This window comes from Rhodanobacter sp. C06 (genome assembly GCF_002001105.1).
Classification (GTDB): Bacteria; Pseudomonadota; Gammaproteobacteria; order Xanthomonadales; family Rhodanobacteraceae; genus Rhodanobacter_A.
The window spans coordinates 1-56,382 of sequence record NZ_MUNP01000068.1; the positions used below are offsets into that span (position 1 = coordinate 1).

At 68.9% G+C, this 56,382-nt stretch carries 51 protein-coding genes and 1 pseudogene (1 of these 52 only partly in view); 33 read left to right on the forward strand and 19 right to left on the reverse strand.

The window, feature by feature from the left end; genetic code table 11:
* The 5 genes from B0E52_RS14530 to rph form a co-directional block, all read right to left on the reverse strand.
* Nucleotides 1-1,907 (reverse strand): DUF1631 family protein (locus tag B0E52_RS14530; protein ID WP_077484969.1); only part of this gene is annotated, 1,907 nt, incomplete at its 3' end.
* A 76-nt stretch (nt 1,908-1,983) separates the two neighbouring features.
* The gene (gene hemW / locus B0E52_RS14535; protein WP_077484971.1) at nt 1,984-3,165 is read right to left on the reverse strand and encodes a radical SAM family heme chaperone HemW; all 1,182 of its coding nucleotides are present in this window, start codon (nt 3,163-3,165) and stop codon (nt 1,984-1,986) included.
* Nucleotides 3,166-3,168: 3 nt separating this feature from the next.
* Nucleotides 3,169-3,765, reverse strand: a complete 597-nt coding sequence (rdgB, locus tag B0E52_RS14540; protein WP_077484973.1) for an RdgB/HAM1 family non-canonical purine NTP pyrophosphatase — start codon at nt 3,763-3,765, stop codon at nt 3,169-3,171.
* Nucleotides 3,762-4,151, reverse strand: a complete 390-nt coding sequence (locus tag B0E52_RS14545) for a VOC family protein (protein WP_077484975.1) — start codon at nt 4,149-4,151, stop codon at nt 3,762-3,764. The genes rdgB and B0E52_RS14545 overlap by 4 nt, the downstream gene beginning before the upstream one ends.
* A gap of 22 nt (nt 4,152-4,173) precedes the next feature.
* Nucleotides 4,174-4,902 carry a ribonuclease PH gene (rph, locus tag B0E52_RS14550; protein ID WP_077485057.1) on the reverse strand — a complete coding sequence of 243 codons (729 nt, stop codon included), beginning with the start codon at nt 4,900-4,902 and terminating at the stop codon, nt 4,174-4,176.
* A gap of 70 nt (nt 4,903-4,972) precedes the next feature.
* Between rph and B0E52_RS14555 the strand changes: the two genes are divergently transcribed.
* From B0E52_RS14555 to B0E52_RS14585, 7 genes are all read left to right on the forward strand, one after another.
* Nucleotides 4,973-5,830, forward strand: coding sequence for a YicC/YloC family endoribonuclease (locus tag B0E52_RS14555; protein WP_077484977.1), 858 nt, complete (start codon nt 4,973-4,975; stop codon nt 5,828-5,830).
* Nucleotides 5,827-6,450, forward strand: coding sequence for a guanylate kinase (gene gmk / locus B0E52_RS14560; RefSeq protein WP_077484978.1), 624 nt, complete (start codon nt 5,827-5,829; stop codon nt 6,448-6,450). Before B0E52_RS14555 ends, gmk begins: the two co-directional genes overlap by 4 nt.
* Before the next feature lie 58 nt (nt 6,451-6,508).
* The gene (locus B0E52_RS14565; protein ID WP_077484980.1) at nt 6,509-7,336 is read left to right on the forward strand and encodes an ABC transporter ATP-binding protein; all 828 of its coding nucleotides are present in this window, start codon (nt 6,509-6,511) and stop codon (nt 7,334-7,336) included.
* Nucleotides 7,333-8,106, forward strand: coding sequence for a lipid asymmetry maintenance ABC transporter permease subunit MlaE (mlaE, locus tag B0E52_RS14570; protein WP_077484982.1), 774 nt, complete (start codon nt 7,333-7,335; stop codon nt 8,104-8,106). The genes B0E52_RS14565 and mlaE overlap by 4 nt, the downstream gene beginning before the upstream one ends.
* A 180-nt stretch (nt 8,107-8,286) precedes the next feature.
* A complete protein-coding gene (mlaD, locus tag B0E52_RS14575) occupies nt 8,287-9,153 on the forward strand; it encodes an outer membrane lipid asymmetry maintenance protein MlaD (protein WP_077484984.1) in 867 nt (288 codons plus the stop codon).
* Between the two features lie 29 nt (nt 9,154-9,182).
* Nucleotides 9,183-9,860, forward strand: coding sequence for an ABC transporter substrate-binding protein (locus tag B0E52_RS14580; protein ID WP_077484986.1), 678 nt, complete (start codon nt 9,183-9,185; stop codon nt 9,858-9,860).
* Nucleotides 9,850-10,158 (forward strand): STAS domain-containing protein, encoded by a 309-nt coding sequence (locus B0E52_RS14585; RefSeq protein WP_077484988.1) that lies wholly within the window; start codon nt 9,850-9,852, stop codon nt 10,156-10,158. Before B0E52_RS14580 ends, B0E52_RS14585 begins: the two co-directional genes overlap by 11 nt.
* 70 nt (nt 10,159-10,228) lie before the next feature.
* Here the strand turns inward: B0E52_RS14585 and B0E52_RS14590 are convergent, their stop codons facing one another.
* Complete coding sequence (locus B0E52_RS14590) at nt 10,229-11,074, reverse strand: VacJ family lipoprotein (RefSeq protein WP_077484990.1); 846 nt, start codon at nt 11,072-11,074, stop codon at nt 10,229-10,231.
* Nucleotides 11,075-11,282: 208 nt separating this feature from the next.
* Here B0E52_RS14590 and rpoZ point away from each other — a divergent pair, with 208 nt between their 5' ends.
* The 7 genes from rpoZ (at nt 11,283) to B0E52_RS14625 (ending at nt 19,494) form a co-directional block, all read left to right on the forward strand.
* Nucleotides 11,283-11,573: a DNA-directed RNA polymerase subunit omega gene (gene rpoZ, locus B0E52_RS14595; protein ID WP_077484992.1), complete on the forward strand. Its 291-nt coding sequence runs from the start codon at nt 11,283-11,285 to the stop codon at nt 11,571-11,573.
* Nucleotides 11,574-11,700: 127 nt separating this feature from the next.
* Entirely contained in the window at nt 11,701-13,869 is a 2,169-nt protein-coding gene (locus B0E52_RS14600) for a bifunctional (p)ppGpp synthetase/guanosine-3',5'-bis(diphosphate) 3'-pyrophosphohydrolase (protein ID WP_077484994.1), read from the forward strand.
* A gap of 106 nt (nt 13,870-13,975) precedes the next feature.
* A complete protein-coding gene (locus tag B0E52_RS14605; RefSeq protein WP_077484996.1) occupies nt 13,976-14,359 on the forward strand; it encodes a RidA family protein in 384 nt (127 codons plus the stop codon).
* 16 nt (nt 14,360-14,375) lie between these two features.
* Nucleotides 14,376-16,478 carry an ATP-dependent DNA helicase RecG gene (recG, locus tag B0E52_RS14610; RefSeq protein WP_077484998.1) on the forward strand — a complete coding sequence of 701 codons (2,103 nt, stop codon included), beginning with the start codon at nt 14,376-14,378 and terminating at the stop codon, nt 16,476-16,478.
* Between the two features lie 157 nt (nt 16,479-16,635).
* A complete protein-coding gene (locus tag B0E52_RS14615) occupies nt 16,636-17,568 on the forward strand; it encodes a nucleoside hydrolase (protein WP_077485000.1) in 933 nt (310 codons plus the stop codon).
* Nucleotides 17,569-17,641: 73 nt separating this feature from the next.
* Nucleotides 17,642-17,887 (forward strand): type B 50S ribosomal protein L31, encoded by a 246-nt coding sequence (locus tag B0E52_RS14620; RefSeq protein ID WP_077485002.1) that lies wholly within the window; start codon nt 17,642-17,644, stop codon nt 17,885-17,887.
* 311 nt (nt 17,888-18,198) lie between these two features.
* The gene (locus B0E52_RS14625; protein ID WP_077485004.1) at nt 18,199-19,494 is read left to right on the forward strand and encodes a citrate synthase; all 1,296 of its coding nucleotides are present in this window, start codon (nt 18,199-18,201) and stop codon (nt 19,492-19,494) included.
* A gap of 187 nt (nt 19,495-19,681) precedes the next feature.
* Here the strand turns inward: B0E52_RS14625 and B0E52_RS14630 are convergent, their stop codons facing one another.
* Together B0E52_RS14630 and B0E52_RS14635 are read right to left on the reverse strand one after the other, a co-directional pair.
* Nucleotides 19,682-20,368 carry a hypothetical protein gene (locus tag B0E52_RS14630; RefSeq protein ID WP_077485006.1) on the reverse strand — a complete coding sequence of 229 codons (687 nt, stop codon included), beginning with the start codon at nt 20,366-20,368 and terminating at the stop codon, nt 19,682-19,684.
* A 209-nt stretch (nt 20,369-20,577) separates the two neighbouring features.
* A complete protein-coding gene (locus tag B0E52_RS14635) occupies nt 20,578-23,106 on the reverse strand; it encodes a penicillin-binding protein 1A (protein WP_077485008.1) in 2,529 nt (842 codons plus the stop codon).
* A gap of 297 nt (nt 23,107-23,403) precedes the next feature.
* On the opposite strand from B0E52_RS14635, the gene B0E52_RS14640 reads away from it, so the two are divergent.
* From B0E52_RS14640 to B0E52_RS14690, 11 genes are all read left to right on the forward strand, one after another.
* Nucleotides 23,404-24,462, forward strand: coding sequence for a pilus assembly protein PilM (locus B0E52_RS14640; RefSeq protein ID WP_077485010.1), 1,059 nt, complete (start codon nt 23,404-23,406; stop codon nt 24,460-24,462).
* On the forward strand, nt 24,462-25,193 hold the full coding sequence (locus B0E52_RS14645; protein WP_077485012.1) for a PilN domain-containing protein: 732 nt from the start codon (nt 24,462-24,464) through the stop codon (nt 25,191-25,193). Before B0E52_RS14640 ends, B0E52_RS14645 begins: the two co-directional genes overlap by 1 nt.
* Nucleotides 25,190-25,852, forward strand: a complete 663-nt coding sequence (gene pilO / locus B0E52_RS14650) for a type 4a pilus biogenesis protein PilO (RefSeq protein ID WP_077485014.1) — start codon at nt 25,190-25,192, stop codon at nt 25,850-25,852. Before B0E52_RS14645 ends, pilO begins: the two co-directional genes overlap by 4 nt.
* Complete coding sequence (locus B0E52_RS14655; RefSeq protein WP_077485016.1) at nt 25,852-26,388, forward strand: pilus assembly protein PilP; 537 nt, start codon at nt 25,852-25,854, stop codon at nt 26,386-26,388. The genes pilO and B0E52_RS14655 overlap by 1 nt, the downstream gene beginning before the upstream one ends.
* 56 nt (nt 26,389-26,444) lie before the next feature.
* Nucleotides 26,445-28,721 (forward strand): type IV pilus secretin PilQ, encoded by a 2,277-nt coding sequence (gene pilQ, locus B0E52_RS14660; protein ID WP_077485018.1) that lies wholly within the window; start codon nt 26,445-26,447, stop codon nt 28,719-28,721.
* A gap of 140 nt (nt 28,722-28,861) precedes the next feature.
* Nucleotides 28,862-29,857 (forward strand): MoxR family ATPase, encoded by a 996-nt coding sequence (locus B0E52_RS14665; RefSeq protein ID WP_077485059.1) that lies wholly within the window; start codon nt 28,862-28,864, stop codon nt 29,855-29,857.
* A gap of 20 nt (nt 29,858-29,877) precedes the next feature.
* Nucleotides 29,878-30,801 carry a DUF58 domain-containing protein gene (locus B0E52_RS14670; protein WP_254426821.1) on the forward strand — a complete coding sequence of 308 codons (924 nt, stop codon included), beginning with the start codon at nt 29,878-29,880 and terminating at the stop codon, nt 30,799-30,801.
* The gene (locus B0E52_RS14675; RefSeq protein ID WP_077485020.1) at nt 30,798-31,316 is read left to right on the forward strand and encodes a DUF4381 family protein; all 519 of its coding nucleotides are present in this window, start codon (nt 30,798-30,800) and stop codon (nt 31,314-31,316) included. Before B0E52_RS14670 ends, B0E52_RS14675 begins: the two co-directional genes overlap by 4 nt.
* The gene (locus tag B0E52_RS14680) at nt 31,309-32,289 is read left to right on the forward strand and encodes a VWA domain-containing protein (RefSeq protein WP_077485022.1); all 981 of its coding nucleotides are present in this window, start codon (nt 31,309-31,311) and stop codon (nt 32,287-32,289) included. Before B0E52_RS14675 ends, B0E52_RS14680 begins: the two co-directional genes overlap by 8 nt.
* Nucleotides 32,286-34,253 carry a tetratricopeptide repeat protein gene (locus B0E52_RS14685; protein ID WP_077485062.1) on the forward strand — a complete coding sequence of 656 codons (1,968 nt, stop codon included), beginning with the start codon at nt 32,286-32,288 and terminating at the stop codon, nt 34,251-34,253. Before B0E52_RS14680 ends, B0E52_RS14685 begins: the two co-directional genes overlap by 4 nt.
* A 23-nt stretch (nt 34,254-34,276) precedes the next feature.
* Nucleotides 34,277-36,085 (forward strand): BatD family protein, encoded by a 1,809-nt coding sequence (locus B0E52_RS14690; protein WP_077485024.1) that lies wholly within the window; start codon nt 34,277-34,279, stop codon nt 36,083-36,085.
* A gap of 101 nt (nt 36,086-36,186) precedes the next feature.
* On the opposite strand, the gene B0E52_RS14695 is transcribed toward B0E52_RS14690, so the two are convergent.
* On the reverse strand, nt 36,187-36,711 hold the full coding sequence (locus B0E52_RS14695; RefSeq protein ID WP_077485026.1) for an O-acetyl-ADP-ribose deacetylase: 525 nt from the start codon (nt 36,709-36,711) through the stop codon (nt 36,187-36,189).
* 139 nt (nt 36,712-36,850) lie between these two features.
* Nucleotides 36,851-36,943: pseudogene (locus B0E52_RS18725) on the reverse strand (O-acetyl-ADP-ribose deacetylase); the annotation flags it as partial.
* Nucleotides 36,944-36,999: 56 nt separating this feature from the next.
* On the opposite strand from B0E52_RS18725, the gene B0E52_RS14705 reads away from it, so the two are divergent.
* From B0E52_RS14705 to B0E52_RS14715, 3 genes are all read left to right on the forward strand, one after another.
* The gene (locus tag B0E52_RS14705) at nt 37,000-37,464 is read left to right on the forward strand and encodes a MarR family transcriptional regulator (RefSeq protein ID WP_077485028.1); all 465 of its coding nucleotides are present in this window, start codon (nt 37,000-37,002) and stop codon (nt 37,462-37,464) included.
* A gap of 209 nt (nt 37,465-37,673) precedes the next feature.
* Complete coding sequence (locus tag B0E52_RS14710; protein ID WP_077485030.1) at nt 37,674-38,792, forward strand: efflux RND transporter periplasmic adaptor subunit; 1,119 nt, start codon at nt 37,674-37,676, stop codon at nt 38,790-38,792.
* 187 nt (nt 38,793-38,979) lie between these two features.
* Nucleotides 38,980-42,084: an efflux RND transporter permease subunit gene (locus B0E52_RS14715; protein ID WP_077485032.1), complete on the forward strand. Its 3,105-nt coding sequence runs from the start codon at nt 38,980-38,982 to the stop codon at nt 42,082-42,084.
* 54 nt (nt 42,085-42,138) lie between these two features.
* Here the strand turns inward: B0E52_RS14715 and B0E52_RS14720 are convergent, their stop codons facing one another.
* The 4 genes from B0E52_RS14720 to B0E52_RS14735 form a co-directional block, all read right to left on the reverse strand.
* Entirely contained in the window at nt 42,139-43,575 is a 1,437-nt protein-coding gene (locus tag B0E52_RS14720; protein ID WP_077485034.1) for a M20/M25/M40 family metallo-hydrolase, read from the reverse strand.
* A gap of 131 nt (nt 43,576-43,706) precedes the next feature.
* Nucleotides 43,707-44,117, reverse strand: coding sequence for a large-conductance mechanosensitive channel protein MscL (gene mscL / locus B0E52_RS14725; protein WP_077485036.1), 411 nt, complete (start codon nt 44,115-44,117; stop codon nt 43,707-43,709).
* A 97-nt stretch (nt 44,118-44,214) separates the two neighbouring features.
* Nucleotides 44,215-44,901 carry a fumarylacetoacetate hydrolase family protein gene (locus B0E52_RS14730; protein WP_077485038.1) on the reverse strand — a complete coding sequence of 229 codons (687 nt, stop codon included), beginning with the start codon at nt 44,899-44,901 and terminating at the stop codon, nt 44,215-44,217.
* An 18-nt stretch (nt 44,902-44,919) separates the two neighbouring features.
* Entirely contained in the window at nt 44,920-45,468 is a 549-nt protein-coding gene (locus B0E52_RS14735) for a hypothetical protein (protein ID WP_077485040.1), read from the reverse strand.
* Nucleotides 45,469-46,019: 551 nt separating this feature from the next.
* Between B0E52_RS14735 and B0E52_RS14740 the strand changes: the two genes are divergently transcribed.
* The 4 genes from B0E52_RS14740 (at nt 46,020) to B0E52_RS14755 (ending at nt 50,580) form a co-directional block, all read left to right on the forward strand.
* Nucleotides 46,020-47,267 (forward strand): efflux RND transporter periplasmic adaptor subunit, encoded by a 1,248-nt coding sequence (locus tag B0E52_RS14740; RefSeq protein ID WP_077485042.1) that lies wholly within the window; start codon nt 46,020-46,022, stop codon nt 47,265-47,267.
* Between the two features lie 119 nt (nt 47,268-47,386).
* Nucleotides 47,387-48,073, forward strand: coding sequence for an ABC transporter ATP-binding protein (locus B0E52_RS14745; protein WP_077485044.1), 687 nt, complete (start codon nt 47,387-47,389; stop codon nt 48,071-48,073).
* A gap of 10 nt (nt 48,074-48,083) precedes the next feature.
* Nucleotides 48,084-49,250: an ABC transporter permease gene (locus tag B0E52_RS14750; RefSeq protein WP_077485046.1), complete on the forward strand. Its 1,167-nt coding sequence runs from the start codon at nt 48,084-48,086 to the stop codon at nt 49,248-49,250.
* A 10-nt stretch (nt 49,251-49,260) separates the two neighbouring features.
* The gene (locus B0E52_RS14755; RefSeq protein WP_077485048.1) at nt 49,261-50,580 is read left to right on the forward strand and encodes an ABC transporter permease; all 1,320 of its coding nucleotides are present in this window, start codon (nt 49,261-49,263) and stop codon (nt 50,578-50,580) included.
* 69 nt (nt 50,581-50,649) lie between these two features.
* Here B0E52_RS14755 and B0E52_RS14760 read toward each other — a convergent pair whose 3' ends face one another.
* The 4 genes from B0E52_RS14760 to B0E52_RS14775 all read right to left on the reverse strand — a co-directional run bounded on the left by B0E52_RS14760 (nt 50,650) and on the right by B0E52_RS14775 (nt 54,687).
* Complete coding sequence (locus B0E52_RS14760; protein ID WP_077485064.1) at nt 50,650-52,041, reverse strand: TIGR00366 family protein; 1,392 nt, start codon at nt 52,039-52,041, stop codon at nt 50,650-50,652.
* A gap of 234 nt (nt 52,042-52,275) precedes the next feature.
* Entirely contained in the window at nt 52,276-53,196 is a 921-nt protein-coding gene (gene yedA, locus B0E52_RS14765) for a drug/metabolite exporter YedA (RefSeq protein ID WP_077485050.1), read from the reverse strand.
* A 272-nt stretch (nt 53,197-53,468) separates the two neighbouring features.
* Nucleotides 53,469-54,329 carry a methylated-DNA--[protein]-cysteine S-methyltransferase gene (locus tag B0E52_RS14770; protein WP_077485052.1) on the reverse strand — a complete coding sequence of 287 codons (861 nt, stop codon included), beginning with the start codon at nt 54,327-54,329 and terminating at the stop codon, nt 53,469-53,471.
* Between the two features lie 82 nt (nt 54,330-54,411).
* The gene (locus B0E52_RS14775) at nt 54,412-54,687 is read right to left on the reverse strand and encodes a hypothetical protein (protein WP_077485054.1); all 276 of its coding nucleotides are present in this window, start codon (nt 54,685-54,687) and stop codon (nt 54,412-54,414) included.
* Nucleotides 54,688-54,765: 78 nt separating this feature from the next.
* Here B0E52_RS14775 and B0E52_RS14780 point away from each other — a divergent pair, with 78 nt between their 5' ends.
* Nucleotides 54,766-55,122, forward strand: a complete 357-nt coding sequence (locus B0E52_RS14780; protein ID WP_077485056.1) for a Rieske (2Fe-2S) protein — start codon at nt 54,766-54,768, stop codon at nt 55,120-55,122.
* Nucleotides 55,123-55,155: 33 nt separating this feature from the next.
* Here the strand turns inward: B0E52_RS14780 and B0E52_RS14785 are convergent, their stop codons facing one another.
* A protein-coding gene (locus B0E52_RS14785; protein ID WP_077485066.1) for an SLC13 family permease crosses the window boundary here: on the reverse strand, nt 55,156-56,382 show its 3' portion. The gene runs 591 nt beyond the window's last position; 1,227 of the gene's 1,818 nt are visible here — the last part of the coding sequence; the start codon falls outside the window, past its right edge — the gene reads right to left on this strand; the stop codon is at nt 55,156-55,158.

Consider the following 56,382-nt stretch of genomic DNA (forward strand, 5'->3'; position numbering starts at 1 on the left):
TCCGGGGCGTGGGCGACGGCAACGGCCGCTGCGGGCGGGCGGGGCGCGGTGGCAGCAACGGGCGCAGGTGCGACCCTTGCAAGCGTCTCCGCGGGCGGCACCGGCAGCGGCGCCACGGCGGCGGGCATGGGCGGAACCGCTTCCTCGCCGACCAGGCGCAACGCCACCTGGCCGGCTTCCTCGGCGTGCATGCCGATCTGCTGCAGGCCGGCCTGCACCTCGCGACGCAGCAAGTCGGCGTCGTCCACCGGCAGGCGGCCCAGCAGCTGGTCGGTGACGCGCAGGCGCTGGGCGACCGCAGGGCTGTCCTCGCCGTGCTGCAGCAGGGTGAGCGCCAGCACGTCGGCCCAGGCGCGGTCGAGCAGGGCGCGCAACAGGCCGCGCGGCGGGCTGGCGTTGAAACGTTCGGCCAGCAATTCACCGGCACGATGGCGCGCCAGGTCCAGTTTTTCGCGGCCCTGCATCGCCTCGACATGGCGGCGTTCGGAGGCCTGGGCGCGGCGGCTCAGCTGGCCGAGATGGTGCTCGATGTCGGCCAGCAGGCTGGTGTAGAGGCCGGCACTGGGCGGTTCGTGCTGCGCGCGGTCGACCAGCTGGTTGAGCCGCGCGGTGAGTTGCTGGTCGGCTTCCCCGTCGGGGCCGTCCAGCCAGTCGTTGGCGGCCTCGGCCACGGCGCCAAGCAGGCGCCGCGCGGGATGTTCGCGCTGGTCGAAGAAGTCGTGGTCGGTGACGGCCAGGCGCAGCATCGGCAGCTGCAGGTTGTCCAGCACCGAGCGCGCGTGTGGGCCGTGGTGCAGTTGCCGCCCGATCTGCTCGAACAGCATAGCCACCAGTTCCACCGTGTCGTCCTGCTCGGCGCTGAGCCGGGTCGGCACGGCGCCTTCCGGTTTGCCGGCGTTGAGCTGCAGCAGCAGCTCGTCGCGCAGGCGCTGCGCGCTGCGCAGTTCGCGGCTGGCCTGGTCGGTGACCTGGGCCAGATGCTGCTGCAGTGCGCCGAGCGCGGTCTGCAGCTCGTCGGCGGTAGCCGCACGACCGGTGGCCGCGGTGCCACTGACGCCAACGCGGCGCTGGGCGAGCAGGTCGCGCAGGTTTTCCAGCACCGTGATCGGCGCCTGCGGCGCGCCGGCGATCGCGGCAGTTTCGGGCGTCGTCGTGGCGGTGGCCGGAGCCTCGTTCGCCGGCGCGCCGCGCGTGGCGGGAGTGGCGCGTGGCGGCGCATACGGACGCAGCTGCGGCAACAGGCCGTCGCCGCGCAACTGCGTGTTGACGTCCTCGTAGAGCGGGCCCGCCGCCACGATCACCGTCTGCTCGAAGCTCTGCAACAACAGCAGCCGGTGTTCCGGCGGTATATCCAGGCTGGCGATCGCGGCGCGCAGGGCGTCGGCGAGGCCGGCCGGCGCGATCGGCAGCGCCGCACCCTCCAGTGGCGCGGCACCGACCAGCACCGCGAAGCGGTAGGCGAGTTCGGTGAGCACCGGGCCGTGATGCGCTTCGCCGCGCGCGGCGACCTTGTCCAGCGTGGCGGTCAGTTCCTGTTCGCCGCGTTCGAGCAGGCTCAACGGCTGATGCGCGAGCGCCTCGTCCGCGCCCTCGTCGACCTCGCCCAGCTGCGCGAAACCCTTGCGCAGGTGGTCGGCATAAGCCTGCATGAAGGCCGGGCGCTGCAGCTGCAGCTGTGCGCGGCTGTCGAAGCAGTACTGCTGTTCGAGATGGCTGCGCGAGCGCTCGGCCTGCAGGTACAGCTCGTGGTCGAAGCGGTCCAGGCAGCTTTGCAGCGCCGGTTCCAGCCACTGCCCGCACAGCGGGCCGATCACGTTGAGCAGGCGCTGCGTGCGCGCAGGCCAGCGACCGCGTGCGCGGCCGCCCGTGGCGTTGGTCGAGTACCGGTGCAGATGCTCGGCATCCATGACGCGTTTCCGTCGATTCCCCTGAACGGAAGTGTAGGCTGGTTGCCGCAGGGCCGCCATGGCCAAGGCGGGTGGTTCAGCCCAGAAAGCTTGCTATCACGTCGTTGAGGAAACGCTGGCCCAGTGCGGTGGTGCGCAGCCGCTTCGGATCGTCGGCCAGCCAGCCGCGGCGGTGCGCTTCGGCCAGCGGGGCGGCGATGCGGTCCGGCGGCAGGCCGGTGCGCTCGGCGAAGTCGGCCAGCGGCACGCCGTCGACCAGGCGCAGTGCGTTGAGCATGTACTCGAACGGCAGTTCGTCGGCGGCCACCACGTTGTCGCCGCCGATGCGGGCGGGTCCTGCGGCGGCTTCCATGTACGCGCGCGGGTGGCGGGTCTTCCAGCGCCGGCGCACGGTGCCGGCGGTCGCGTCGCTGAGCTTGCCATGGGCGCCCGCGCCGATGCCGAGGTAGTCGCCGAAGCGCCAGTAATTGAGGTTGTGCGCGCAGCGCCGGCCCGGCTGCGCATAGGCGGAGATCTCATACTGACCGTAACCGGCCTGCGCGAGACGCGCCTCGCAGGCTTCCTGCATCGCCCAGGCGTGGTCGTCATCGGGCAGCGGCGGCGGGTTGGCGGCGAACGCGGTGTTCGGCTCCAGCGTGAGCTGGTAGTGGGAGAGGTGCGTGGGGGAGAGCGCGATGGCGCGTTCCACGTCGGCCAGCGCACCGTCCAGCGTCTGCTCCGGCAACGCGTACATCAGGTCGAGGTTGAGGTTGGCGTAGCCGGCGTCCTGCGCCGATTTCACCGCGGCCGCGGCCTCGGCGGCCGAATGGATGCGACCGAGCCGGCGCAGCTTGTCGTCGTCGAAACTCTGGATGCCGAACGAGAGCCGGTTCACCCCGGCGGCGAGATAGCCGTCGAAGCGGCCGTGCTCGACGGTGCCGGGGTTGGTCTCCAGCGTGATCTCGCAATCGCTGGCGAACGGCAGCCGTGCGCGGGCACCATCGAGGAAACGCGCGATCAGCTCCGGTGCGAACAGGCTGGGCGTGCCGCCGCCGAAGAAAATGCTGATCAAAGGCCGGCTGCCGATCTCGTGGTCACGGGCGGCCGTGCCGAAGTCGGCGAGGTCGGCGTCGAGGTCGGCCAGCAGCAGTTCCACGTACTCGGCGTACGGCGGCGGCGCACCGCGCAGGCCGTGCGAGTTGAAGTCGCAGTACGGGCACTTCTTCACGCACCACGGCATGTGGACGTAAAGCGAAAGCGGGGGCGCGATCAGCGACATGGCTCAGGCGTGCGGGCTGGCCAGCCTCTGGCGCAACCCGGCCAGCGCGCGGCCGCGGTGGCTGATGCGGTTCTTGAGGCCCGCCGGCAACTCGGCGGCGCTCGCGGTCTCGCCATCGGGCAGGAACAGCGGGTCGTAGCCGAAGCCCTGCGTGCCGCGCGGCGCGTGCAGCACGCGGCCGTGCCAGCGGCCTTCGGCGATCAGCGGTGCCGGGTCCTCGGCATGGCGCAGCAGCACCAGCACGCAGATGAAGAAGGCGCCGCGCCGCTCGTCCGGCACGCCGTCGAGTTCGCGCAGCAGCCTGGTGTTGTTCGCGGCGTTGTCGCCGTGCGTGCCGGCGTAGCGCGCCGAATACAGGCCGGGCGCGCCGTCGAGATGCTCCACGCACAGGCCGGAGTCGTCGGCCAGCGCGGGCAGGCCGCTGGCGCGCGCGGCGTGGCGGGCCTTGAGCAGGGCGTTCTCGATGAAGCTCAGCCCGGTTTCCTCGACGTCGTCTACGCCGAGACTGGCCTGCGGCACGACCTCGAAACCGCCGTCGGCGAGCAGTGCGCCGAATTCCTTGAGCTTGCCGGGGTTGCCGCTGGCGAGTACGAGTTTCATGGCTTCAGTTCCAGCAGGTCCCAGCGATTGCCGTAGATATCCTCGAAGACCGCAACGGTTCCGTAATCTTCGTGGCGCGGTGTTTCTGCAAAGCGCACGCCGCGCGCTTTCATCGCGGCGAAGTCATGGTCGAAGTCGTCGGTGTGGAGGAAGAACCCTACGCGCCCGCCGGTCTGGTTGCCGATGCGCGTGCTTTGGGCGTCATTCGCCGCCTTGGCCAGCAGGATGCCGGTTGCAGCGCCGGGCGGGGCCACGAGCACCCAGCGCTTGCCGTCTTCGAGCGGCGAATCCTCGCGCAACTCGAAACCGAGCACCTGCGTGTAATACGCGATCGCCTCGTCGTAATCCGCCACGACGAGCGCGAAACTGGCGATGTATTGGGCCATGGGTGCGGGACCGCGCGGATGCTCAGGGCACCAGCGCCGCGCGCTGTGCGGCCACCAGTTCGGCGATGCCCTTCTCGGCCAGCGCCAGCAGCGCGTCCATCTCGTCGCGGCGGAACGCATGGCCTTCGGCGGTGCCCTGCACCTCGATGAAGCCGCCGCCGTCGTTCATCACCACGTTCATGTCGGTGTCGCAGTCCGAGTCCTCGGCGTAGTCGAGGTCCAGCACAGGCAGGCCCTTGTAGATGCCCACTGACACCGCGGCCACCGCACCGATGATCGGGTTGCGCTTGAGGTTTTCGCGCTGCATCAGCGCGTTCACCGCGTCGACCAGGGCCACGTAGGCGCCGGTGATCGCGGCGGTGCGGGTGCCGCCGTCGGCCTGGAGCACATCGCAGTCCAGCGTGATGACGCGCTCGCCCAGCGCCTGGCGGTTCACGCAGGCGCGCAGGCTGCGGCCGATCAGCCGCTGGATCTCCATGGTGCGGCCGCCCTGGCCGCCGCGCGCGGCCTCGCGCTGCATGCGGGTGTGGGTGGCGCGCGGCAGCATGCCGTACTCGGCGGTGACCCAGCCCTCGCCCTTGCCGCGCAGCCAGGCCGGCGCGCGGTCCTCGACGCTGGCGGTGCACAGCACGCGGGTATCGCCGAAGCTCACCAGCACCGAACCTTCGGCATGGCGGGTGTAGTGGCGTTCGATGGTGACGGCGCGCAGCTGGTCGCTGGCGCGGCCGCTGGGGCGTGCGGACTGGTTCATGAGGGCCATTGGGCAAGGCTGGGTGGGAAAGTTTACCATTGCGGCCTTTCCCGCCGTCCGCAGGCCACCGATGATCCGCAGCATGACCGCCTATGCCTCCGCCGAAACCGGCGGCTCCGCCGGCGCGCTGAGTTGCGAACTGCGCACGGTCAACCACCGTTATCTGGAACTGTCCCCGCGCCTGCCGGACGAGCTGCGCAGCCTGGAATCCCAGTTGCGCGAGCGCATTGCGGCGAAGCTGTCGCGCGGCAAGGTGGACGTCACCGTGCGCAGCAGCGATTCGCGCGGCGAATCGCTGCAAGTCGACAACACGTTGCTGTCCCGGCTGTCCGAACTGAACCTGGACATGCAGGCGCGGTTCCCCGGCATGCAAGTGCAGTTCACCGAGCTGCTGCGCTTTCCGGGCGTGCTGCAGCAGGACGCGGCCGACCCCGAGGCGCGGCAAGTCGCGCTGTTCGAGGTGCTGGATCGTGCGCTGGACGCACTCACCGCCACCCGTGAACGCGAGGGCGCCAAGCTGGGGCAGATCCTGCGCGAGCGGCTGGACGCGATCGAGCGCATCGTGGCCCAGGTGCGCGAATGGATGCCGGAGATCCGCGTCGCGCTGCGCGCCCGGCTGGAGACGCGGCTGGCCGACCTCAAGCAGCCCGCCGATTCCGGCCGGCTGGAGCAGGAGCTGGTGCTGCAGATCACCCGCAGCGACGTGGACGAGGAGCTGGACCGGCTCAGCACGCACATCGCCGAGACGCGCCGCGTGCTGAATCTCAAGGAGCCGGTCGGTCGCCGCCTCGACTTCCTGATGCAGGAGTTCAACCGCGAGGCGAACACGCTGGGTTCCAAGTCGGTGGATGCGCGCAGCACGAATGCCGCGGTGGAGCTCAAGGTGCTGATCGAGCAGATGCGCGAGCAGGTCCAGAACATCGAATGAACGCGCCGCGCACAGGCACCTTGTTCGTAGTCGCCGCGCCCTCGGGCGCCGGCAAGTCCACCCTGGTCAACGCGCTGCTGGAGCGCGAGCCGGCGATCTCGCTGTCGGTGTCGCACACCACGCGGCCGCCGCGGCCAGGTGAGCAGTACGGGCGGCATTACTACTTCGTGGAGCGGGCGGAGTTCGAGCGCGAAGTCGCCGAGGGTATCTTCCTCGAACATGCCGAGGTGCACGGCAACCTGTACGGCACCTCGCGCGACAGGGTGCAAGCGCTGCTGGCGCAGGGTCGCGATGTGCTGCTGGAGATCGACTGGCAGGGCGCGGCGCAGATCCGCAAGGGCAAGCCCGACTGCGTCGGCGTGTTCATCCTGCCGCCCTCGCGCGCGGAACTGGAACGCCGCCTGCGCGGCCGCGGTTCGGATGCACCGGAAGTGATCGAGCGCCGCCTCGCCAATTCGCGCGGCGAGATCGCCCACGCCCACGAGTTCGACTACATCATCGTCAACGACCGCTTCGAGGATGCGCTGGACGAACTGCAGGCCATCGTGCGCGCGGTGCGCCTGCGCAGTTCGCTGCAATGCCGGCGGCACGAGACGCTGATCGCCGAGCTGCTGGCCTGAATGCCGCCGCGCGCCCCGGCTTGGCGCTGTATCGCCGCTCCGCTAACGTAGGCCGCTTATGAACGCCGCCGCCCCCTCCGACGACACGCTGATCCGCATCCGCGGCCTCACCACCGTGCTCAACGGCAAGAAGGTCTTCGACGCGCTGGACATGGACATCCCGCGCGGCAAGGTCACCGCGATCATGGGGCCCAGCGGCACCGGCAAGACCACTCTGCTCAAGCACATCACCGGACAGATGCGCGGCGACGCGGGACAGGTCCTGGTGGACGGGAAGAACGTGCCGGAATTGAGCCGCGAGGCGTTGTACGCGCTGCGCGAGAAGATCGGTTACCTGTTCCAGAACTCGGCGCTGCTCACCGACTTCGACGTGTTCGAGAACGTGGCTTTCCCGCTGCGCCAGCACACGAAACTGCCCGAGGTGCTGATTCGCAACATCGTGCTGACCAAGCTGCAGGCGGTGGGCCTGCGCGGCGCGGCGCCGCTGATGCCCAGCGAGCTTTCCGGCGGCATGGCACGGCGTGTGGCGCTGGCGCGGGCGATCGTGTTCGACCCGATGCTGATCCTCTATGACGAACCCTTCGTGGGCCTGGACCCGATCGCGCTGAACCAGGTGCTGAAGCTGATCCGCACGCTCAACGAGACGCTGGGCATCACCAGCGTGCTGGTGGCACACGAGCTGGAGGCGATCAAGCAGGTGGCCGACCACATCTACCTGATCGCGAACGGCAAGGTGGTGGCGCAGGGCGATCCGCAGACCATCGCCGACGACGGCTCGCCGTGGACGCGGCAGTTCTTCGGCGGCGAGGCGGATGGCCCGGTGCCGTTCCAGTATCCGGCCGGCGACTACGCGGAGGCACTGGGTTTCCCGGGGGGCGAGGCATGAACGCGCGCATCGAACGCGACAACATCGTGACCCAGTCGCTGGGCCAGATCGGCAATTGCGGCCTGTTCCTGCTGCAGATTCTCGCGGCAATCCCGCGCAGCCTGCGCCACGCGCGCGAGACGGTGCGCCAGTTGTGGTTCGTAGGCGCGATGAGCCTCACCATCATCATGGTCTGCGGCCTGTTCGTGGGCATGGTGCTGTCGCTGCAGCTCTATCACGTGCTGTCGATCTTTGGCGGCACCGCGGCCACCGGCACGGTGGTGGCGATCGCGATCTACCGAGAGCTGGGGCCGGTGGTCACCGCGCTGCTGTTCGCCGGCCGCGCCGGCACCGCGATCACCGCCGAGATCGGCCTGATGCGTGCCACCGACCAGATCGCCGCGATGGAGCTGATGGCGGTCGATCCCCTGGCCTACGTAGTGGCGCCGCGCTTCCTCGCCGGGCTGATCGCGATGCCATTGCTGTGCTGCGTGTTCTGCGCACTGGGCATCTTCGGCGGCCACCTGGTCGGTGTGACTTGGCTGGGCATCGACAACGGCACGTTCTGGTCGAACATGACCGCCACCGTCGACGTGTGGCAGGACATCATCAACGGCGTGATCTGGAAGAGCCTGGCGTTCGGCGCCGTGGTGGCGCTGATCGCGGTGTACCAGGGCTATACCGCGCCGCCCACCAGCGAAGGCGTGGCCTACGCCACCACCCGTACCGTGGTCGCCTCGTCCATCGCGATCCTGGCGCTGGACTTCGTGCTGACCGCCTTTCTGATGTGACCCCATGACGACGCGTGGAAGCATCGTGGTGCTCGCGGCACATGGATGTGCCGCCCGCGATCAAGCACGCGAGTGCTTGATTGGCGGAGCCAAGCCCGGACATGCGCCGGGCTCGGCGACTCGAAAAACCGCCAGGAAGGCGGGTTTTCGAGATTCCAAAAAACCTTCGAGGATGTCGCCGTGAGCCAGAGAAAATCCTATGCCGTCGGCACCGGCCTGTTCATCGTGCTCGGCTTCGCCGCGCTGGCCTATCTCGCCACCCAGACCAGCTCGGTGGCGAACCGCCACCAGGGCGCCAGCTATACGGTGGACGCGCAGTTCGAGAACATCGGCCAGCTGAAGGAGCGTGCCCCGGTGAAGATCGCCGGCGTGCGCGTGGGCCAGGTCGAGTCGATCGCGCTGGAGCCGGGCAAGTCGGTGGCGGACGTGAAGCTGGCCATCGACAAGCAGTACGCCACGATCCCCGCCGATTCGGTGGCGACGATCTTCACCAGCGGCCTGCTCGGCGACCAGTACGTGGGCATCGAGTATGGCCACGCGAAGCAGTATGTCGCCGCCGGCGGCAAGCTGGGCCTGACCCGTTCCAGCCAGCCGCTGGAGGAGATGCTCGGCAAGTTCTTCGGCGCCGGCGGTTCGGCCGATGCGATCGGCGGCAGCTACGAAGTCACCGCGCATTTCAGCAATGTGGGTTCGCTGTCGGCGGGTTCGCCGGTGAAGATGGCGGGCGTGGCGATCGGCCGCGTGCTGTCGGTGCAGGCCGAGCCGACCAAGCTGGATGCCGTGGTGACGCTGGCGATCGACAATCGCTACAACCAGATCCCTGACGATTCCGCCGCCGCGGTGTTCACCAGCGGTTTGATCGGCAGCCAGTACGTTGCGATCCAGCCCGGCGGTTCGCCGGACATGCTGAAGAACGGCGACGAGATGATCCTCACCCAGTCGGCGATGCAGCTGGAAGACCTGATCGGCAAGTTCCTGGTCAACGGTTCCGGCGACGGCGCGAAGAAGGATGCCGGCTCGTCCACCACCCCCGCCGGCAAGCATTGAGCCGGTTCCCCGCACACAGGAGTTTCCGCATGATGCGTCATCTGGCTTTCGCCATCGCCGTTGCCTTCGGTGGCGCGCTCGTCGCGCCGGCCTTCGCGCAGCAGGCCGCCCCGCAGGCCGCCGCCCAGCAGACCCCGGAACAGGTGGTGCAAGAGATCGCCCACCAGCTCGACACCGCCGTGGCCGGCCACAAGGCCGAGCTGCAGCAGAACCGTGAAAAGCTGGTCGGCATCATCAACCAGGTGTTCCTGCCGCACTTCGACGTGGACTACGCGGCGATCCTGGTGCTTGGCCAGCACGCCCGCGAAGCCACGCCCGATCAGCGCACGCGGTTCGCCAAGGCGTTCTACAACTCGATCACCCATCGCTACGCCGAGGGCCTGCTCAGCTACACCAATGGCGCGGTGAAGGTGTTGCCGTTTGCCGGCGACCTCAACGCCAAGCGCAGCGTGGTGCGCACCCAGGTTGCCACCGGCGACGGCAAGACGGTGTCGGTGGATTTCGTCTTCCGCAAGACCGCCAGCGGCGAGTGGAAGGCCTACGACGTGGTGATCGAAGGCATCTCCTACATCACCAACTACCGCAACCAGGTCGATGCGGAGATCCGCAAGGTCGGCCTCGACCAGCTGATCAAGAACCTGCAGACCCAGGGCGACCAGGCGCTGAAGGCGATGGAGCAGCAGGGCGGCAAGGCCAATGGCGGCTGATTCCGCGCTGCGGCTGGACCTTGGCGCGCCGGGCGTGCTGGCGCTGTCCGGTGCGCTGAGCTTCGCTACCGCCGCCGCCGCGCTGCAGGCGCTGGACGAGGCCTTGCAGCCGGGCGATCGCGCAAGGCTCGATCTGGCCGGAGTGAGCAGCTGCGACAGCGCGGGGCTGGCCTGCCTGCTGGCCGTGCTGGCCGAAGCGCGTCGCCGCGGCCACGCGCTGAGCCTGCAGCAGATACCGGACGGGTTGCGCACGCTGGCCCGGGTCAGTGGCGTGGAAGGCTTGCTGGCGCCGACCTGAGGCGGCATCGGGACATGCACAAGAAAACGGGGCCATTGGCCCCGTTTTCTTGTGCATGGGTGCGCGTGGCTCAGCTCTTGGTCGGCGCGGGCTTCGAGGTGGCGTGCTGCTGCTCCCACTGCTTCTGCTGCTGCAGCAGCTCGTCGGGATCGAAGCCCGGCTGGTCGACCCCCTGCATCTTCTCGATCACGTCGGCCGGCGGATTGCCGTCGTACAGCATGTACAGCCGGCGCTGACGGTAGGCGTCGCGCAGGAAGGCGTAGGGGTCGTAAGCCGACTGCAGGAAGCCCTCCGCGTCGATCAGCTGCGAGCGCATCGACACCACGTACAGCACCTGCGGCAGGTAGTACTGCCCGTAGTTGAAGGCGTGGTTCTTCGCGATCAGGCTCAGCGGGTCGAAGAAATAACCGTCCACCGGGTAGTGCCAGACGTCGCGCATGGTGCTGGGGCCGAGCAGGGGCAGCATCAGGAAGTCGCCCTCGGGCACGCCCCAGCGCGCCAGCGTGATGCCGAAGTCGGTGGTCTGCAGCGGCAGGCCCAGCTTGGTGGCCGGATCGAAGATGCCGCCCACGCCCACGGTGAGGTTGATCAGGAAGCGCCCGGTGCTGCCCAGCGCCTCGGAAGGCCGCGCCTGCAGCAGGTCGTTGGCCACCGTGATCGGCATCTGGATGTTGGTGAAGAAGTTGTTGACCGAGCGCCGCACCGGCGGATTGGTGACCTTGCGATAGCCCACCGCGGCCGGGCGCAGCACCGCCTTGTCCAGCGTGTCGTTGAACGCGTAGACCTTGCGGTTGACCTTCTTCAGCGGGTCGTCGGTGCGCGGTGGCGCGATCGCGCAGCCGGCCAGCAGCGCCACGGCGAGCAGGGCGAGGCCGCGGCGCAGCAGGGAGGAGGGAAGCGGGGAATGCGTCGGCATGGGGTTGCGGCCAGGATGGGGGTGTGGCTGGAAACGCTGGAGCTTCAATAGTGTACTGTCTGGTTTTATATTCTGCACGCGTTTCGCGCTGCTTTCGTGGGCCGGCGGCGAAAACCGCTTATGGTACGCATGACTCGCATTGCCAGGCCAGCGCTGGCTGCTCTACACTGGCGACCTGTATAAGTCTCTATTTTTTTGAGGATTTGGCATGGCACGCATTACCGTGGAGGACTGCCTCGAGGTGGTCGACAACCGTTTCGAGCTGGTGTTGATGGCGACCAAGCGCGCCCGTCAGCTCGCCAAGGGTGCCGAACCAGCGGTCAATCCCGACAATGACAAGCCCTCGGTGCTGGCGCTGCGCGAGATCGCCGGTCGCCGCATCGACCAGGCCACCATCGACGAGATCGACAAGGCCGAGCGCGAGCGCGCCGAACGCGAGGCGCTGGAATGGGCCGCCGCCGAAGTGGACGACGATCTGTCCAAGGTCGGCGACGATTGATGGAGGGCGGCTGTAGACCGCGCACGCATCGCATCGGGGCGGCCGATGTGCATGCACGCGCGGCCGGTCGCGTTCCTCCAGATTGCATGACCGCGCTGTCGGCGCGACCTCGTCGGCGCGTCCAGCCATGACCGCCGCCAGCACGCCAACCGCCATCGACCCCGCCGCGCTGCCGCCCTACGTGCTGGCGCTGAAGGACCAACTCGGCTATCTGCCGGCGCCGCAACTCGAGCGCGTGCTGCGCGCGTTCCAGGTCGGCGCGCAGGCGCACGCGGGCCAGACCCGCAAGAGCGGCGAGCCCTACATCACCCATCCGGTCGCCGTGGCCGGCATCCTCGCCGAGCTGGGCATGGATGCCGAGACCATCATCGCGGCGATCCTGCACGACACCTTGGAAGACACCGCGCTCAGCCGCAGCGCGCTGGCCGGCGAGTTCGGCGAGACCGTGGCCGAACTGGTCGACGGCGTCACCAAGCTGGACAAGATGCGCTTCGGCAGCCGCCAGGAGGCCGACGCGGAGAGCTTCCGCAAGATGCTGCTGGCGATGGCGCGCGACCTGCGCGTGATCCTGATCAAGCTGGCCGACCGCCTGCACAACATGCGCACGCTGGGCGCGAAGGACCCGCCCTCGCGCCGCCGCATCGCGCGCGAGACGCTGGAGATCTACGCGCCGATCGCCCAGCGCCTGGGCATGAACAAGATCAAGGCCGAGTTGCAGGATCTCGGCTTCCGCGCATTGCACCCGGACCGCTACCGCGTGATCAGCGAGCGCATCCGCGCGGCGCTGGGCAACCGCCGCGAGGCGATGGGCCGGATCGAGACCGCGCTGTCGCAGCGGCTGGCCGCCGAGCACCTGCCGGCGCGCGTGGTGGGGCGCATCAAGTCGCCGTGGAGCATCTATTCGAAGATGCACGGCGAGCACAAGAGCTTCGCCCAGCTGATGGACGTGTACGGCTTCCGCGTGGTGGTCGAGAGCGCGATGAACTGCTACATGGCGCTGGGCGTGGTGCACGGGCTGTACAAGCCGGTCGACCGCCGCTTCAAGGACTTCATCGCGATCCCCAAGGCGAACGGCTACCAGTCGCTGCACACCGTGCTGCTGGGGCCGTTCGGCGCGCCGATCGAGGTGCAGATCCGCACCGCCGAGATGGATTCGGTGGCCGAGCGCGGCGTGGCCGCGCATTGGGCGTACAAGACCGATTCGGGCCCGGCCAACAGCGCGCAGGCGCGCGCCCGCGAGTGGCTGTCCTCGCTGGCCGACAGCCAGGTCAACACCGCCTCGTCGGACGAGTTCATCGAGAACGTCAAGATCGACCTGTTCCCCGACGAGGTCTACCTGTTCACCCCGCGCGGCGACATCCTCTCGCTGCCGCGCAACGCTACCGCGCTGGACTTCGCCTACGCCGTGCACACCGACGTGGGCGACCACGCCGTGGCCGCCCGCGTGGACAAGAAGCTGCTGCCGCTGCGCACGCGGCTGGAATCCGGCCAACTGGTGGAGATCATCACCGCGCCGTCGGCGGTGCCGAACCCGGCCTGGCTGGAGTCGGTGGTCACCGGCAAGGCGCGCACCGCGATCCGCCAGTACCTGAAGCACCTGCAGCACGAGGACGCGGTGGACTTCGGCCATCGCATGCTCGACCGCGCGCTGGAGGCGCGCGGTGGCAGCCTCGACGCGATTCCGTCCGAAGTGCTGGACCGTTTCCTGCACGAGATCCGGCTGAAGCGGCTGGAGGAACTGCTGGCCGAGATCGCGCTGGGCAACCGCATGCCCGACGTGGTGGCGCGCCACCTGCTTGCGCTGCGCGACGGCCAGTCGGACGACACGGCGCCCGGCGCCAATCCGGTGCACGAGAAGATCCGCATCACCGGCGCCGAGCGCGGCGTGCTCAGCTTCGCGAACTGCTGCCATCCGCTGCCGGGCGATCCGATCATGGGCTACCTGTCGCCGGGCAAGGGCATCGTGGTGCACCGCGAGGAATGCCCGAACGTGGCCGAGCTGCGCAAGTCGCCGGAGCGCTGCGTGGCGATCGAGTGGGACCACGACGTGCAGGGCGACTACCGCGCCGAGCTGCGCATCGAGGTGATCAACCGCCCCGGCGTGCTCGCCACCATCGCCGCGGCGATCGCGGCGGCCGATTCCAACATCGACAACGTGGAATACGCCGAGCGCGATCTCGCCGCCGCCACCTTGCTGTTCGCGATCGAGGTGAAGAACCGCAAGCACCTCGCCGACGTGATCCGCCGCGTGCGCCGCACCGGCGTGGTGAGCGGCGTGTATCGGTATCCCTTGTAGCCGGGAACAGGGAATGGGGAGCAGGGAATCGGCTGGCGAGCCCGCACTCGCGCGCGCTACGCTTGGGCCTTTCCGATTCCCCAATCCCTGACCCCGAGGAAAACCCATGTCCCGCCAGATCATCGCCACCACGGAAGCTCCTGCCGCGATCGGCCCCTATTCGCAGGCCGTGCGTGCCGGCGACACCGTGTACTTCTCCGGCCAGATCCCGCTCGATCCGGCCACCGGCAACGTGGTCGAGGGCGACATCACGGCGCAGACGCGCCGCGTGTTCGACAATCTGGTGGCGGTGGCGCAGGCCGCCGGCGGCTCGCTGGCGCAGTTCGTGCGCGTGGGCATCTACGTCACCGACCTGGCGAACTTCGCCGCGGTGAACGCGGTGATGGCCGAGTACTTCCAGGCGCCGTACCCCGCGCGTGCCACCATCGAGGTCTCCGCATTGCCCAAGGGGGTGCAGGTGGAAGTGGACGCGATCATGGTGCTGGGCTGATCCGTTCCGCGTGGCGATGAACGTCGCCGCTGCTGCAACGGACGCGGGCGCGCAACCCGTGTCGTCGCTGCCGGGCGTGGGTCCGGCGCTCGCAGCCCTGCTGCACAAGCTCGGGCTGGAACGCGTGCAGGATCTGTGGTTCCACCTGCCGCTGCGCTACGAGGATCGCACCCGCGTCACCGCCATCGCCGATCTGCGCCCCGGGCAGAGCGCGCAGGTGGTGGGCACGGTCGAGGCGGTGGAGCGTGGCTTCCGCTATCGCCCCCAGCTCAAGGTGGCGCTGGGCGACGAGTCATGCCAGACCCTGCAGCTGCGCTTCTTCCATTTCAACCGTGCGCAGGCGGAGCAGCTGGCGCCGGGCGCGCGCCTGCTGTGCTTCGGCGAGGCGCGCTTTGCCGCGCAAGGCCTGGAGATGGTGCACCCGCAGTATCGTCGGCTGGCCGCCGGCGAGGCCGTGGCGGTGGAGGACAGGTTGAGCCCGGTCTATCCCGCGACCGAAGGCCTGGGCCAGAAACGACTGGCCGGCGTGATCGCCAAGGCGTTGGCGCTGCTGCCGCCGGAACCGGCGCTGGAGCTGATCCCGCCTGACCTGTGCGCGGCACACGGTCTTGCCTCGCTGCGCGAAGCACTGCTCACCGTGCACCGGCCGCCGCCCGACGCGCGACTCGACCTGCTGTTGCAGGGCCGGCATCCCGCGCAGCAGCGCCTCGCCTTCGAGGAGCTGCTGACCCAGCACCTCAGCCTGAAGCGGATGCGCGCCGCGATGCAGCGACGTCGCGCACCGTCACTCGCCGTCGCCGGTGCATTGCGCCGGCAATTGCTCGCCGCGCTGCCGTTCGCGCTCACCGCCGCGCAACAGCGCGTGGATGCGGAAGTGCGCCGCGATCTCGCGCAAGCGCAGCCGATGCTGCGGCTGGTGCAGGGCGACGTGGGCTCGGGCAAGACCGTGGTCGCCGCGCTGGCCGCGCTGGCCGCGGTGGAGTCGGGCCGCCAGGTGGCGCTGATGGCGCCCACCGAGCTGCTGGCCGAACAGCACCTGCGCAACTTCCGCCACTGGCTGACGCCACTGGGCGTGGAGGTGGAATGGCTGGCCGGCAAGCAGCAAGGCAAGGCGCGGCAGGCGGCGATGCGCCGCGTGGCCGAGGGTGCGCCGGTGACGGTGGGTACGCATGCCTTGATGCAGGAGGACGTGGCGTTCGCGCGGCTGGGTCTGGTGATCGTCGACGAGCAGCACCGCTTCGGCGTGCAGCAGCGCCTCGCTCTGCACGACAAGGGCGCCGACCACGCGCGCGGCGAGGTACCGCACCAGTTGGTACTCACCGCCACGCCGATCCCGCGCACGCTGGCGATGAGCGCGTACGCCGATCTCGACGTTTCCGCGATCGACGAGTTGCCGCCGGGGCGCACGCCGGTACAGACCGTGGCGGTATCCAGCGCACGCCGCGCCGAGGTGATCGAGCGCATCCGCGTGGCCTGCGCCGAGGGGCGGCAGGCCTACTGGGTGTGCACCCTGATCGAGGAATCCGAACAGCTGCGCGCGCAAGCCGCCGAGGTGGCGCATGCGGAGCTTTCGACCGCGTTGACCGACTGCAAGGTGGGGCTGATCCACGGCCGCCTGAAACCCAGGGACAAGCAGGCGGTGATGGATGCGTTCAAGGCCGGCGAGCTGGCCGTGCTGGTCGCCACCACGGTGATCGAGGTGGGCGTGGACGTGCCCAACGCCAGCCTGATGGTGATCGAGAATTCCGAACGGCTGGGCCTCGCCCAGCTGCACCAGCTGCGCGGGCGGGTGGGGCGCGGCGCCGTGGCCTCGAACTGCGTGCTGCTGTACCAGCGGCCGCTGGGCCAGTTGGCGCGCGAGCGGCTGGCGGTGATGCGCGAGACCAACGATGGTTTCCGCATCGCCGAGAAGGACCTGGAATTGCGCGGCCCCGGCGAAGTGCTGGGCACGCGACAGACCGGCCAGCTCAGCTTTCGCATTGCCGATCTGTCGCGCGACGCGCATCTTTTGCCCGCGGTGCAGCAGGTTGGCGAGCGCCTGCTGGCCGCGCACCCGCGCGAGGCGGATCGCCTGATCGCGCGTTGGATCGGCGGCGCGGCGCGCTATGCGCGGGCATAACTTTTGCGATCATCTCTGATCGCGAAAAAATCGTCCGGAACGATTTTTGACATCGCGTCAGCGATGGCCCGAAGGGCGGCCGCCAAGGATGGTGGCCGCAAGATCAAACGGGCGGCCATCCATGGCCGCACTTTTCAATTCTTGCGATGATCCATCCATGACCAAACCGCAACTGCTGATCGACACCGACCCTGGCGTGGACGACGCGCTGGCCATCATGATGGCGCACGCGCATGCCGATATCGCGGCCTTGAGCGTGGCCGCTGGCAACGTGGGCCTGGGCCATACCGTGCGCAACGCGCGCACCTTGCGCGACCTGCTGGGCGCGACGTTCCCGGTGTTCGCCGGCTGTGCCACGCCGTTGGTGCGCGCGCAGGACGAGGATGCCGCCTTCGTGCACGGCATGGACGGTCTTGGTGATGTGGGCTTTCCCGAGCCGAAGGCTGCGGCAGAGGACGAGGCGGCCGCGCTGGCGCTGCTCAGGCTCACGCGCGAACGTCCCGGCGAGCTGACCCTGGTGGCGCTGGCGCCGCTGACCAATCTCGCGCTGGCGTTGCGGCTCGATCCGACCTTGCCGCAGCGGGTCAAACGGCTGGTGGTGATGGGCGGCGCGGTGACCGGCCACGGCAACACCGGCAGGATTCCCGCGGAGTTCAACATCGGCTTCGACCCCGAGGCCGCGCACGTGGTGTTCGAGGCGTTTCCCCGGTTCGACCTGGTCGACTGGGAAGCCACCCTGCGCCACGGTTTCGACGATGCCGAATTCGATGCTTGGCTGGCGGCGGGAGACCAGCGCGCGGCGTTTTTCGGCAAGGTGTTCCGCACCGCGCGCGACTACAACGCCAAGCACGACCGCAGCGGCGTGGTCGCCGCCGATGCACTGGCGATGGCGGTCGCGATCGATCCCTCCATCGTCACGCGCAGCGAGACCCGGGCGGTGGCGGTGGAGCTGGACGGCCGGCTCACCCGTGGCGCTACCGTGGTGGACTGGGCGAGCCGGCTGGGTCGGCCCGCGCAGGCGCGCATCGTGCTGGAGGTGGACCAGGCCCGGTTCGCGGCGATGGTGCGCAAGGCGCTGGGGGCGGCGTGATGGCCGCGGCGGTTGACGCAGCGCCGCATGGCTGGGTAAACTTGTCCTCTTTTCACGTTGCATTGAGCCCGTCATGAAGCCCGATATCCATCCGAATTACCGTCAGGTGGTGTTCCAGGATCTGTCGTCCGACTTCGCGTTCCTGACGCGTTCGACGATCAGCGCCAAGGACACCGTCAAGTGGGAGGACGGCAACGAGTACCCGCTGATCAAGGTGGATATCTCCAGCCATTCGCACCCGTTCTACACCGGCAAGCAGAAGACGCTGGATGTCGGCGGCCGCGTGGACAAGTTCCGCAAGCGTTACGCGCAGAAGTAAGCGCGCGCCGCCGCATCGCGGCGACCGCTGATGCATCCGCGCACGGGGCAGGCCTTGGCCTGCCCCGTGCGTTTTTGCGCCCGCCATCCCTGGCAGGCGCCCTTCGGGCCATCGCTGCGCGATGTCAAAAATCGCTCCAGGCGATTTTTTGCGTCCCGCGTACGACCATCCGCGAACGCATGTGCGACCGGTCGATGTGCGATAATGTCCGGATTGCATCGACGCTTTCCCCGGCACGATGCCCGTTCCCCTCGCCGGTTGGTGCTGCCCCGTGGCTCCGGTCGACGACGACCCATGCTAAGGAGGTTCCCGTGTCCGATCCCAAGACTGTCAAGCTGGTGGATGAGTCGACTCAGCGCAGCAGCACGTTGCCGCTGGTCGCCGGCACCCTCGGTCCGGCCTGCATCGACATCGGCACGCTGTACAAGGACACCGGACACTTCACCTACGACGTGGGCTACGGCTCGACCGCCAGCACCAAGAGCGCGATCACCTACATCGACGGCGACCAGGGCGTGCTGCTGTACCGCGGCTACCCGATCGAACAGCTGGCCGAGAAGTCCAGCTTCCTCGAGGTGGCCTACCTGCTGCTCAACGGCGAGTTGCCGAAGCCGGCCGAATTCGCCGGCTTCGAGCACGACGTCGCGCATCACACGATGATGCACGAGTCGCTGAAGAACTTCTTCCAGGGCTTCCACCACGACGCGCATCCGATGGCCATGCTGGCCGCCGCGGTGGCCTCGCTGTCGGCGTTCTACCACGACGATCTCGACGTCGAGAACCCGGCCGACCGCAAGCTCGCCGCGATCCGCCTGATCGCGAAGATGCCGACCATCGCCGCCGCCTGCTACCGCTATTCGATCGGCTGGCCGTTCCGCTACCCGCGCAACAACCTCGAGTACGTCGACCGCTTCCTGCACATGATGTTCGAGGTGCCGAGCGAGCCGCTGCAGATGAGCCCGGTCGCGGCCAGGGCGCTGGACCTGCTGTTCATCCTGCACGCCGACCACGAGCAGAACGCGTCAACCTCGACCGTGCGCCTGGTCGGGTCCACCGGTGCCAACCCCTACGCCTCGATTGCCGCGGGCATCACCGCGTTGTGGGGCCCCGCGCATGGCGGCGCCAACGAGGCGGTGCTCAAGCAGCTCAAGGAAATCGGCACGCCGGACAACGTCGAGTCGGCGATCCTGCGCGCGAAGGACAAGAACGACAGCTTCCGCTTGATGGGCTTCGGCCACCGGGTGTACAAGAACTTCGACCCGCGCGCGAAGATCATCCGCGAGATGTGCCACAAGGTGCTTGCCGAGCTGGGCGTCAGCGACCCGCTGCTGGACGTGGCGATGAAGCTGGAGGAGGCGGCGCTGAAGGACGAGTATTTCGTCGAGCGCAAGCTGTATCCGAACGTCGATTTCTACTCCGGCATCATCTACAAGGCGTTGGGCATCCCCACCGAGATGTTCACCGTGATGTTCGCGATCGCCCGCACCGCCGGCTGGATCGCGCACTGGATCGAGCAGCACGAAACCCCCGGCGCACGCATCGGCCGTCCGCGCCAGATCTACACCGGCCACGACGTGCGCGATTACATGGCGTCGGACAAACGCTGATCCGCAGCCTGCCAGTCCGAAAAACGCCCGGCATGCCGGGCGTTTTTTTGCGCGGGTGATCGCGGTTTTTTGAAAAGTGCGGCCATGGATGGTCGCCCGTTTGATTCTGCGACCACCATCCTTGGCGGTCGCCCCTCGGGCCATCGCTGGCGCGATGTCAAAAATCGCTCCGGGCGATTTTTCGCGATCAGGGACGATCGCAAAGCCGGGCCCGCGCCAGCATGCGCTCCAGCTCATCCGCGTCGCCGTCCTCGGCCAGCAGGGCCTCCACCGCGGCCAGCCCGGCGCGATGCATCGGCTTCTCGTCGACGCGGTCCAGCGGCGCCTGGCGCAACGCGTCGCGCGGCAGCACGGTGAGATCGAACGGCAGCGCGTCGGCGGCGAACAGCAGCACCGGGAACTCGGCCTGTTCGTCGCGGCTGACGCGCAGGCGGCGCGTCTGCGTTTCGTAGGGCACGCCGTGCTCGTGCAAGTAGCGGTGCACCGCATCGGGATCGTCGCTGAACACGTGCAGGCAGACCGCCGAATGCGCGTCGGCAGTGCCGTCCAGCACGGCGCCGACCAGGCGCGGTTCGAAGCGGGCCAGGAAGCGCATTGCCTCCAGCGCCGCCTCGCGGCGCGCGCGCAGCAGCTGGGGCTGGCTGTCGGCGAGGAACAGGCGCTGGTGCTCGCGCAATGCCTGCTCGATCTCCTGGTTGCGCGGCAGCGCCTGGGTGTCGAGGATGCCCAGCCGTTCGGCGGCCTTGAGCTTGGCGCGGTGGAAGTCGCGGATGCCGTGCTCGCTCATCAGGCGGGCCGCTTCCTGGGCCACGCGCCGCCGGTTGCGCTGCTGGCGGTCGCTTGCATGGATGCGGTGATGTTCGCCTCGGGCCATGTCGGTTCCTCCGCCGCGTGCGCATCCAGACTAGCGCAAGCGGCGGAACGCGGGAACCGCCAAACCCCCGCGTGCCCTGCGGTACAGGGATATACCGCACGCGATCAAGCACGTAGGTGCATGGTCGGCGGAAGCGAGTCCGGACATGTGCCGGGCTCGCTGACTCGAACAATCGTCGGGACGACGGTTGTTCGAGATTCCTGTACGGCTCAGAAGATGTTGTAGGGGTTCTGCTGTTCCTGCTGCTGCTGGGTGGCCTGGCTGCGCAGGCGGTCCACGTCTTCGACCTTGAAGAACTCGTTCATGCTGTCCGGGTCGTCCGGCGTGGTCGGCAGGCCGCTGGCGCGGTCGATCAGCACGGTGGCGATGCCTGGCGGCATCGGCAGCGAGTTCTCCGGCACGTCCTTGAGTGCCGCACCCATGTAGTCCATCCAGATCGGCAGCGCGGCCTTGGCGCCGAATTCGCCGTGACCCAGCGAGCCGTAGTTGTCGAAGCCCACCCACACCGAAGTGGAGATGTTGCCGTCGAAGCCCACGAACCAGGCGTCGCGGTGATCGTTGGTGGAGCCGGTCTTGCCGGCGAGGTCGGGGCGATCCAGCGCCTTGGCGGCCGCACCGGTGCCTCGCAGGATCACGTCCTTCATCAGCGAGGTGATCAGGAAGTCGGTGCGCGGGCCGAGCACGTGCGGCGCCAGCACCGGCGGATGCGCGCCCGAACCGTGGGCGTCGGCCGGCAGGGTCTCCACGCCGGAGTCGTCGACGCTGGCAGCGCGGGCCGGCGCCGCGGCGCTGGAAGTCTCCGCGAGGCTGTTCGCCGGGCGCTTGCCCATGTCCGCCGGCGGCGGTCCTGGCGGGGTGTTCTCCAGCAGGCGTTCCTGGCATTCGCGGCAGGCGCGCGCGGGGTTGGCGAGGTAGACGGGCTTGCCGTTGCGGTCGTCGATCTCGCTGATGAAGTATGGAGTCACCAGATAGCCGCCGTTGGCGAACACCGCGTAGCCGCGCGCCATGTTCATCGGCGACACCGAGGCGGTGCCCAGCGCCATCGACAGATTCGCCGGCAACGCGTCGAGCGGGAAGCCGAAGCGGGTGATGAACTCGCGCGCGTAGCGCACGCCGATCGCGTCGAGCAGGCGGATCGAAACCAGGTTCTTCGACTGTACCAGCGCCTCGCGCAGGCGCATCGGGCCGGCGAACTTGTCGTCGTCGTTGTTCGGCGTCCACAGGCCACCGGGGCGCGAAGGGTCGGGCAGCGCGATCGGCGCGTCATTGATGATCGACGCGGGCGTGAAGCCGTGGTCGAACGCCGCCGAGTACAGGTAGGGCTTGAAGCTGGAACCGGGCTGGCGCGCCGCCATCACCGCGCGGTTGAACTTGCTGCGGGTGAAGCTGAAGCCGCCCACCAGCGCCTCGACCGCGCCGTCCTCCGGCCGGATCGAGGCCAGCGCCCCCTGCACGGCGGGAATCTGCGCCAGCTGCCAGGCGCCCTTGGCGTCCTGCGCCACGCGCACGATGTCGCCGCGCTTGAGCACTGCGTCCACCCGCGTCGGCGCGGGGCCGGTGCGACTGTCGTTGACGTACGGCCGCGCCCACGCCAGCGTGGCGAGATCGAGCCGGGTGTTCTGCCCCGAGGGCAAAAACAGCGTGGCCGCGTCGGCGGAGCTGGCGACGACCAGCGCCGGATCGAGTCCGGAGATGTCGGTGTAGCCGGCGAGCGCACGCACGTAATCCTGCGGGCCGGCGTCCGCGGCCAGGTCCTGGTGCGCCTCCGGACCCCGCCAGCCGTGGCGCTGGTCGTAGTCGATCAGGCCCTTGCGCACCGCCTCCACCGCGGCCTGCTGGCGCGCACTCTGGATCGTGGTCTTCACCACGTAGCCCTCGGTGAGAGCGTCGTTGCCGAGACGGTCCAGCACCTGCCGGCGCACCATCTCGGCGAGGTAGGGCGCATCCACCTGGATCGGCGCCTCGTGCGGCACCGCGTCGTTCGGTTCGGCGATCGCGGCCTGGTACTGCGCCTCGGTGATGTAGCGGTGCTTGAGCATCTCGCCCAGCACCCAGTTGCGCCGCGCCAGCAGGCGCGGCGGGCTGTTCAGCGGATTCACCACCGAGGGCAGCTGGAAGGTGGAGGCGATCGCCGCGCACTGCGCGATCGTGAGCTGGTCCAGCGTCTTGCCGTAGTAGTACGAGGCCGCCGCGGCCACGCCGTAGGAGCGGTGGCCGAGGAACATCTTGTTGAGGTAGAGCTCGAGGATCTGGTCCTTCGAGAGCTCATGCTCGATGCGCAACGCGATGAAGATTTCGGTGAGCTTGCGCGAGTACAGCTTCTCCGGGCTGAGGAAGAAGTTGCGCGCGACCTGCTGGGTGATGGTGGAGCCGCCGGGGCCCTTGTCGCCGCCGGTGATGAGCACATGCCAGCCTGCGCGCGCGATGCCGCGCCAGTCGACGCCGGGATGGTGGTAGAAATCGGCATCTTCGGCCGACAGCACCGCGTGCTTGAGGTTGGGGGGCACCTGGTCGATCGCCACCGGGATGCGCCGGGTTTCGCCGAAGCTGGCGATCAGCTTGCCGTCGGCACTTTCGACGCGCAGCGGCACCTGCATGTGGTAATCCTTCAGCACCGCCACCGAGGGCAGCCGCGGCGCCACCAGCCAGTACGCCACCCCGACCGCGAGAACTGCCAGCAGAAAACCCGAGAACGCCAGGATCAGAGCCCAGCGCAGCAGACGCTTGAGAATACGCATGTGTGGGGAATGGCCCGTGTCGAAACCCGACAGAGTATAGGGGTTGTGCCGCAAACCACTTTGGAGGGGTATATCTTCGGTAGCAGGCTCGCCTTGGCCGCAAAATCGTGCGTCGGGGCCGAAACGAGGCCTCCGTCACGCTGCGCGAAGGCGGTAGCCCAAATGTGGGGGCCATCACGGGAAACACTTGAGAAAACTGCGGCAGGCCATTGCAGGGACGTTAAATTTTCTATCTAATGCCAGCGCACATCGGTCGGAAATCCGGCCGCTGGCGCCAGGGGCAAAGGGGGAAACACCGTGGGGCTCTTCACACCCAAGAAGCCGGCGCTGATCGGCGTCGACATCAGTTCGACCGCCGTCAAGCTGCTGCAGCTCAGCCAGGCGGGCGGGCGCTACCGCGTCGAGCATTACGCGGTCGAGCCGCTGCCGCCGAACGCCGTGGTCGAGAAGAACATCGTCGAAGTCGAGGCGGTGGGCGAGGCGATCCGCCGCGCGCTGGCGCGCTCCGGCTCCAAGCTCAAGCACGCCTCCGCCGCCGTGGCCGGCTCGGCGGTGATCACCCGCATCATCCCGATGCCGAGCGAGCTCTCCGAGGAAGACCTGGAAGGCCAGATCCAGGTCGAGGCGAACCAGTACATCCCCTACCCGATCGACGAGGTGAGCCTCGACTTCGAGGTGCTGGGCCCGGTGCGCGACAACCCCGAGATGAACAGCATCCTGCTCGCCGCTTCGCGCACCGAGAACGTGGACATGCGCGTGGCCGCGCTGGAACTGGGTGGCCTCACCGCCAAGGTGGTCGACGTGGAGGCGTTCGCGATGGAGAACGCGTTCGCCCTGCTCACCGACCAGCTCAACGTGGGCCGTGACGCGCTGGTCGCGGTGGTCGACGTGGGCGCGACCATGACCACGCTGTCGGTGCTGCGCAACCAGCGCACGATCTACTCGCGCGAACAGGTGTTCGGCGGCAAGCAGCTCACCGACGAGATCATGCGCCGCTACGGGCTCTCCTACGAGGAAGCCGGCCGCGCCAAGCGCAAGGGCGGCCTGCCCGAGTCCTACCACAGCGAGGCGCTGGAACCGTTCAAGGAATCGCTGGTGCAGCAGGTCAGCCGCCTGCTGCAGTTCTTCTTCGCCGGCAGCGAATACAGCAAGGTCGACCAGGTGGTGCTGGCCGGCGGCTGCGCCACCATCGACGGCATCGCCGCGATGCTCGAGGAGCACGTCGGCGTGCCCTGCGTGGTGGCCAATCCGCTGGCGCGCATGTCGATGTCGCCGAAGGTGCAGGGACAATCACTGTCCCAGGATGCGCCGGCGCTGATGATCGCGGTCGGCCTCGCCCTGAGGAGTTTCGACTGATGGCCCACGTCAACCTCCTTCCCTGGCGCGCGGAGCGGCGCAAGCTGCGCGAACGCGAGTTCTACGGCCAGCTCGGCGGCGCCTTCGTGGCTGGTCTGGGCTTCGTGCTGCTGTGGGCGATCTGGATGAGCGCGCGCATCGACAACCAGAACGACCGCAACGCGATCCTGCAGGGCGAGATCAAGCAGCTCGACGTCAAGATCGACAAGATCAAGGATCTGGAGAAGGTGCGCGAGCACCTGCTGGCGCGCAAGCAAATCATCGAGCAGCTGCAGTCCGACCGCTCGAAGATGGTGCACCTGTTCGACGAGCTGGTGAAGACGATTCCCTCCAGTGTGCGCCTCACCTCACTCAAGCAGGCCGGCGACACCATGTCGCTGGACGGCGTGGCGCAATCCAACGCCAGCGTGGCCGAATACATGCGCAACATCGAGGTGTCGCCGTGGATGGGTCACGTCGACCTGCGCAGCACGATCAACAACCACGACGCCACACGCATGCCCTACGGCTTCGGCGTGAGCGTGAAGCTGAGCAAGCCCAAGCCGGACGATGCCGGTACCGTTGGTGCACCGGCCGAGGCGGGTTCGGCGGCGGCACCGGCGCATGCCGCCAGCGTCCCCGGCTCCCTGCCGCCCGCGCATGCCGTCGCGCCTGCCGTCAAGCCGGCGGCAGCTCCGGCGCCTGAAAGCAAACCGGCCGCCGCAGCCGTCAAGGGAGGAGCCAAGGCATGAAACTCCTCGACGATCTGCGTGGTCTCGACCGCAACAACATCGGTGGCTGGCCGCAGTCGGTCAAGATCTTCTTCACCGTGCTGCTGTTCGGACTGGTGGTGCTGCTCGGCTGGTACTTCTACGTCAGCAGCCAGCAGGATGAGCTGGCCTCGCAGGTGGGCAAAGAGACCCAGCTCAGGCAGGAGTTCACCACCAAGCAGGCCAAGGCGGTGAACCTCGACGCGCTGCAGCAGCAGCTCGACGAGATGAAGGACATGCTGCGCCAGCTGCTGCGCCAGCTGCCCAGCAAGACAGAGATGCCGGAGCTGCTGATCGACATTTCGCAGACCGCGCTGTCGGCCGGCCTGCAGGTCGATTCCTTCGTGCCGCAGCCCGAGGTGCCGAAGGACTTCTACGCCGAGAAGCCAATCCAGCTGAAGATGGTCGGCACCTACCACCAGTTCGGCACCTTCATCAGCGGAGTCGCCTCGCTGCCGCGTGTGGTGATCCTGACCATGCACGACGTGTCGCTGACGCCCGAGCACGCAAGCAAGGACGGCACCTCCACCGATGGCCAACTGGTGCTGCAGGGCACGGTGAAGACCTACCGCTATCTGGATGAGGACGAGGCCGCCGCCGAGGCGAAGAAGAATCCGGCCAAGGCAGGGGGGCGCAAGTGATGAAGCTGTCCACTGCCATGAAGCCGTCGACGCTGTCGCGCCTCGCCCTGCTGCTGCTTGCCGTGCTGCTGCTGGGGGGCTGCACGCGCGGCACCTCGGACCTGCGCGAATGGATCGCCCAGCAGAAGGCGAAGAAGGGTGCGCCGATCCCGCCGCTGCCGGTGATCAAGACCTTCGAGACCTTCACCTACGCGGACCAGGATCTGCGCGATCCGTTCGGTCCCAGCGCCGCGGAACAGTCGGTCGCCACCAGCGGGCCGCGACCGGACCAGAACCGGCCCAAGCAGCCGCTGGAGATGTTCGCGCTGGACAGCCTGAAGATGGTCGGCACGATCGGGGCCGGTGCCGGCATCGAGGCGCTGGTCAAGGATCCTGGTGGCGTGATCCATCCGGTGCATCGTGGCGAATACATGGGCCAGAACTACGGCCGCATCACCGCCATCAGCGACGACCACATCGATCTGACTGAACTGGTATCCAACGGCAATGGTGGCTGGATGGAACGTCCGGCCAGTATCGCGCTCGGCGATAAATAGGGGACACAGGGGCTGATGCAATGAGCAACCACATTCAATCCGTCCGGGGCCGAGTCATGCGCCACACCATTCGCTGTCTGCTGTCGTTGCTGCTGCTCGCCGGCGTGGGCTTCAGCCAGGCCGTGCTGGCTGCCGGCAGCAGTACGCTGAAGGACATCAGCTACACCACGCTGCCCGGCGGCAGCGTGCAGCTGCATCTGAACTTCGCCGGTGCGGTGCCGCAGCCGCGCATCTTCACCACCGACAACCCGGCGCGCATCGCGATCGACTTCGCCGACACCGCCACCACCGCCCAGCGGCACACGGATATCGGCCAGGGCGCCACCTCCGGCGTCTCGGCGGTGTCCGCCGGCAACCGTACCCGGGTGATCGTGGAGTTGATGCGTCCGGCCTCGTACCAGTCGGCGGTCGAGGGCGACAGCCTCGTGCTCACCGTGGCCAACGGCAGCGCGTCGCAGACCGCGGCCGCCCCGGCGCCGACGCCGCGCAGCGTCACTACCGCGGCGAACATCGATCCGTCCAAGCACCTCCCGGCGACCGCCACCGGTGGCCTCAGCGTCACCGCCGTCGACTTCCGCCGCGGCGCGAACGGCCAGGGCCGCGTGCTGGTCAGCTTCAGCGGTCCGGGCGCCGACGCGCAGATGCGCACGATCGGCGACAAGGTCGAGGTCAGCATCCCCAATGCCAGCGTGCCGGCGAACCTCGCGCAGCGGCTGGATACGCTGGACTTCGCCACTCCGGTGCAGTCGATCAACACTCGCATCGGCGCCGCCGGCGGTGTGCAGATGACGATCGCCACCAAGGGCGTGGTGGATACCTCGGCGTACCAGGAAGGCAACCAGTACGTGGTCGAGGTGGCGCAAAAGAAGGGTGACAACAAGGCCAACGGCGGCGCCTTCGCGGCAATGGACCAGCATCCGGCCTACAGCGGCACGCGCGCCACCTTCAACTTCCAGGACATCCCGGTGCGTTCGGTGCTGCAGCTGATCGCTGATACCTCGCACCTCAACATCGTGGCGGCCGACAGCGTCACCGGCAGCATCACCCTGCGCCTGGTGAACGTGCCTTGGGACCAGGCGCTGGACGTGATCCTGCGCGCCAAGGGCCTGGACAAGCGCCGCGACGGCAACGTGATCTGGGTGGCACCGCAACAGGAGCTGGCCAAGTACGAGGAAGACGTGGCCGCCGCGCGCATGAAGTCCGAGGACAATGCGCCGCTGATCACCACCTATATTCCGATCAGCTACGGCAAGGCGGCCGACATCGCCAAGTTGCTCACCACCGACAGCAAGCAGAGCAATGCCGGGGGCGGCGCAAGTGCCGGCGGCGCCGGCGTCTCGCGCGGCTTCCTGTCCGCGCGCGGCAGCGTCTCCTACGACGAACGCACCAATACCCTGCTGCTCAACGACACTGCCGAGAAGACCGAGCAGATCCGCAAGTTGGTCGCGGTGCTGGACAAACCGGTGCAGCAGGTGCTGATCGAGTCGCGCGTGGTGATTGCAAGTGACGACTTCACGCGCGAGCTGGGCGTGAAGTGGGGCGCGAACGGCCAGCGCACCAATCCCAGCGGCCAGGTGCTGCAGATCGGCGGCGCCAACGGCAGCAATCTGGGCAACAACGGCACGACGCCCGCCACCGTCTCGTACAACAATCCTGGCGGCGGTACCACCATCAACAACTCCGGGAGCTCAACCGCCAATACCACCCTGGGCGGCGGTACCGGCCTCAACGTGAACCTGCCGGTGACGAATTCGGCGGCCTCGGGGGTATTGGGCCTGGCCATCCTCGGCAAGAACTACGCACTGGACCTGGAGCTGTCGGCGGCGCAGACCGAAGGCCGCGGCGAGGTGATCTCCAGCCCGCGCGTGGTCACCGCGAACCAGCAGGAGGCAGTGATCCGCCAGGGCCAGGAAATCGGCTACGTCACCTACCAGGGCGGCATCGGCGGTTCCGCTGCGCCCACCGCCTCGGTGCAGTTCAAGGATGCGGTGCTGGAGCTCAAGGTTACGCCGACGATCACCGCGGACAACCGCGTCTACCTCGCGATCAACGTGAAGAAGGACTCGCTGGCGAAGTTCCTCACCACGCCGAACGGCACGGTGCCGCAGATCAACACCCAGTCGGTGAACACCTCGGTGCTCGTCGACAACGGCCAGACCGTGGTGCTGGGTGGCATCTACGAGATCAACAAGAGCAACACGGTCACCAAGGTGCCTGGTCTCGGCGACATTCCGGGCATCGGCTACCTGTTCCGCAATACCTACAAGAACAACACCAAGGCGGAACTGCTGATCTTCGTGACACCGCGCATCCTCAACGATTCGCTGCAGTAAGGCGTCGCGTTCGCGCAATGCGCAAAGAGGCGGCTTCGGCCGCCTCTTTGCGTTGCGCACCTGAATGCGCCGGCGCCGTCGACTAAACTTCCGGGCTCCGCCGCGGTCGATAGCGGCGACCTGACGCCGGAATCCCCATGATGGACATGCCCGAAACGCCGCCCCGCAGCAGCCTGCAGCAAGCCTTCACACGGCTGCGCGACGAGCTGCAGGCCTGCATCATCGGCCAGCCGAAGCTGGTCGACTGCCTGCTGGTGGCGCTGCTCGCCGATGGCCACCTGCTGGTGGAAGGCGCGCCGGGCCTGGCCAAGACCACTGCGGTGAAGGCGCTGGCCGCGCGCATCGAGGCGGACTTCCACCGCGTGCAGTTCACCCCCGACCTGCTGCCCGCCGACCTCACCGGCACCGACGTGTTCCGCCCGCAGAGCGGCAGCTTCGAGTTCGAGCGCGGCCCGCTGTTCCACAACATCGTGCTGGCCGACGAGATCAACCGCGCGCCGGCCAAGGTGCAGTCGGCGCTGCTGGAGGCGATGGCCGAGCGCCAGATCACCGTGGGCCGCAGCACCCGTCCGCTGCCGGAGCTGTTCATGGTGATGGCCACGCAGAACCCGATCGAGCAGGAGGGCACGTTCGCGCTGCCCGAGGCGCAGCTCGACCGCTTTCTGCTGCACGTCACCATCGGCTATCCCGACGCGAAGGCGGAACTGGCAATCCTCAAGCTTGCCCGCGAGCAGGCCAGCCGGCGTGCGCATCCGGTGCCCGCGCCGGCGCCCCTGCTCGGCCAAGCCGAGGTGTTCGCCGCGCGCGACGCCGCGATGGCGGTGCACATGGCCCCGGCGCTGGAGGAATACCTCGCCCAGCTGGTACTGGCCACGCGCGATGCGGGCCGCTACGGGCCGGAGTTGAAGCGCTGGATCGCCTGGGGCGCCAGTCCGCGCGCCACCATCGCGCTGGACCGCTGCGCCCGCGCGCAGGCCTGGCTGGCTGGGCGCGACTACGCGCTGCCCGAGGACGTGCACGCGATCGTGCACGAGGTGCTGCGTCATCGCGTGCTGCTCAGCTACGAGGCCGAGGCCGAAGGCGTGCGCAGCGACCAGGTGATCGCGCGGCTGCTGGATCTCGTGCCGCTGCCGTGAGGGTGGTCGTGGACTCTGCCTTGCCGGATCGCGTCGACGGCGACGGTCGCACGCGCGTGTCGCTGGCCGAGCTGATCGCGCTGGGCGCGCGCGTCGGTCGCGCGAAACTGGCTTCCGTGCAAAGCCGCTCGGAACGCAGCGGCCAGCAGTCCAGTCGCCTGTACGGCCGCGGCATGGATTACGCGGAGTCGCGCGCCTACCAGCCCGGCGACGACGTGCGCCGGATGGATTGGCGGCTCACCGCGCGCAGCGGCAAGCTGCACACCAAGCTGTACCAGGAGGAACGCGAGGGGCGCCTGCTGATCCTGCTGGACACCCACGCCAGCCTGCGCTTCGGCACCCGCGCCCGTTTCAAGTCGGTGCAGGCCGCGCGCGCCGCTGCCGTCGCCGCGTGGCTGGCGGTGCGTGCCGGCGAGCGCGTGGGCCTGATGGCCTTCGGCGGGCACGATCGCCTGCTGCGCCCGCAAGGCGGTGCGCACGGCGCGCTGGCAGTGTGCGGCGCGCTGGCGGAATGGGATGCGCTGCCGTCCGCGGAGCACGCCGAACCGCTGTCCGCCGCCTTGCTGCGAGCGCGCCGGCTGCAGCATGGCGCCAGCCGCGTGCTGCTGCTCAGTGATGGCTTCAGTGCGGATGCCGAGGCGCGGCAGCACTTGCTTGATCTCAAGACGCGGGCCGGCGTCGGCGTGCTGGTGCTGGCCGACGCGCTGGAGCGCGAGCCACCACCGGCGGGCCGTTATCCGCTGGAGCATGACGGTGAGCGCCGCGACGTGGTGCTGCTGGGCGAACGCCAGCGCCGCGAGTTCCAGCAGGCGCTGGGTGCGGGGCCGGCGCGGCTGGAGGCGCTGGCGCGCGCCATGGGCTTGCGTTGCCGCGTGCTCGACACGCGCGACGATCCGCTGTCGGCCGTGGGCGAACTGCTCGGCGCGACGAGGACGCGGCGATGATGCCGTCACCGCCAGCGTCGACCGGCCCGCTGCTGCGCGACATCCACCTGCCGCCCGCGCCGCCGTGGTGGCCACCCGCGCCGGGCTGGTGGCTGCTCGCGGTGCTGGCCTTGCTGGCCGGCGTGGTGCTGGCGTGGCTGTGGCGGCGTCAACGCCGCCTGCGGCAGCGGCGCCGGCAGTGGCTGGGCGAACTGGATCGACACGCGCAGCGCCATGCGCGCGATGGCGACGATGTCGTGCTGGCGGCCTCGCTGCAGCAACTGCTGCGTCGGGTGGCGCGCATCCATGATGGCGCGGCGACGCAACAGCGCGGTGCAGCGTGGCAGGCCACGCTGGCGCGGGTACCGGTGCGGCCCGCAATGCTCGCCCGGCTTGCCGCGCTGGAGTCGGCGATGTATCGCCCGCGCGGTACGTTCGACGCCCAGGCCGCACTTGCTGCAGCGCGGGTCTGGCTGCACACCGCCGCCAGGCCGCACGCGTGGAAACGCGCGGCATCGGAGCCGGGGCATGTTTGAGTTCGCCTGGCCCTGGTTGTTCCTGCTGCTGCCCTTGCCTTGGCTGCTGCGACGCATGCTGCCGCCCGTCACGCCGGGGCAGGCGCTGCACCTGCCGCAGCCGGGCCTGCGCCTTGCCGACGCCACCGGCGGCACGGTGCGCAGCTTCACGCCCTGGCTGCTGGCGCTGGCGTGGCTGTGCCTGGTGGCCGCAGCGGCGCGTCCGCAGTGGGTGGGACCGCCGCAGGCGCAGCAGCGCAGCGGTCGTGCCTTGTTCCTCGCGGTGGATCTCTCCGGCAGCATGCGCACGCCGGACATGGAACTGGCCGGCCAGCCGGTGAGCCGCTTCGGCGCGGTGAAGGCGATCGCCGGCAACTTCATCGACCGCCGCCGTGGCGACGAGATGGGCCTGATCCTGTTCGGCAGCCAGGCCTTCCTGGTCACACCACTCACCTGGGATCTCGATGCGGTACGCGCGCAGCTGCAGGGTGCGGCGGTGGGCCTGGCCGGCACCGAGACGGCGATCGGCGATGCGATCGCGATCGCGGTGAAGCGACTGTCCGCCTTGCCCGAGCAGGCGCGCGTGCTGGTGCTGCTCACCGACGGCGTCAACAACGCCGGCAGCATCACGCCGCTCGAAGCTGCGCGCGCCGCCAAGGCGGCCGGCGTGCGCATCTACACCGTGGGCATCGGCGCCACCCGCATGCGCGTGCCGGGCTTCTTCGGCAGCCAGGTCGTCAACCCTTCCGCCGACCTCGACGCCGGGATGTTGACGAAGATCGCCGACGAGACCGGCGGTCGTTTCTTCCGCGCCACCGACAGCGACCAGCTCGCCGATGCCTACCGCGCCATCGATGCGCTTGAACCGATGCCGCAGCACGGTCCGACGCTGCGGCCGCGCAAGGAGTGGTTCACCTGGCCGCTCGCCGCCGCACTGCTGCTGTGGCTGCTCGCCGCGCTGCCACGCTGGCGGCCGGCGGAGGCGGCGGCATGAGCGCGGCGCTGGCCCAGCTCCATTTCCTCCGGCCCTGGTGGCTGTGCGCATTGGTCGTGCTGCCGTGGCTACTGTGGCAGGCGTCCCGTCGCAGCCGCGGCCTGCAGGCCTTGTCGCGGCTGGTCGATGTGGAACTGCTGCCGTCGCTGTTGCAGGGGCGATCCACGCAGCAACGCCTGCCGCTGGGGCTGCTCGCGCTGGCCTGGCTGCTGGCCGTGCTGGCGCTGGCAGGGCCCGCGTGGAGTCGCGTCGAACAGCCGCTTTACGCGAGCCGCGCCGCCCAGGTGGTGGCGATCTCGCTGTCGCAGCGCATGCTGTCGCACGACGTGGCGCCCAGCCGCATCGATCGCGCGCGCTTCAAGGCGCACGACCTGCTGACGGCGAACCATGATGGCCTCAACGCGCTGGTGGGCTACGCCGGCGAGGCCTTCGTGGTGGCGCCGCTCACCTCCGACGTGCACAGTCTCGGCACGCTGCTCGATGCGATGGCACCGGACATCATGCCGGCGGACGGCGACAACGCGGCGGCGGCGATCGCACGCGGCGCGGCGCTGATACGCGACGCCAAAGTCGGTGGCGGTTCGCTGGTGCTGATCGCCGATAGCGCGGGCACGGCGGCGCAGGCTGCCGCCCGCCAGGCGCGCAGCGAAGGCGTACGTGTCTCCGTGCTCGGCGTGGGCACGGTGCACGGCGCGCCGGTGGCGCTGCCCGGCGGCGGCTTCCTGCACGATGCGAAGGGCGATCTGCAACTGGCTGGCCGCGACGATGCGGCGCTGGCCGCCGTGGCCGCGGCGGGCGGCGGCCGCTACGTGGCCATGAGCGCGGACGATGGCGACGTCGCAGTGCTCAAGGGCGAGTTGCGCGCGGGTTCCACGCAAGCGGCGCAGGGCCAGCTTGGCGACGAATGGCAGGACCGCGGTCCCTGGCTGCTGCTGCTCCTGCTGCCGCTGGCGGCGCTGGCGTTCCGCCGCGGCTGGCTGCTGCTGTTGCCGCTGGTGCTGTTGCCGATGCTGCCCGGCACCGCGCATGCTGCGAGCTGGCGCGACCTGTGGCAACGCCGCGACCAGCAGGCGGCCGCCGCGCTGAAGCAGGGCGACGCAAAACAGGCGATGCAGCTGGCGAAGGATCCGGCGTGGCGTGGCGCGGCGGCTTACCGCGCGGGCGACTATGCCGCCGCCGCGCGGGCGCTGCATGAAGCGTCGGGCGGCGACGCGGCCTACAACCTCGGCAATGCACTGGCACGCGAAGGCAAGTATGAGGATGCGATCAAGGCCTACGACCACGCGCTGCAGCTCGATCCCGCGAACGCCGACGCGCAGGCGAACCGGCAGGCCGTCGAGGACTGGCTGCGCAAGCAGCCGCCGCAGAAGCAGTCGTCGCCGCAGCAGCAGAAGCAAGGAGGTCCGTCTTCGTCGCAAGGGCAGGGAGGCGACAGTGGGCAGAGCAAGGACCAGCAGGGCCGGAATGGTCGGGACAAAAACGAACGGGACAAGAACGAACAGGACAAGAACAGCGGCGAGTCCGGCCAGTCTTCGCCACAAGACAACAACTCGGCGCAGTCGCAGAAGCCGCAGGACGCGCCGAACGGTGCGGGCCAATCGCCGCAAGACCCATCGAAGTCGACCGAAGGGAAGTCTTCGGACCGGTCCGCCACGTCACCGGACAAGTCGCAGCCCACGCCCGAACAGCAGGCCGCGCAACAGGCGCAGGCCGCGAAGGCGCAGCAGGCACTGAAGCAGCAGTTGGACAAGGAGCTGGGTGCCGCCGGTCACTCGGCGACGAAACAGTCGCCCACGCATCAGCTCGGTGCGGACGGCGCCGACGATCCGCAGTCGAAACTGCCAGCCGACTTGCGCCAGGCCTTGCAGCGCGTGCCCGACGATCCGGGTGCGCTGCTGCGCCGCAAGTTCGAGCTGGAATACCAGCGCCGCCACGGCGGCATACCCGACGAGGATGGGCCGTGATGTCTTTATTTTTGCGCTCGTCCATGATCGCGAAGATCAAATGGGCGGCCATCCCTGGCCGCACTCTTCAAGTTTTCCGTTCGTCCCTGACCGCGGAGATCAAACGGGCGGCCATCCATGGCCGCACTCTTCAAGGGCTCATCCTGCTGCTGTGTCTGCTGCTGCCGGTGCTGGCGCACGCCGCCGGCGTGCAGGCCACGCTGGATCGCAGCAGCATGCAGCTGGGCGAGACGGTGACGCTGAACCTGCACGTCGACGGCGGCGGCAACGTGGCGATGCCCGACCTCAGTCCGCTGCAGCAGGACTTCGACATCCTCGGTCGCTCGCAGAGCAGCAGTCTCAGCATCGTCAACGGCAAGCGCAGCGCCGAGCTGGTGATCGGCGTGGTGCTGCGGCCCAAGCATGCGGGCACGCTCACGATTCCCTCGCTCACGGTGGCCGGTGCGCAGACCACGCCGCTCACGGTCGAGGTCGATGCACCGAATCCGGCCGCGGCCGCCACCATGCACAAGAGCCTGTTCATGGAGGCCGAGGTCGTGCCGCGGCGGGCCTGGGTAGGACAGCAGCTCAGCTACGTGGTGCGGCTCTACTACAGCGGCAACATCAGCAGCGGTTCGCTGGACACGCCGCAGATCGATGGCGTGCAGCTCAGCCAGGTCGGGGGCGACCTGCGCTACGACGCGGTGCGTGGCGGTCGCCAGTACCACGTGATCGAGCGGCGTTATGCGCTGGTGCCGCAGCATGCCGGCACGCTGGCGATTCCCGCGCTGGGCTTCCAGGGCGAGGCGCTGGATCCCAGCGACCCCGACAGCTTCTTCGGCGCGGGCACGCCGGTATCGGCCAGTGCGCCCGCGCTCGCGGTGCCGGTGCAGGCGGCGCCGGCGGACTGGGGCAAGTCGGCGTGGCTGCCGGCGCGCGCGCTCAGCCTCACGCTTTCCGGCTGGCCCGATGCAAACACGTCGGTGCGCGTGGGCCAGCCGATCAACCTCGTGATGAAGCTCAGCGCCACCGGCCTGCCGTTCGAGACGCTGCCGGTACTGAGCCTGCCCACGCTGCGGGGCGCCACGGTGTATCCGGACCAGCCGGCGACCGCCACCGCCAACGACGGTCCGTGGCTGGTGGGCAGCCGCCAGCGCGCATTCGCGGTGGTGCCCGAGCAGGCCGGCACGTTGACCCTCCCTGCCACCACGCTGCGCTGGTTCGACGTGGACACCGGGCAGGAACAGACCGCCGAGATTCCCGCGCACAGCATCACCGTGCTGCCGGCAGTCGGTGCGGCGGCCGTGCCGCCCGCAGCCGGCGCAAGTGCGTCGCCCGCCTCTTCGTCGGCTCCGGCTGCGCCGGGGTCGGTTGCTGCGGCATCGTCGAACGCCATGCCGCACGATGTGATGTGGCGCTGGATCGCGCTGGCCAGCCTGCTGCTGTGGCTGCTCAGCGTGCTGGCATGGTGGCTGTGGCGTCGGCGTGCGGCGCAGGGTCCCGCCATGCTTGCAGCGGGCAGTGGGGCTGCCGAATCCGTGCGCCGTGTGCGCCAGGCTTTCCTCGCGGCGGCGCGCGGCCGCGATGCGGGGGCGCAACTGCGCGGCCTGTTGGCGTGGGCGCAGGCGGAGCGACCGGCGATCCAGCATCCCGGCGCGCTGCACGCCGCGCTGGCAGACGAGGCGCAACGGCGCGCGCTGGCCGAATTGCAGCATCGCTGCTATGGCGCCCCTGCTCCGGCGGCCGCAGGCGGCGACGATCTCGCCAAGGTTTTCAAGCACGGCTTCGCGTGGCGCGCGACAGAGAAGGCCGATGACGGCAGCTTGCCGCCGCTGTATCCGTTCAAGCTGTAGGAGTGGTTGCAATTGGAGCAGCTGCAGGAGCGGCCGTAGGAACGGCTGTAGGAGCGGCTTCAGCCGCGATTCCCTGCCGCCAGTCGCGGCTGAAGCCGCTCCTACGCTTCGTCGTCAAGCGCCGCTTGGAACACTGCGTGCATCGGTTCGCCGAAGCAGCACAGAATGAGCTCGAAATCCGGATGCGTGGCCAATTCCTCGCGCAGCGTGCCCAGCGCGACCCTGGCCGCCAGCGGTGCGGGGTAGCCGTACACGCCGCAGCTGATCGCGGGGAACGCGATGCGGCGCAAGCCGTGCTCGCGCGCGAGGCGCAGCGCGTTGCGATGGCAGCTTGCCAGCAACGCCGCCTCGCCGCGGTCGCCGCCGTGCCAGACCGGCCCCACGGTATGGATCACCCAGCGCGCCGGCAGCGCGAAGCCGGGCGTGATGCGCGCCTCGCCGGTGGGGCAGCGCACGCCGGGCGCGACGGGCGGCAGCGCCCGGCAAGCCTCCAGCAGCGCGGGGCCGGCGGCGCGGTGGATCGCGCCGTCGACTCCACCGCCGCCCAGCAAGGTCTCGTTCGCCGCGTTGACGATGGCGCCGACGGCGAGGGTAGTGATATCCGCGGTGATGACGGCAATGGGCATGGGAGATCGAGGAAGCGGAGTCGAGTCGTTGCTAGGCTCGCGGTCCCTCGCTCGCCAAGCAACCCGGCCTGCGGCATCCTGCCTCCGGCGCTCGCCGCGGCGCGCGAGTCCACCGGACTCGCGCAAGCGCCGCTGCTTGCCCACCGCCGCCCAGCAAGGTCTCGTTCGCCGCGTTGACGATGGCGTCGACGGCCAGGGCGGTGATATCGGCGGTGATGACTGAGATCAGCATGGCGACGGGCGCTTCGGCTTATGCTTGAGGCATGTGACGGCGAGGTTGCAACCATCATGGCGAAAACGGAAGAGCTTTCCTTCGGTTACCTGCTGAACGACGTGACCTTGCTGTTCCGCAAGCACTTCGACCGGCGCGCGGTGAAATTCGGCCTCACCCGTGCGCAATGGCGCGCCACCAAGATGCTGTACTACCGCGAGGGCATGCGCCAGAACGAACTGGCCGAGGCGCTGGAGATGGAGCCGATCGCGGTGGGCCGGGTGATCGATCGCCTGCAGGCGGCCGGCTTCGTGGAGCGCCGGCCCGATCCCAAGGATCGCCGTGCATGGCGGCTGTACGTCACCGCGCAGGCGCATGACGTGGTGGACGACATGGAGCGGATCGCGCGCGGGCTGCGCGGCGAGGCCACCCGGGGCATCGAGTACGACGAGCTGAAGCAGGCGCTGGAAGTGATCGGCCGGATCAAGGAGAACCTGCAGGCGCTGGAAGCGACCGAGCCGCCGCTGGCCGGCCAGCCGTAGGCGCTATGCATTCGCCGCAACCGGCGTCGCCGGCAAGTGCCGATCGTCGTGTCCGGCGCGGCGCCGGTCCGGGGCAAAATATGTCGCGACAGTCAACGCCTCGATGCATGACGCGTTGATTCCCTGTTTGGTTCCTGCCGATTTCCCGGCGGCTGACGCCGCGGATCCCCGGTCGACGGGAAAGCTCGCATTCCATCAGCGGAGACCCCATGCCGCAGCGCATCTCCTGGAAGAAACCCGTGGCGCTGCTGGTCGTGGTGGCGCTGGCCGCGCACGCCTGGTCGGACCGCGGCAAGGCCGCGCCGGGCAAGCCGGCGGCCGCGCAGGCGGTGCCGGTGAAGGTGGCGCGGGCCGAGCGCGGCGATCTCGATCTCTCACTGAAGGTGAACGGTTACGCCGAGGCGTATTCCACCGTGACCGTGCAGTCGCGCGTCAGCGGCCAGCTGCAGGCGGTCGCGTTCACGCCGGGTGGGCGCGTGCACCAAGGCGAGGTGATCGCACGCATCGATCCCAGCCTGCTGCAGGCGCAGCTGGACCAGGCGCGCGGCAATCTCGCCAAGGACCAGGCCCAGCTCGCGAATGCCGAACAGGTGTTGCGCCGCTACACGCCGATGCTGGCCAAGGGCTACGTGGCCAAGACCGACTACGACGGCTACCGCGCGAACGTGGGCATCTACGCCGCCTCGGTGAAGGCGGACCAGGCCGCGGTGGAGATGGCGCAGACCCAGCTCGGCTACGCGCAGATCAAGGCACCGGTGGATAGCATCGCCGGCGCGCCGCTGGTCTATCCCGGCGCGCAGGTGAGCGCGAACAGCACCAACCTCGTGGTGCTCAACCAGGTGCGGCCGATCCACCTGACCTTCTCCGTGCCGGAGTCGGCGCTGGACGGCATCAAGGCGGCGGCCGCGCGCGGCCAGCTGGTGGTGAGCGTGCAAGTGCCGGGCGCGGACACGGCGCCGATACCGGCCACGCTGGACTTCATCAACAACGCGGTGGACACCGGCACCGGCACGATCCAGCTCAAGGCGAGCTACGCCAACGGCGACGATCGCCTCACCCCCGGCCAGTTCGTGCAGGTGACCCTGCCCACCGCGCGCCTGCACGACGTGGTCACGGTGCCGGTGACGGCGTTGCAGAACTCGCCGAACGGCAGCTTCGTGTTCGTGGTGGGCGCGGACGGCACGGCGCAGCAACGCATGGTCACCGCCGGCACCAGCAACGGCGGTCGCATCGTGATCGAGAAGGGCCTCGCCGGCGGCGAGCAGGTGGTCACCGACGGGCAGATGCTGCTGACGAATGGCACGAAGGTGCAGGTGGTGGCGGGGTGATGGGCATCGCGATCGGAAAGCGCACCCCACCCCAACCCTCCCCTGCACGCGGGGGAGGGGGCGAAGGCTTGGCTTTCCCTGCACGCAGGGGAATCGGCGAGGGCGTGTGCCATTTCCTCCCTCTGCATGCAGGGGGAGGCTGGGAGGGGCTGCCTTTTGCCTTGATGCTTGAGCAGGGAGCGGCTCTGTGAACCTCCCCGCCCTGTGCATCCGCCGGCCAGTGATGACGGCGCTGCTGATGATCGCGCTGATCGTGTTCGGCGTGGCGGCGTATCCGAAGCTGCCGGTGAACGAGCTGCCGAACGTGGACTTTCCCACCATCTCGGTGAGCGCGAGCCTGCCCGGCGCTTCGCCGGAGACGATGGCCACCGCCGTGGCCACGCCGCTGGAGAACCAGTTCTCCACCATCGCCGGCATCAGCCAGATGACCTCGACCAGCGCGCTGGGCTCGACCTCGATCACGCTGACCTTCGACCTCAGCCGCAACATCGACGGTGCCGCGCAGGACGTGCAGGCCGCGATCTCGGCGGCGCAGCGCCAGCTGCCGACGAACATGCCCACGCCGCCCACCTTCCGCAAGGTGAATCCGGCGGACAAGGCGATCCTCTACCTCGCGCTCAGCTCCGACACGCTGCCGCTGTCCACCGTGGACGAATACGGCGAGACGCGGCTGGCGCAGGAATTGTCGATGGTGGAGGGCGTGGCCCAGGTGAGCGTGTTCGGCTCGCAGAAGTACGCCGTGCGCATCAGCGTCGACCCGGCGAAGCTGGCCGCCAACGGCATCGGCATCGACACGCTGCAGCAGGCGATCGCGGATGCCAACGTCAACCTCGCCACCGGCTCGCTCAACGGCGAGCGCCAGCTGCTGCAGGTGAGCTCGAACGGCCAGCTGCAGCAGGCCGCACCGTACAACGACATCATCGTGGCGTGGCGCAACGGCGCGCCGGTCACGCTGTCGCAGCTCGGTCATGCCGCGGACAGCGTGCAGAACGACCAGGTGGCGAGCTGGTTCAACGGCAAGCGCGCGGTGGTGCTGGCGATCGACCGCCAGCCCGGCTCCAACACCGTGGCCACGATCGACCGCATCCGCGCGGTGCTCCCGCAGTTCCAGGCCACGCTGCCGCCATCGATCAAGTTGGAGACGCTGTACGACCGTTCCGATTCGATCCGCGCCTCGGTGGACGACGTGCAGTACACCTTGCTGCTGGCCGGCGTGCTGGTGATCCTGGTGATCTACCTGTTCCTCGGCAACGCCTCGGCCACGCTCATCCCCGCGCTGGCGCTGCCGGTGTCGGTGATCGGCACGTTCGGCGTGATGTATGCGCTGGGCTACAGCCTCGACAACCTCTCGCTGCTCGCGCTGACCCTGGTGGTCGGCTTCGTGGTGGACGACGCGATCGTGATGCTGGAGAACATCGTGCGCCATGTCGAGACCGGCATGGATCCGTACGAGGCCTCGATCCAGGGTTCCGCCGAGATCGGCTTCACGATCTTCTCGATGACGCTGTCACTGGTGGCGGTGTTCCTGCCGGTGATGTTCATGGGCGGCATCGTGGGCCGGCTGTTCCACGAGTTCGCGGTGGTCATCTCCACCGCGATCCTGATCTCCGGTTTCGTCTCGATCACGCTCACGCCGATGCTGTGCAGCCGTTTCGTGAAGCACGCCGAGCACGAGCAGAAATCGCGCGTGGCGCTGGCCTTCGATCGCGGCTTCAACCATGTGCGCGACGGCTACAACCGCTCGCTGGGATGGGCGGTGGCGCATCCGCGCACGGTGCTGGGCGTGTTCTTCGCGAGCCTCGTCGCCACGGCCGTGCTGTTCGCGGTGGTGAACAAGGATTTCATCCCCGCCGGCGATACCGGCCAGCTGTTCGTCAACACCGAGGGGCCGGACGACATTTCCATCGCCGGCATGAGCGCGCGCCAGCAGCAGCTGGCGGCCATCGTGGGCGAGGATCCGAACATCGCGGCCTACATGTCCTCGGTGGGCTCGGGCGGCTCGCGCACCACCACCAACAACGGCTCGATCTTCATGCGGCTGAAGCCCGCGAACGAGCGCCCGCTCGACCCCGACCAGATCATGCAGGAGCTGCGGGCGAAGTTCGCCAAGGTGCCGGGCATCCGCGCCTACGTGCAGAACCCGCCGGCGATCCAGGTAGGCGGTCGCGCGTCGAAGGCGCAGTACCAGTACACCTTGCAGTCCACCGATCTGGACACGTTGTACGCCGAGTCGGGCAAGGTGCTCGCCGCGTTCGCGCAACTGCCGGGCTTCCAGGACGTCACCAGCGACCTCGACCTCAACGGCCCGGCGATCGACGTCAAGGTGGACCGCTCCAAGCTGGCGCCACTGGGCCTCAGCATGCGCCAGGTGCAGAACGCGCTGGGCACCGCGTTCGGCGAGGGCCAGGTGTCGACGATCTACGGCGCGGCCACGCAGTACTGGGTGATCCTGCAGGTGAGGTATGCGTTGCAGAACGACCCGGCGATCCTGTCGCAGCTCTACGTCACCTCGAACGCCGGCACCCTGGTGCCGCTGAGCACGGTCGCCAGTTTCGAGCGCAAGGCGCAGCCGCTCACCGTGAACCACCAGGGCGAGCTGCCGGCGGTGACCATCTCGTTCAACCTCGCGCCGGGCGTCAGCCTCAGCCAGGCGGTGGGCGAGATCGACGGCGCGATGCGCAAGCTCGACCTGCCGGCATCCATCACCGGCAGCGTGCAGGGCACCGCGCAGGCCTTCGAGCAGTCGATGCAGGGCATGGGCCTGTTGCTGGTGCTGGCGTTGTTCGTGATCTACCTGGTGCTGGGCATCCTGTACGAAAGCTTCATCCATCCGCTCACCATCCTCTCCGGCCTGCCCGCGGCGGGTGTGGGCGCGCTGCTCACCTTGATGCTGTTCCGCGCGCCGCTGGATTTGTTCTCCTTCGTCGGCATCGTGATGCTGATCGGCATCGTGAAGAAGAACGCGATCATGCTGATCGACTTCGCGCTGGAGCGGCAGCGCGTGGAAGGCATGTCGCCCGCCGAGGCCATCGTGGAAGCCTGCCACGTGCGCTTCCGCCCGATCATGATGACGACGATGGCGGCGTTCGCCGGCACCTTGCCGATCGCGCTGGGCATCGGCGCCGGCGCCTCCTCGCGCCGCCCGCTGGGCTTGGCCGTGGTGGGCGGCCTGGTGGTGTCGCAGGTGCTCACCCTGTACCTCACGCCGGTGATCTACCTGTACATGGACCGGCTGCAGCAGCGGTTCGGGAGCAAGCGCAAGCCGGCGACGGAGAGCTTGCCGGCGCCATGACGAAAGAGGCGGCCCGTGAGCCGCCTCTTTCGCTTCCGCGTGCCGTCGCCGATGTCAGTCCTCGGCGCCGTCCCCCGCGAACGCGCTAGGCGCGGAGCCGAAATCGCCGTCGGCCTGCGCCGCCATGTACGACCACGCCGCGTAGACTGCCACGTTCTGCGCCAGTTCCTGCGGGTCGACCTTGTCCAGCGTGTCATTGCTGGTGTGGTGCCAGTCGAAGTAGTGCGTGGCGTCCTGGTCGAGGGTGAGCGCGGCCATGCCCTTGGCGTGCATGGAGCCGAGGTCGGAGCCGCCGCCGCCCGGCCGGCTGGCGTCGTAGGCCACGCCCAGCGGCTTCAGCACATCGGCGATCTGCGCCATGGCTGGTCGCGCATAGGGCGCCACGCTGGCGCTCATGCGGTAGACCTTGCCGGCGCCGAGGTCGGAGTCGGTGCCGAGCATGAACTTGGACACGTACTTCGCATGCCTGTCGGCGTAGGCGCGGGCACCCCACAGGCCCATCTCCTCGTTCGCGAAGGCGATCACGCGGATGGTGCGGTCGGGGCGCTGCGGCAGGTCGTGGATCAACTTGGCGGCGGCCATCGAGATGGCGACGCCGGCGCCGTCGTCGATCGCGCCGGTGCCCGGGTCCCAGGAATCCAGATGCCCGCCGATGGCGACGACCTGGTCGGGATGCTTGCGGCCGGTGATCTCGCCGATCACGTTGGCGCCGGTGTATTCGCCGTCGAAACCGCAGTCGAGGTCGAGCTTCACCGTCACCGGCTTGCCGTAGGCCAGCGCGCGTTCGAGCTGGTCGGCATCGGGGTTGGAGAGCGCGGCAGCGGGGATCGCTTTGTCACCGGGCTTGAAGCCGGTGACGCCGGTATGGGCGATGCGCTGGTGCGCGTCGGTGCCGGCCGAGCGCAAGAGATACCCGGCGGCGCCCTTTTCGGCGGCAATCACCGGGCCGGCCACACGCACCATCGAGCCCATGCCGTAGTCGTGGCCGTCCTGGTGGCGCTGCATGCGGAAGCCCACGTAGACGATCTTGCCCTTGATCGTGGCCGGGTCGGCGGCCTTCAGCGCGGCGAGGCTGTCGAAGCCGACCACCTGTGCGGTGAGTCCGCCCGCGGGCGTGCCTGGCGAATAGCCCAGCGCGGTGAGCACGAAGGGCTGCGGGAACGGCGCCACGATGGCACCGCTCTCGTGGCGGCGCACCCACTTGGGATAGGTCACCGGCTCCACATAGACCTTGTCGAAGCCCAGCGCCTTGAACTTCGCCACCGCCCAGTCACGGGCGCGCTGGTCGGCCTCGCTGCCGGCCAGGCGCGGGCCCACCTCGGTGGTCAGCGACTTCAGCACGGCATAGGCGGTGCCGTCGTCGAGTGCCCGGTCGTGCAGCTGTTCGGCCGTCTTTACGGCCGTGGCGGGGATGGCGGTATCGGCGGCGCTGGCGGTGCCGGCCGCGAGCAGCAGGCTGGCGGCGAGCAGAGTGAGCGGAAGACGGCGCATGCGGGGACTCCTGAGGGCGGGTTCCCGATTATGCAGCGGCGTCCCCGGGTCGCACAGGCCGGAAGTCGTGCCGTGCAGGAACGCGAAGGCCGGGCGCCTTGCGGCGCCCGGCCTTCGGGGCGACGCGTGCGTCAGGGCTTGTTCTTCAGCAGGTCGCGGATCTCGGTGAGCAGGGCCACGTCGGCTGGCGGCGCCGCGGGAGCCTCTTCCTGCTTCTTCTGCATCCGGTTCATCAGCTTGATCACCATGAAGATCGCGAACGCGATGATGATGAAGGTGATGATGGTATTGATGAAGGTGCCGTAGTTGATCGCGACCTCGGCGATCTTGTGCTTGGGGTCGCTGTCGTCGCCGGGCTTGAGTACCCATTTCATGGCGGAGAAGTCGATGCCGCCGGTGATCACGCCAATCGGCGGCATGATCACGTCGCTGACGAGCGAGCTGACGATCTTGCCGAACGCGCCGCCGATCACGATACCGACGGCCATGTCCATCACGTTGCCGCGCATGGCGAACGCCTTGAACTCCTGCATCATGCCCATGGATCTTCTCCCCGATTGGTATGCCGGATGGCGAGGGGACTCTAGCGCAGCACCTGCAGTCGCGGAATGAACGCAGGCGGCAGAATCTTGCGACGGCTCAGGCGATGCGCCCATCCAGCGTGGCGATGCCGTTCAGCTCGGCATGGAAGTGGTCGCCGCGCGCCAGCGCGGCCACGCCGGCCGGGGTGCCGGTGAACACCAGATCGCCCGGTTTCAGCTCGAACAGGGTGGAGAGCGCGGCGAGGATATGCGGTACGTCGTGGATCATCTCGCCCAGCCGCGCCTGCTGGCGTAGCGTGCCGTTCACGTGGAGGCGCAGGCCGGTATCGGGGCCGGGCAGGCTGCCGGCCAGCGGATGCAGCGCCGACACCGGCGCGGAATGGTCGAAAGCCTTGGCCACGTCCCAAGGGTGGCCCTTGGCCTTGGCCTGCGCCTGCAGGTCGCGGCGGGTGAGGTCCAGCCCCACGCCCACGCCCCAGACCAGCGCGGCGGCACGCTCCACCGGCACGTCGTGGCCGCCCGCGCCCAGCGCCAACACCATCTCCACCTCGTGGTGCAGGTCGGCCGTGGCGGAGGGGTAGGGCACGTCGGCGCCGTCGGCGACTACCGCGTCGGCCGGCTTGCAGAAGAACATCGGCCGGCCGGCCTCCACCGCGGCGCCCATTTCCTTGGCGTGCTCGGCGTAGTTGCGACCGATGCAGAAGATGCGGCGGACCGGGAAGCGCAGCGCGCTGCCCTGGATCGGCAGGCTTGGCTGGGGAGGCGGTGTGATGGCGTAGTCCATGCCGACCAGTCTAGCGGTTCAGTGCGAATGCGGGCGGAACAGGATGTCGAACAGCGGCGTCCAGCTCTTGCCGTCGTCGCGCGACTGGAGCGCGGTCTCGCGCACACCGTCGCCTTGCGGTGTCCAGCTCACCTTCAGCAGTTGGGCGCCCTGCGCGTCGCGGCTGCTGCCGGTCAACACGATGGACTTGCCGCGCCGCCCGCCTTCGGCCACCAGCAGCTCGCCCTCGTTGGTTACCCAGCTCTGGTGCCAGACGTGGCGCGTGGTGTCGTAGATGGTGAAGCTCTCGCCGTTGTAGCCGTCCGAGCGCCGGTAGGTCTCGTGCAGCACGCAGCCGCCGAGGATGGCCGTGACCAGGTTGCGCGCCACCGACGGCGCCCCGGTCGGTACCTTGCCGGTGGAGTCCACCCGATAGGTGTCCCAGTCGCCCAGCCAGAAGTCGAACTCCCGGTAGACCGGCGTGCTGCAGTGCGCGGCGGGTGGCGCGTCAGCCGCCAGGCACGGCCGTGCGGGAGTCGCAAGGCCGAGAATGGCGGCAAGCGAGGCTGCAATCAGACGATTCGGCATCGGGCGACTCCGTGGCTTCGAAGTTGGCGCACCGATCAGCCTGCCTGCTCCCCGGGTCCTGTTCAATACCTCGCATGGCCGGCCCCGGAGCCTTGAGTCCACGCGGTCCCTTGCGGCTCGAAGCGGCCCTCGCCGGGTGGGCGACTTGCCGTGTCCGGTTCACCGGTGCGGGAGTCCGCTCCGACGGGCGCCGGACACCCGCCGTTGCCCGTCGCCGGGCGCCGGCGGAACCGTGTCGATTTGCAAGGCTTCCGTTCGTCATCCCCGTGGAGGGCCGGACGGATCGGCCGCGGCAAAGGTCATCGAATGCGGGGTGATGCGTGACCGAAGTCGCGCGAAGCCCGTTCGCCGTCGAGTTTGCCGACGCGGCCGTGTGGTCTGTCGATGCTTTGGCCGGCAACGCGGCAAGGCCAATTTCCGCGGTATGGGTGAAGCCATTTCCGTCGATTGCGCGGACGGGATGACATCTGTCATCGTCGATGGCTGATAAGCGCCCATGGCCCTGGAGGCCCGGCCGCCGCTACGGTATTGCGCATCATGGAGTCACGGGGATGACGGTGAGCCAGGCCGAGTTGCTGAAGGAATTGCGTATCGACAAGGACCAGCGCGACGACCATCGCCAAGGTCCCGTGCGCTGGCCGTGGATCGTGCTGGCGATCGTGCTGCTGCTGGCGCTGGCTGGTGCCGGCGCATGGTGGGCGATGAGTCATCGTGCGATCGAGGTGCAGACCGCCACCGCGGTGTCGCCGGCCAGCGATCCCGGTGCCGGCGCGGTGCTGCAGGCCACCGGCTACGTCACCGCACGGCGGCAGGCCACGGTGTCGGCGCAAATCACCGGCACGCTCACCGCGGTGCTGATCGAGGAAGGCGACCACGTGAAGAAGGGCCAGGTGCTGGCCCGGCTGGACGACAGCGCCTACAAGGCCGCGCTGGACGTGGCGAAGGCGCAGGCCGCCGCGGCGCACGCACTGGTGGCGCAATACCAGGCGCAGCTGGCGCAGAACGAGCGCGACGCGACGCGCCAGCAGTCGCTGGCCGCGCAGGGGCTGGTGCCGAAACAGACGGCCGAACAGGCGCGAACCCTGGTCGACAGCACGCGCGCGCAGCTGGTGTCGCAGCAGAAACAGGTGGCCGCGGCCGATGCGCAAGTGGTCGAGGCGCAGGTCAATTTCGACTACTGCGTGATCCGCGCGCCGTTCGACGGCGTGATCACCACCAAGGACGCCCAGGTGGGCGAGATCGTCTCGCCGTTCTCCGCCGGCGGCGGCTTCACCCGCACCGGCATCGGCACGATCGTCGACATGGATTCGCTGGAGGTAGACGTGGACGTCAACGAGGCCTACATCGGCCGCGTGAAGCCGGACATGCCCGCCGAGGCGGTGCTGGACGCCTACCCGGACTGGAAGATCCCCGCCCACGTGATCGCCATCGTGCCCGCCGCGGACCGCGGCAAGGCCACGGTGAAGGTGCGCGTGGCACTGGAAAAGAAGGACGCACGCATCGTGCCCGACATGGGCGTGCGGGTGTCCTTCCTCGAACAGAAGGCCACGGCCGTGGCGCAAGCGCCGAAGGGCGTGCTGGTGCCGGCCAAGGCGATCGCGCAGCGTGACGGCCGCAGCGTGGTGTTCGTGGTCGCCGGCGGCAAGGCGCAGCTGCGCGCGGTGCAGCCGGCGGCGCAAAACTACGGCGACATGAAGCTGATCCCGGACGCGCTGCAGGCCGGCGACGCGGTGGTGCTGACGCCGCCGGCCGCGCTGCGCGACGGCGCGGATGTCCGGACGGAAACGGCGAAACCCTGATTGTTGCAGGAGCGCACCCTGTGCGCGATCGTTCCAGCGCTTGACCGAAGCAAAAGCCATCGCGCACTGGGTGCGCTCCTACCGGCTCGAAAAATGCAGGCACACATCGGAGACACACCATGGACACGTTGATCCAGATCCGCGACCTCTCCAAGGTCTACGAGCGCGGCAAGCAGAAGGTCGAGGTGCTGCACCACATCAACCTCGACATCGCCGAGGGCGACTTCCTCGCGCTGATGGGGCCGTCCGGCTCGGGCAAGACCACCTTGCTCAACCTGATTGGCGGCCTCGACACGCCCAGCGCCGGCAGCATCGGCGTGGCCGGTTCGCGCATCGACCAGCTCGGCGGCGGCGCGCTGGCGAAGTGGCGCGCATCCAACGTCGGCTTCGTGTTCCAGTTCTACAACCTGATGCCGATGCTGTCCGCGCAGCGCAACGTGGAACTGCCGCTGCTGCTCACCAAGCTTTCCGGCGCGCAGCGCAAGAAGAACGCGGCCATCGCGCTGCAGCTGGTGGGGCTGGCGGACCGCGCCTCGCACAAGCCCAGCGAGCTGTCCGGCGGCCAGCAACAGCGCGTGGCGATCGCCCGCGCGATCGTCTCCGATCCCACCTTGCTGGTCTGCGACGAGCCCACCGGCGACCTCGACCGCCAATCCGCCGAGGACGTGCTGGGCTTGCTGCGTACGCTCAATCGCGAGCACGGCAAGACCATCGTGATGGTCACCCATGATCCGAAGGCTGCCGAGTACGCGGACCACACGCTGCATCTGGACAAGGGCACCCTCGTCGAACAAGCGACGGCCTGAGGATGGCGCCATGAAATACTTCCATCTCATCTGGGCCGCGCTGTTCCGGCGCAAGACCCGCACCATCCTCACCCTGGTGTCGATCGTCGCGGCGTTCCTGCTGTTCGGCATGCTGGACGCGGTGCGCACCTCGTTCGACCAGGCCGGGCAGAGCGCGAACGGCGCCGAGCGCCTGCAGACCGGCTCGAAGCTGTCCTTCATCCAGACCTTGCCGCAGGCGCTGGGCGCGCGCATCGCCCAGGTGCCCGGCGTGAAGGCGGTGACCTACGCGAACTGGTTCGGCGGCGCCTACCAGGACCCGCACAACCAGGTCTTCAGCTTCGCGGTGGCGCCGAACTATCTCGACCTCTACCCCGAGATCGCGGTGGACCCGGCGCAGCGCAAGACCTTCGACGACACGCGCACCGGTGCGCTGGTTGGCGAGGCGCTGGCGAAGAAGTTCGGCTGGAAAGTGGGCGACAAGATCCCGCTGCAGTCCACCATCTTCCCGGACAAGAGCGGCAACAAGACCTGGACCTTCGACATCGTCGGCATCATGCACGCGAAGGACAAGAAGAGCGCGGGCTTCTACGACCAGATGTTCCTGCTGCACTGGAAGTATTTCGACGAGACCACGCCGTACAACCGCGGCACCGTGGGCTGGTACGTCACCCGCGTGGCCGACGTGAACCAGGCCGATCGCGTGGCGCGGGCGATCGACGCGCTGTCGGCGAACTCCGACCACGAGACGCGCACGCAGACCGAGCAGGCCGCCACCGCGAACTGGATGAAGCAGCTCGCCGACATCGGCCTGATCGTGGGCTCGATCATGGGCGCGGTGTTCTTCACCCTGCTGCTGTTGTCGGGCAACACCATGATGCAGGCGGTGCGCGAGCGCACCTCGGAGCTGGCGGTACTGAAGACGATCGGCTTCTCCAGCCGCAGCGTGCTGGCGATGGTGCTGGCCGAATCGGTGCTGCTGCTGCTGATCGGCGGCGTGCTCGGCCTGGGGCTGGCCGCGGTGCTGATCCCCGGCGTCAGCGCGAACAGCGGTGGCATGCTCAACCTGCCCACCGTGGGCGCCGGCAGCTGGGTGCTGGGCCTGGTGCTGATGGTGCTGATCGGCTTGCTGGTGGGCGCGCTGCCGGCAGTGCGCGCGATGCGGCTCAATATCGTCGACGCGCTGGCCGGGCGCTGAGGAGAACACCATGAAAAGGTTTTTCGTCAATCTGGGCCTGCTGATCGCGCTGGCCGTGGCGCTGGCGATCTGGGTGAAGCTGCCGTGGCCGGTCGTGCTGGCGCTGGTGGTGCTCGGCGCGCTGTGGATGGCGTTCACCCGCCACGGCCGGCAGGCCGCCTCGGTCACCGGCGTGGGCATCAGCACGCTGCGCCAGCGGCTGGGTTCGTCCGCGGTGATCGTGATCGGCATTGCCGGCGTGGTCGGCGTGCTGGTAGCGCTGCTGGCGATGGGCGAGGGCTACAGCGAGACGCTGCGCAAGACCGGCAACGCCGACACCGCCATCGTGATGCGCGGCGCCTCGGCCTCCGAGGTGATGTCGGTGCTCGACCACGACAGCATCGTGCAGATCGTGCAGACGCCCGGCATCGCGCGCGACGCCAAGGGCCAGCCGCTGGCCTCGCCGGAACTGGTGGTGGCCGCGAACCTGCCGATGAAGGGCGGCAGCGCCGACGACGAGGGCAGCGTGCAGCTGCGCGGCGTGGGCGACGAGGCCTGGGCGGTGCGGCCGCAGGTGAAGATCATCGAAGGGCGCAAGTTCAACCCGGGCATGCGCGAGCTGGACGTGGGCAAGGGCGCGGCGCAGCAATTCGCCGGCCTGGTGCCCGGCCACCAAGTGCGCCTCGGCAGCCAGCTGTGGACCGTGGTCGGTGTATTCGCCTCCGGCGACGCGATGGATTCGGAAGTGTGGGGCGATGCCAACGTGGTCGCCGACACCTACCGCCGCGGCAGCAGCCGCGCCTCGGTCGTGGCGAAGCTCGCCAATCCGCAGGCGTTCGACGCGTTCAAGGCCGCACTGGCGGCGAACCCGCAGCTGAAGGTGGACACCGACACCACGCTCGCCTACTACGCCAAGCAGTCCGAGGGCATGAGCACGGTGATCCGCATCATGGGCATCACGGTGGGCCTGATCATGGCGATCGGCGCGATGTTCGGCGCGCTCAACACCATGTTCGCCGCGGTGGCCACGCGCGCCCGCGAGATCGCCACGTTGCGCGCGATCGGCTTCCGCGGCCTGCCGGTGGTGGTGGCGGTGATGCTGGAGACCATGCTGCTGGCCCTGCTCGGCGGCGTCATCGGCGGCGCGCTGGCCTGGCTGGTCTTCAATGGCTACGGCGCCTCCACCCTGGCCGCCGGCACGGTGGGCAAGCTCAGCTTCGAGCTGGCGGTGACGCCCGCGCTGCTCTGGACGGGGCTGAAGTGGGCGCTGGCGATCGGCTTCGTCGGCGGCCTGTTCCCCGCCGTGCGCGCCGCGAGGCTACCGGTGACCACGGCGCTGCGCGAACTCTGATGCGACTGTAGGAGCGCACCCTGTGCGCGAATGGCTCTTGACGAAGAGCGTTCGCGCACAAGGTGCGCTCTACGGCATCACCGGTGGCACGTATTGCAGCGTCAACCCCAGCAGCCACAGCAGCCCCAGCACCAGCGGCACATGCACCAAGAGCTGCATGAAGGTGTAGCCCACCACGTCGCGCGCCTTCAGGCCCAGCACGCCCAGCAGGGGCAGCATCCAGAACGGGTTGATCAGGTTGGGCAGCGCCTCGGCGGCGTTGTAGACCTGCACCGCCCAGCCCAGGTGCACGTGCAGGTCGTTCGCCGCCTGCATCACGTAGGGCGCCTCCACCAGCCACTTGCCGCCGCCGGACGGCACGAAGAAACCGAGGATGGCCGAGTAGGCGCCCATCACCGCGGGGAAGCTGTCGGTACTGGCCACGTGCACGAACAGCTGCGACAGCCGGTGCGCCAGCGTGACGCCGCCCGCACCCTGCGCGTGGGTGAGCAGGGCAGCGATGCCGCCGTACAACGGAAACTGGATCAGCACGCCGGCGGTGCTCGGCACCGAACGCGCCACCGCGTCCAGGAAGCTGCGCGGACGCCAATGCAGCAGCAGGCCCACGGTGAGGAACAGGAAGTTGTAGGTGTTGAGGCTGGCGATCGCGCTCACCGCCTGCTTGGTGGCGAACTCGTGCGCGAGCCAGCCCAGCCCCAGCAGGCCGATCAGCACCGAGAGCAGCGGGCTGTATTCCAGCCACTCGCCGGGGCGCGTGCGTGGCGGCAGGTCCGGCACGGCCGTCGCCTCGCTGACGCCGAAATAGTGCGCCGTGCGCGCATTGCGGTCCGATGGCGCGGTGAGCCAGCACACCAGCAGCGACGCCGCGATCAGGCAGGCGGTGAGCGCGAAGGACTGCCACAGGAAGATCGTGCTGGTGAACGGCAGCACGCCGGTGATCGCCAGCAGGCCCGGTGGCATGCTCGCCGGGTTCGCTTGCAACTGCGCCGCCGAGGAGGACAGGCCCATCGCCCACACCGCGCCCAGGCCCAGGTAGGCCGCCGCGCCGGCCGCGCGGTAATCCATGCGCAGATCCTCGCGCCGCGCCAGCGCGCGCACCAGCAGGCCGCCGAACACCAGCGAGAAGCCCCAGGACAGCAGCGAGGCCAGCATGCTCACCAGCGCCACGTAGCAGATCGCGCCGCGGCCGCTCTTCGGCACCCGCGTCAGCAGGTCGATGAAGCGCGCCACCACCGGCGCGGTGGCCACCACGTAGCCGCCGATCACCACGAAGGCCATCTGCATGGTGAACGGAATCAGGCTCCAGAAGCCATCGCCGAACGCGTTCACCGTGGCCACCGGCGTCGAGCCGAAGGCCAGCGCAGCGATCGCCACGATCACCACGCCCAGCGCCGCGAACACCCAGGCATCGGGGAACCAGCGCTCCGACCACGCCGCGCTGCGCAGCGCCAGGCGCGCCATCCAGCCTTCGTTCGTGGAGTTCATGCCCCGACTTCCTCTCATGCGATGCCGCGGGCATGGTGGCGCGCGGCCGGCGCGCGGGGCAAGCCGACCAAGGTCGATGCGCACGCGCGGCGAAATCTCGGCCCGTAGGTCGGGATTCATCCCGACCGGGCTTGCCAAGGAACTGGTGTCGGGATGAATCCCGACCTACGGTATGCAGTCTGTTGGAGGGCGCTCGCGCGCGGTGCAGCCTTACGCGCGCCGTCGCTGCCGCGCCAGCGTGATCGCCGCCACGCCGAGCAGGATCACCGCCATGCCCGCGAGTTCGAACGGCCCGATGTGTTCGCCCGCCAGCAGCATGCCGAACAGCACGGCCACCGGCGGGTTTACGTAGGCGTAGCTGGTGGCGAGCACGGGGCGCGCGTGCTTGAGCACGTAGAGGTAGGCGCTGAAGCCGATCAGCGAGCCCACCACCACCAGATAGGCCAGCGCGAGGTTCGCATGCAGCGCGGGATGCGCAGGCAGGTGCTCGCCGTGGCCGAGGCCCATCAGCAGCAGCGCCGCGCTGCCGCACAGCATCTGCGCGGCGGTGTTCATCGGCCCGGCCGGCATGTCCTGCTGCTTGCTCCACACCGAGCCGAACGCCCACGCCGCGGCGGCCACCAGCAGCGCCAGTGCGGCGATACGCGAGCCGGAGAGGTCGCCGCCGAGATTGAGCACGATCACGCCGGCGAAACCGACCAGCAGGCCCAGCGCCTCGCGCCGGTTCGGCCGGTGCCCGTACCAGCTGCCGAACAGCGCGGCGAACAGCGGCATGCTGGCCACCGCCACCGCGGCGATGCCCGAGCTCACGCGCTCCTCGGCAAAGCACACCAAGCCGTTGCCGAGACCAAGCAGCAGCACGCCGACCACCGCCGCGTTGCGCCACTGCCGCCCGGTGGGCGCTGCCACGCCGCGCAGGCGCAAGAAGCCGAACAACAGCGTGCCGGCGATCAGGAAGCGCACGCCGGCCAGAAGGAACGGCGGCCAGCTCGCCAGCGCTAAACGGATGCCGAGATAGGTCGAGCCCCAGATCACGTACAGCGCCAGCAGGCCCAGCGGCACCAGCAGGCGGGAGCGGTCGACGGCGGCGTTTCCCGCGCCGCTGGCGGCGAGGGTGGTGGCATCGTTCATGACGGGACTCGGCAGAGGGGTGTTGCGCGCGGCGCAGTCTACCGGCAAGGAGCCATCCGGGACTTCGACCGCCGCCGCGCATCGTCGTGGGGGAACGGCGACAGCGTGGATGATGCAGGAGGCGCCCGCCTTGCGGTAGCGAGTCTTCCGCAAGGCAGGCTTGAGGCAGCGTCAAGGCGGGAGTCGTGTAGGAGCGCACCCTGGGCGCGAATGCTTTTGCTTCGATCAACGGCAGAGCATTCGCGCACAGGGTGCGCTCCTGCAGGTGTCCGCTAGCGTTTCGCGCAGCGCCGCTCGCGCGCCAGCAATTCGCGCTTGCGCTCCACGCCCCAGCGCCAGCCGCCGGGCGTGCCGTCCTCGCGCACCACGCGGTGGCAAGGCACGAGTAGGGCGAGCCGGTTGTTGCCGCAGGCGTTCCCGACCGCGCGTGCAGCCTTCGGCGCGCCGATCGCGGCGGCCAGTTCGCCGTAGCTGCGCGTCTCGCCCGTGGGGATCTTCGTCAGCGCATCCCATACCCGCCACTGGAACGCGGTGGCTGCCACGTCCAGCGGCGGCGGCGCGGGTGCGGCGGCCTCGCTCCAGCCAAGATCGCTGGCGATGCGGGCGATCACCGCATCCAGCCATTCCTCGCGGCCCGCGTCCACGCGCTCGCGCTCGGCCTGCGGGAATTCGTCGGCGAGGCGTGCCTCCAGTTCGGCGTCATCCGCACCCAGGGTCACCGCGCAGATGCCACGCGCGGTGGCCGCCACCAGCAGGCGGCCCAGCGGCGTGGCGGTGGTGGTGTAGCGGATGCTGGCGCCCGCGCCGCCGGCGCGGTAGCTGGCCGGGGTCATGCCGAGCAGGCGGTCGCTGTGCTCGTAAACGCGGCTGCCGGAGCCGAAGCCGGCCTCGTACACCGCGTCGGTGACCGCCGCGCCGCCTTGCAGCGCCGCCTTGAACTGGCCGAAGCGACGGGCGCGATGGTATTCGGCCGGACTCACGCCATAGCGGCGGCGGAACGCGCGCTGCAGATGGCCGGGACTCAGTTGCGCGAACTGCGCCAATGCATCGAGCGTGGGCGCCGCGTCGGCGCGCTCGATGCGGGCGCGCACGCGTTCGAGGGTATCGGCGAGGGGAGCGGGGCGGGCGTTCATGGCGTCATCCGGTGCTGCGTGCCGCCATGTTGTGCCGGGGCGACACTGGGCACCATCCGGATCCTGCGCTGGAGCAGGTTCTTCAGTGCGCGACCGGGCGACCCTGGCGGATCACCACGAACTCGCCTTCCAGCACGTCCGGCGCAGGCTTGTTCGGCGTGTTCGCTGCAGCCCGCGGCATGCGCGCCTGCTTCCACTGGCGCCATGCCAGCAGGATGGCGCCACCGATCAGCAACACGCCGGCCACGGCCAGGCCGAACACCAGCAGCACACCCAGCACGGCGACGCCGATCAGCAGCGACAGGGCGCGCACCAGCGGGTGGCGGGAGCGACGAGGCGAGGGCAGATGAAGGCGCATGTGTTAAAAATCCGTGTGCTAAAATCAAGGACTTACGCGTGCAACGATGAGGCCATCCGGCCCGTAGGACAAGTGCCGATGGACACCATTTCACCTATCTCGCTGCTGTGCCGGCTGGACGCGATTCCCGACGGCGGCGCCACCGCGATCGAGAACGTGGCCGCGCTGGCCGGCGAGAGCGTGATCGTCGATCGCCGCGGCGACACGGTGCGCGCCTGGCTCAACGTCTGCCCGCACGCCGGCCGCCGGCTGGACTACGCGCCGGGCCAGTTCCTGCTCAAGGACGAACTGCTGATCTGCGCCGTGCACGGCGCCAGCTTCGACCGCCGCGACGGCGTCTGCGTGGCCGGTCCCTGCCGCGGCGAACACCTGCGCGCGCTGGCGGTGGAACTGCGCGACGGCGAGGTGTGGCTTGTCCCTTGCGATCGTCCTTGATCGCAGAATCAAACAGGCTCTTGGTCGCACTCCTCAGCGGAACAGCAGGTTGATCGACACCAGGGTGACGATCAGCATCGCCAGCGTCAGCGGCGCGCCCACGCGCAGGAAGTCCTTGCCTTTGTAGCCGCCGGGGCCGGTGACCATCATCAGCGCGGGGTGGCCGGAGCTGAGCAGGAAGGTGTTGGAGGAGGACACCGCCACGATCAGCGCATAGGCCGAGGGGTTGCCGCCGGTGGCCACCGCCACCGAGATCGCGATCGGCACCATCATCACCGTGGCGCCCACGTTGGACATCACCTGCGAGAACAGCAGGGTGAGCACGGCCAGCGTGGCCTGCAGCACCCACGGCGAGGCGTGGCCAAGGTAATGCAGCACGTATTGCGCCAGCCATGCGGCGGTGCCGGTGGCGTCCATCGACCAGCCCAGCGGAATGAGGCACGCCGTCACGAAGATCGTCTTCCAGTTGATCGCCTTGTAGGCCTCGTCCATGTTCAGCACGCCGGACAGCAGCATGCCGATGGCGCCGCACATCATCGCGACGGAAAGGTCCAGGTTGGTGAACAGCGCCAGGCACTTGGCCAGCACGAAGAAGCCCACCGCCTGCCAGATCTTGCCGGGGCGCTGCTCCTCCTTCGGGATGTCGGTGACCACCACCAGGTCGCGGTCTTCCGAGGCCAGCGAGAGGTCGCGCCAGGTACTGTGCACCACCACGGTGTCGCCGGCGCGCAGCGTCACCGCGCGCACGTCGTCGCGCAGCACCTGCTCGCCGCGGTTCACCGCCAGCACCGAGATGCCGAAGCGCTTGCGCAGGCGCAGCTCGCCGATGGTGTGCTTGATGAAGCGCGACACCGGCGGGATCACCACCTCGGAAATGCCCGCGCGGGTGGGGTTGAACAGTTCGGTCAGCTGGCGCATGCGGGTGGACAGCCGGCACAGCTGGTTGTTGGCGAAGCGGTTGAGCTGCTCGCGCGGCCCCAGCACGCCGAGCACCGAACCCACCCAGATCACATGGTCGGCTGGCGGCGCCATGCGTGCCTCGTTGCCGCTCTTGATCGCCAGGATCATCGGCGCGTCATGCAACTGCTCGGCCTCGCCGATGCTCATGCCCACCAGCGGGCTCTCGGCGGTGACGGTGAGCTCGGCGGTCTCGCCCACGATGCCGTAGGTGTCGGCGAAGTAGCTCTCGGTGCGCCCGGGCGTCACCTTCAGGCGCTCGTCCTCGTGGCCGGGCAGCAGCTTGCGGCCGAAGAAGTAGAA

Coding starts and splice junctions, on each gene's coding strand:
- hemW (WP_077484971.1), bottom strand. CDS start 3,165: ATGTCGCTGATCGCGCCCCCGCTTTCGCTTTACGTCCACATGCCGTGG.
- rdgB (WP_077484973.1), bottom strand. CDS start 3,765: ATGAAACTCGTACTCGCCAGCGGCAACCCCGGCAAGCTCAAGGAATTC.
- B0E52_RS14545 (WP_077484975.1), bottom strand. CDS start 4,151: ATGGCCCAATACATCGCCAGTTTCGCGCTCGTCGTGGCGGATTACGAC.
- rph (WP_077485057.1), bottom strand. CDS start 4,902: ATGAACCAGTCCGCACGCCCCAGCGGCCGCGCCAGCGACCAGCTGCGC.
- B0E52_RS14555 (WP_077484977.1), top strand. CDS start 4,973: ATGATCCGCAGCATGACCGCCTATGCCTCCGCCGAAACCGGCGGCTCC.
- gmk (WP_077484978.1), top strand. CDS start 5,827: ATGAACGCGCCGCGCACAGGCACCTTGTTCGTAGTCGCCGCGCCCTCG.
- B0E52_RS14565 (WP_077484980.1), top strand. CDS start 6,509: ATGAACGCCGCCGCCCCCTCCGACGACACGCTGATCCGCATCCGCGGC.
- mlaE (WP_077484982.1), top strand. CDS start 7,333: ATGAACGCGCGCATCGAACGCGACAACATCGTGACCCAGTCGCTGGGC.
- B0E52_RS14580 (WP_077484986.1), top strand. CDS start 9,183: ATGATGCGTCATCTGGCTTTCGCCATCGCCGTTGCCTTCGGTGGCGCG.
- B0E52_RS14585 (WP_077484988.1), top strand. CDS start 9,850: ATGGCGGCTGATTCCGCGCTGCGGCTGGACCTTGGCGCGCCGGGCGTG.
- B0E52_RS14590 (WP_077484990.1), bottom strand. CDS start 11,074: ATGCCGACGCATTCCCCGCTTCCCTCCTCCCTGCTGCGCCGCGGCCTC.
- rpoZ (WP_077484992.1), top strand. CDS start 11,283: ATGGCACGCATTACCGTGGAGGACTGCCTCGAGGTGGTCGACAACCGT.
- B0E52_RS14600 (WP_077484994.1), top strand. CDS start 11,701: ATGACCGCCGCCAGCACGCCAACCGCCATCGACCCCGCCGCGCTGCCG.
- B0E52_RS14605 (WP_077484996.1), top strand. CDS start 13,976: ATGTCCCGCCAGATCATCGCCACCACGGAAGCTCCTGCCGCGATCGGC.
- recG (WP_077484998.1), top strand. CDS start 14,376: ATGAACGTCGCCGCTGCTGCAACGGACGCGGGCGCGCAACCCGTGTCG.
- B0E52_RS14615 (WP_077485000.1), top strand. CDS start 16,636: ATGACCAAACCGCAACTGCTGATCGACACCGACCCTGGCGTGGACGAC.
- B0E52_RS14620 (WP_077485002.1), top strand. CDS start 17,642: ATGAAGCCCGATATCCATCCGAATTACCGTCAGGTGGTGTTCCAGGAT.
- B0E52_RS14630 (WP_077485006.1), bottom strand. CDS start 20,368: ATGGCCCGAGGCGAACATCACCGCATCCATGCAAGCGACCGCCAGCAG.
- B0E52_RS14635 (WP_077485008.1), bottom strand. CDS start 23,106: ATGCGTATTCTCAAGCGTCTGCTGCGCTGGGCTCTGATCCTGGCGTTC.
- B0E52_RS14645 (WP_077485012.1), top strand. CDS start 24,462: ATGGCCCACGTCAACCTCCTTCCCTGGCGCGCGGAGCGGCGCAAGCTG.
- pilO (WP_077485014.1), top strand. CDS start 25,190: ATGAAACTCCTCGACGATCTGCGTGGTCTCGACCGCAACAACATCGGT.
- B0E52_RS14655 (WP_077485016.1), top strand. CDS start 25,852: ATGAAGCTGTCCACTGCCATGAAGCCGTCGACGCTGTCGCGCCTCGCC.
- pilQ (WP_077485018.1), top strand. CDS start 26,445: ATGCGCCACACCATTCGCTGTCTGCTGTCGTTGCTGCTGCTCGCCGGC.
- B0E52_RS14665 (WP_077485059.1), top strand. CDS start 28,862: ATGGACATGCCCGAAACGCCGCCCCGCAGCAGCCTGCAGCAAGCCTTC.
- B0E52_RS14675 (WP_077485020.1), top strand. CDS start 30,798: ATGATGCCGTCACCGCCAGCGTCGACCGGCCCGCTGCTGCGCGACATC.
- B0E52_RS14680 (WP_077485022.1), top strand. CDS start 31,309: ATGTTTGAGTTCGCCTGGCCCTGGTTGTTCCTGCTGCTGCCCTTGCCT.
- B0E52_RS14685 (WP_077485062.1), top strand. CDS start 32,286: ATGAGCGCGGCGCTGGCCCAGCTCCATTTCCTCCGGCCCTGGTGGCTG.
- B0E52_RS14690 (WP_077485024.1), top strand. CDS start 34,277: ATGATCGCGAAGATCAAATGGGCGGCCATCCCTGGCCGCACTCTTCAA.
- B0E52_RS14695 (WP_077485026.1), bottom strand. CDS start 36,711: ATGCCCATTGCCGTCATCACCGCGGATATCACTACCCTCGCCGTCGGC.
- B0E52_RS14705 (WP_077485028.1), top strand. CDS start 37,000: ATGGCGAAAACGGAAGAGCTTTCCTTCGGTTACCTGCTGAACGACGTG.
- B0E52_RS14710 (WP_077485030.1), top strand. CDS start 37,674: ATGCCGCAGCGCATCTCCTGGAAGAAACCCGTGGCGCTGCTGGTCGTG.
- B0E52_RS14720 (WP_077485034.1), bottom strand. CDS start 43,575: ATGCGCCGTCTTCCGCTCACTCTGCTCGCCGCCAGCCTGCTGCTCGCG.
- mscL (WP_077485036.1), bottom strand. CDS start 44,117: ATGGGCATGATGCAGGAGTTCAAGGCGTTCGCCATGCGCGGCAACGTG.
- B0E52_RS14730 (WP_077485038.1), bottom strand. CDS start 44,901: ATGGACTACGCCATCACACCGCCTCCCCAGCCAAGCCTGCCGATCCAG.
- B0E52_RS14735 (WP_077485040.1), bottom strand. CDS start 45,468: ATGCCGAATCGTCTGATTGCAGCCTCGCTTGCCGCCATTCTCGGCCTT.
- B0E52_RS14740 (WP_077485042.1), top strand. CDS start 46,020: ATGACGGTGAGCCAGGCCGAGTTGCTGAAGGAATTGCGTATCGACAAG.
- B0E52_RS14745 (WP_077485044.1), top strand. CDS start 47,387: ATGGACACGTTGATCCAGATCCGCGACCTCTCCAAGGTCTACGAGCGC.
- B0E52_RS14750 (WP_077485046.1), top strand. CDS start 48,084: ATGAAATACTTCCATCTCATCTGGGCCGCGCTGTTCCGGCGCAAGACC.
- B0E52_RS14755 (WP_077485048.1), top strand. CDS start 49,261: ATGAAAAGGTTTTTCGTCAATCTGGGCCTGCTGATCGCGCTGGCCGTG.
- B0E52_RS14760 (WP_077485064.1), bottom strand. CDS start 52,041: ATGGCGCGCCTGGCGCTGCGCAGCGCGGCGTGGTCGGAGCGCTGGTTC.
- yedA (WP_077485050.1), bottom strand. CDS start 53,196: ATGAACGATGCCACCACCCTCGCCGCCAGCGGCGCGGGAAACGCCGCC.
- B0E52_RS14770 (WP_077485052.1), bottom strand. CDS start 54,329: ATGAACGCCCGCCCCGCTCCCCTCGCCGATACCCTCGAACGCGTGCGC.
- B0E52_RS14775 (WP_077485054.1), bottom strand. CDS start 54,687: ATGCGCCTTCATCTGCCCTCGCCTCGTCGCTCCCGCCACCCGCTGGTG.
- B0E52_RS14780 (WP_077485056.1), top strand. CDS start 54,766: ATGGACACCATTTCACCTATCTCGCTGCTGTGCCGGCTGGACGCGATT.